The 57671-nt window shown below is 42.0% G+C and carries 54 protein-coding genes, 4 pseudogenes and 1 riboswitch (1 of these 59 cut by a window edge); of the genes and pseudogenes, 23 read left to right on the top strand and 35 right to left on the bottom strand.

The features are described from left to right. Nucleotides 1-25: 25 nt before the first annotated feature. From MUO14_RS13875 to MUO14_RS13865, 3 genes are read right to left on the bottom strand one after another with little or no spacing between them, the layout of a single operon-like run. Nucleotides 26-1009, bottom strand: a complete 984-nt coding sequence (locus MUO14_RS13875; protein ID WP_244751253.1) for an NAD(P)/FAD-dependent oxidoreductase — start codon at nt 1007-1009, stop codon at nt 26-28. 17 nt (nt 1010-1026) lie between these two features. Beyond that, entirely contained in the window at nt 1027-2049 is a 1023-nt protein-coding gene (locus MUO14_RS13870; protein WP_244751252.1) for a FecCD family ABC transporter permease, read from the bottom strand. Continuing rightward, nucleotides 2049-3089 carry a FecCD family ABC transporter permease gene (locus tag MUO14_RS13865; protein WP_244751251.1) on the bottom strand — a complete coding sequence of 347 codons (1041 nt, stop codon included), beginning with the start codon at nt 3087-3089 and terminating at the stop codon, nt 2049-2051. The genes MUO14_RS13870 and MUO14_RS13865 overlap by 1 nt, the downstream gene beginning before the upstream one ends. A gap of 187 nt (nt 3090-3276) precedes the next feature. Here MUO14_RS13865 and MUO14_RS13860 point away from each other — a divergent pair, with 187 nt between their 5' ends. Further along, a complete protein-coding gene (locus MUO14_RS13860; protein ID WP_244751250.1) occupies nt 3277-4233 on the top strand; it encodes an iron-hydroxamate ABC transporter substrate-binding protein in 957 nt (318 codons plus the stop codon). Between the two features lie 99 nt (nt 4234-4332). Here the strand turns inward: MUO14_RS13860 and MUO14_RS13855 are convergent, their stop codons facing one another. Further along, nucleotides 4333-4530, bottom strand: a complete 198-nt coding sequence (locus MUO14_RS13855) for a hypothetical protein (RefSeq protein ID WP_244751249.1) — start codon at nt 4528-4530, stop codon at nt 4333-4335. Nucleotides 4531-4884: 354 nt separating this feature from the next. Between MUO14_RS13855 and MUO14_RS13850 the strand changes: the two genes are divergently transcribed. The 5 genes and pseudogenes from MUO14_RS13850 to MUO14_RS13830 all read left to right on the top strand — a co-directional run bounded on the left by MUO14_RS13850 (nt 4885) and on the right by MUO14_RS13830 (nt 11654). Then, nucleotides 4885-5202 carry a PadR family transcriptional regulator gene (locus MUO14_RS13850; protein ID WP_244755584.1) on the top strand — a complete coding sequence of 106 codons (318 nt, stop codon included), beginning with the start codon at nt 4885-4887 and terminating at the stop codon, nt 5200-5202. Next, a complete protein-coding gene (gene chrA / locus MUO14_RS13845; protein ID WP_244751248.1) occupies nt 5202-6380 on the top strand; it encodes a chromate efflux transporter in 1179 nt (392 codons plus the stop codon). The genes MUO14_RS13850 and chrA overlap by 1 nt, the downstream gene beginning before the upstream one ends. Nucleotides 6381-6512: 132 nt before the next feature. Next, nucleotides 6513-9313, top strand: a pseudogene (locus MUO14_RS13840) (EAL domain-containing protein). Nucleotides 9314-9325: 12 nt separating this feature from the next. Continuing rightward, a pseudogene (locus tag MUO14_RS13835) lies at nt 9326-10959 on the top strand (thiamine pyrophosphate-binding protein). 167 nt (nt 10960-11126) lie between these two features. Then, nucleotides 11127-11654: a PCYCGC domain-containing protein gene (locus MUO14_RS13830; RefSeq protein ID WP_244751247.1), complete on the top strand. Its 528-nt coding sequence runs from the start codon at nt 11127-11129 to the stop codon at nt 11652-11654. 23 nt (nt 11655-11677) lie between these two features. Here MUO14_RS13830 and MUO14_RS13825 read toward each other — a convergent pair whose 3' ends face one another. The 5 genes from MUO14_RS13825 to MUO14_RS13805 all read right to left on the bottom strand — a co-directional run bounded on the left by MUO14_RS13825 (nt 11678) and on the right by MUO14_RS13805 (nt 16342). After that, the gene (locus tag MUO14_RS13825; RefSeq protein ID WP_244751246.1) at nt 11678-12196 is read right to left on the bottom strand and encodes an RNA polymerase sigma factor; all 519 of its coding nucleotides are present in this window, start codon (nt 12194-12196) and stop codon (nt 11678-11680) included. 24 nt (nt 12197-12220) lie between these two features. Continuing rightward, nucleotides 12221-14191: a DUF6449 domain-containing protein gene (locus tag MUO14_RS13820; RefSeq protein WP_244751245.1), complete on the bottom strand. Its 1971-nt coding sequence runs from the start codon at nt 14189-14191 to the stop codon at nt 12221-12223. Beyond that, nucleotides 14166-15065: an ABC transporter ATP-binding protein gene (locus MUO14_RS13815; protein WP_244751244.1), complete on the bottom strand. Its 900-nt coding sequence runs from the start codon at nt 15063-15065 to the stop codon at nt 14166-14168. Before MUO14_RS13815 ends, MUO14_RS13820 begins: the two co-directional genes overlap by 26 nt. Continuing rightward, entirely contained in the window at nt 15058-15435 is a 378-nt protein-coding gene (locus tag MUO14_RS13810; RefSeq protein WP_244751243.1) for a GntR family transcriptional regulator, read from the bottom strand. The genes MUO14_RS13815 and MUO14_RS13810 overlap by 8 nt, the downstream gene beginning before the upstream one ends. Before the next feature lie 304 nt (nt 15436-15739). Then, a complete protein-coding gene (locus MUO14_RS13805; RefSeq protein ID WP_244751242.1) occupies nt 15740-16342 on the bottom strand; it encodes a flavin reductase family protein in 603 nt (200 codons plus the stop codon). A gap of 196 nt (nt 16343-16538) precedes the next feature. Here MUO14_RS13805 and MUO14_RS13800 point away from each other — a divergent pair, with 196 nt between their 5' ends. After that, a complete protein-coding gene (locus tag MUO14_RS13800) occupies nt 16539-17948 on the top strand; it encodes an alanine/glycine:cation symporter family protein (protein WP_244751241.1) in 1410 nt (469 codons plus the stop codon). 178 nt (nt 17949-18126) lie between these two features. Continuing rightward, complete coding sequence (locus tag MUO14_RS13795; protein ID WP_244751240.1) at nt 18127-18708, top strand: CDP-alcohol phosphatidyltransferase family protein; 582 nt, start codon at nt 18127-18129, stop codon at nt 18706-18708. Between the two features lie 60 nt (nt 18709-18768). Here MUO14_RS13795 and MUO14_RS13790 read toward each other — a convergent pair whose 3' ends face one another. Next, nucleotides 18769-18918 carry a hypothetical protein gene (locus tag MUO14_RS13790; protein ID WP_244751239.1) on the bottom strand — a complete coding sequence of 50 codons (150 nt, stop codon included), beginning with the start codon at nt 18916-18918 and terminating at the stop codon, nt 18769-18771. A 114-nt stretch (nt 18919-19032) separates the two neighbouring features. On the opposite strand from MUO14_RS13790, the gene MUO14_RS13785 reads away from it, so the two are divergent. Beyond that, nucleotides 19033-19338, top strand: coding sequence for a hypothetical protein (locus MUO14_RS13785; protein ID WP_244751238.1), 306 nt, complete (start codon nt 19033-19035; stop codon nt 19336-19338). 49 nt (nt 19339-19387) lie between these two features. Continuing rightward, a complete protein-coding gene (locus tag MUO14_RS13780; protein ID WP_244751237.1) occupies nt 19388-19600 on the top strand; it encodes a hypothetical protein in 213 nt (70 codons plus the stop codon). A 159-nt stretch (nt 19601-19759) separates the two neighbouring features. Here the strand turns inward: MUO14_RS13780 and thiS are convergent, their stop codons facing one another. The 5 genes from thiS to MUO14_RS13755 all read right to left on the bottom strand — a co-directional run bounded on the left by thiS (nt 19760) and on the right by MUO14_RS13755 (nt 23519). Beyond that, nucleotides 19760-19963, bottom strand: a complete 204-nt coding sequence (thiS, locus tag MUO14_RS13775) for a sulfur carrier protein ThiS (protein WP_244751236.1) — start codon at nt 19961-19963, stop codon at nt 19760-19762. Beyond that, the gene (locus tag MUO14_RS13770; protein WP_244751235.1) at nt 19960-20559 is read right to left on the bottom strand and encodes a thiamine phosphate synthase; all 600 of its coding nucleotides are present in this window, start codon (nt 20557-20559) and stop codon (nt 19960-19962) included. Before MUO14_RS13770 ends, thiS begins: the two co-directional genes overlap by 4 nt. Before the next feature lie 2 nt (nt 20560-20561). Next, on the bottom strand, nt 20562-21665 hold the full coding sequence (thiH, locus tag MUO14_RS13765) for a 2-iminoacetate synthase ThiH (protein WP_244751234.1): 1104 nt from the start codon (nt 21663-21665) through the stop codon (nt 20562-20564). Further along, on the bottom strand, nt 21665-22450 hold the full coding sequence (locus tag MUO14_RS13760; RefSeq protein WP_244751233.1) for a thiazole synthase: 786 nt from the start codon (nt 22448-22450) through the stop codon (nt 21665-21667). Before MUO14_RS13760 ends, thiH begins: the two co-directional genes overlap by 1 nt. A gap of 88 nt (nt 22451-22538) precedes the next feature. Continuing rightward, nucleotides 22539-22643: riboswitch (TPP riboswitch) on the bottom strand. 72 nt (nt 22644-22715) lie between these two features. Continuing rightward, nucleotides 22716-23519 carry an SDR family NAD(P)-dependent oxidoreductase gene (locus MUO14_RS13755; RefSeq protein WP_244751232.1) on the bottom strand — a complete coding sequence of 268 codons (804 nt, stop codon included), beginning with the start codon at nt 23517-23519 and terminating at the stop codon, nt 22716-22718. 338 nt (nt 23520-23857) lie between these two features. Between MUO14_RS13755 and MUO14_RS13750 the strand changes: the two genes are divergently transcribed. Continuing rightward, nucleotides 23858-24268: an RDD family protein gene (locus MUO14_RS13750; protein ID WP_244751231.1), complete on the top strand. Its 411-nt coding sequence runs from the start codon at nt 23858-23860 to the stop codon at nt 24266-24268. A gap of 50 nt (nt 24269-24318) precedes the next feature. Here the strand turns inward: MUO14_RS13750 and MUO14_RS13745 are convergent, their stop codons facing one another. Continuing rightward, entirely contained in the window at nt 24319-24897 is a 579-nt protein-coding gene (locus MUO14_RS13745) for a cell wall hydrolase (RefSeq protein WP_244751230.1), read from the bottom strand. Between the two features lie 499 nt (nt 24898-25396). Between MUO14_RS13745 and MUO14_RS13740 the strand changes: the two genes are divergently transcribed. Next, nucleotides 25397-25927, top strand: coding sequence for a YceI family protein (locus MUO14_RS13740; RefSeq protein WP_244751229.1), 531 nt, complete (start codon nt 25397-25399; stop codon nt 25925-25927). A 179-nt stretch (nt 25928-26106) separates the two neighbouring features. Here the strand turns inward: MUO14_RS13740 and uvsE are convergent, their stop codons facing one another. The 6 genes from uvsE to MUO14_RS13710 all read right to left on the bottom strand — a co-directional run bounded on the left by uvsE (nt 26107) and on the right by MUO14_RS13710 (nt 31910). Then, on the bottom strand, nt 26107-27066 hold the full coding sequence (gene uvsE / locus MUO14_RS13735; RefSeq protein WP_244751228.1) for a UV DNA damage repair endonuclease UvsE: 960 nt from the start codon (nt 27064-27066) through the stop codon (nt 26107-26109). 151 nt (nt 27067-27217) lie between these two features. Continuing rightward, nucleotides 27218-28183 (bottom strand): nuclease-related domain-containing protein, encoded by a 966-nt coding sequence (locus MUO14_RS13730; RefSeq protein ID WP_244751227.1) that lies wholly within the window; start codon nt 28181-28183, stop codon nt 27218-27220. Nucleotides 28184-28314: 131 nt separating this feature from the next. Continuing rightward, nucleotides 28315-29247 (bottom strand): siderophore ABC transporter substrate-binding protein, encoded by a 933-nt coding sequence (locus MUO14_RS13725; RefSeq protein WP_244751226.1) that lies wholly within the window; start codon nt 29245-29247, stop codon nt 28315-28317. 23 nt (nt 29248-29270) lie between these two features. After that, nucleotides 29271-30026 (bottom strand): iron ABC transporter ATP-binding protein, encoded by a 756-nt coding sequence (locus MUO14_RS13720; protein WP_244751225.1) that lies wholly within the window; start codon nt 30024-30026, stop codon nt 29271-29273. Next, the gene (locus MUO14_RS13715; RefSeq protein WP_244751224.1) at nt 30023-30967 is read right to left on the bottom strand and encodes an iron chelate uptake ABC transporter family permease subunit; all 945 of its coding nucleotides are present in this window, start codon (nt 30965-30967) and stop codon (nt 30023-30025) included. Before MUO14_RS13715 ends, MUO14_RS13720 begins: the two co-directional genes overlap by 4 nt. Further along, nucleotides 30957-31910 (bottom strand): ABC transporter permease, encoded by a 954-nt coding sequence (locus MUO14_RS13710; RefSeq protein ID WP_244751223.1) that lies wholly within the window; start codon nt 31908-31910, stop codon nt 30957-30959. Before MUO14_RS13710 ends, MUO14_RS13715 begins: the two co-directional genes overlap by 11 nt. Nucleotides 31911-32098: 188 nt before the next feature. Between MUO14_RS13710 and MUO14_RS13705 the strand changes: the two genes are divergently transcribed. Continuing rightward, complete coding sequence (locus MUO14_RS13705; RefSeq protein WP_244751222.1) at nt 32099-32680, top strand: TetR/AcrR family transcriptional regulator; 582 nt, start codon at nt 32099-32101, stop codon at nt 32678-32680. 234 nt (nt 32681-32914) lie between these two features. Here MUO14_RS13705 and bioB read toward each other — a convergent pair. The 3 genes and pseudogenes from bioB to MUO14_RS13690 all read right to left on the bottom strand — a co-directional run bounded on the left by bioB (nt 32915) and on the right by MUO14_RS13690 (nt 35467). Then, nucleotides 32915-33906 (bottom strand): annotated as a pseudogene (gene bioB / locus MUO14_RS13700) (biotin synthase BioB). Nucleotides 33907-33918: 12 nt separating this feature from the next. After that, nucleotides 33919-34521 carry a biotin transporter BioY gene (locus MUO14_RS13695; protein WP_244751221.1) on the bottom strand — a complete coding sequence of 201 codons (603 nt, stop codon included), beginning with the start codon at nt 34519-34521 and terminating at the stop codon, nt 33919-33921. A 121-nt stretch (nt 34522-34642) separates the two neighbouring features. Then, nucleotides 34643-35467, bottom strand: a complete 825-nt coding sequence (locus MUO14_RS13690; RefSeq protein WP_244751220.1) for an aldo/keto reductase — start codon at nt 35465-35467, stop codon at nt 34643-34645. Nucleotides 35468-35656: 189 nt separating this feature from the next. Between MUO14_RS13690 and MUO14_RS13685 the strand changes: the two genes are divergently transcribed. Both MUO14_RS13685 and MUO14_RS13680 read left to right on the top strand, forming a co-directional pair. Next, entirely contained in the window at nt 35657-36076 is a 420-nt protein-coding gene (locus MUO14_RS13685) for a MarR family winged helix-turn-helix transcriptional regulator (RefSeq protein WP_244751219.1), read from the top strand. A 27-nt stretch (nt 36077-36103) separates the two neighbouring features. Further along, complete coding sequence (locus MUO14_RS13680; protein ID WP_244751218.1) at nt 36104-37696, top strand: MDR family MFS transporter; 1593 nt, start codon at nt 36104-36106, stop codon at nt 37694-37696. Nucleotides 37697-37787: 91 nt separating this feature from the next. Here MUO14_RS13680 and MUO14_RS13675 read toward each other — a convergent pair whose 3' ends face one another. Continuing rightward, nucleotides 37788-38015, bottom strand: a complete 228-nt coding sequence (locus MUO14_RS13675) for a YuzB family protein (protein WP_255822204.1) — start codon at nt 38013-38015, stop codon at nt 37788-37790. Nucleotides 38016-38054: 39 nt separating this feature from the next. Beyond that, nucleotides 38055-38873 (bottom strand): riboflavin kinase, encoded by an 819-nt coding sequence (locus MUO14_RS13670; protein WP_244751216.1) that lies wholly within the window; start codon nt 38871-38873, stop codon nt 38055-38057. A 100-nt stretch (nt 38874-38973) separates the two neighbouring features. Here MUO14_RS13670 and MUO14_RS13665 point away from each other — a divergent pair, with 100 nt between their 5' ends. After that, nucleotides 38974-39516: an HD domain-containing protein gene (locus MUO14_RS13665; protein ID WP_244751215.1), complete on the top strand. Its 543-nt coding sequence runs from the start codon at nt 38974-38976 to the stop codon at nt 39514-39516. Between the two features lie 36 nt (nt 39517-39552). Here MUO14_RS13665 and MUO14_RS13660 read toward each other — a convergent pair whose 3' ends face one another. Beyond that, nucleotides 39553-41046, bottom strand: coding sequence for a UDP-N-acetylmuramoyl-L-alanyl-D-glutamate--2,6-diaminopimelate ligase (locus MUO14_RS13660; RefSeq protein WP_244751214.1), 1494 nt, complete (start codon nt 41044-41046; stop codon nt 39553-39555). 190 nt (nt 41047-41236) lie between these two features. Between MUO14_RS13660 and MUO14_RS13655 the strand changes: the two genes are divergently transcribed. The 4 genes from MUO14_RS13655 to MUO14_RS13640 all read left to right on the top strand — a co-directional run bounded on the left by MUO14_RS13655 (nt 41237) and on the right by MUO14_RS13640 (nt 45594). Next, a complete protein-coding gene (locus tag MUO14_RS13655; protein WP_244751213.1) occupies nt 41237-42070 on the top strand; it encodes a YitT family protein in 834 nt (277 codons plus the stop codon). A 187-nt stretch (nt 42071-42257) separates the two neighbouring features. Further along, on the top strand, nt 42258-43727 hold the full coding sequence (locus tag MUO14_RS13650) for a UDP-N-acetylmuramoyl-L-alanyl-D-glutamate--2,6-diaminopimelate ligase (protein ID WP_244751212.1): 1470 nt from the start codon (nt 42258-42260) through the stop codon (nt 43725-43727). A 155-nt stretch (nt 43728-43882) separates the two neighbouring features. Continuing rightward, nucleotides 43883-44548 carry a type 1 glutamine amidotransferase domain-containing protein gene (locus tag MUO14_RS13645; protein WP_244751211.1) on the top strand — a complete coding sequence of 222 codons (666 nt, stop codon included), beginning with the start codon at nt 43883-43885 and terminating at the stop codon, nt 44546-44548. A gap of 197 nt (nt 44549-44745) precedes the next feature. Beyond that, nucleotides 44746-45594, top strand: coding sequence for an STAS domain-containing protein (locus tag MUO14_RS13640; protein WP_244751210.1), 849 nt, complete (start codon nt 44746-44748; stop codon nt 45592-45594). A 44-nt stretch (nt 45595-45638) separates the two neighbouring features. On the opposite strand, the gene MUO14_RS13635 is transcribed toward MUO14_RS13640, so the two are convergent. Both MUO14_RS13635 and MUO14_RS13630 read right to left on the bottom strand, forming a co-directional pair. Further along, on the bottom strand, nt 45639-46766 hold the full coding sequence (locus MUO14_RS13635; protein ID WP_244751209.1) for an NAD(P)/FAD-dependent oxidoreductase: 1128 nt from the start codon (nt 46764-46766) through the stop codon (nt 45639-45641). A 153-nt stretch (nt 46767-46919) separates the two neighbouring features. After that, nucleotides 46920-48632 carry a DNA-binding protein gene (locus MUO14_RS13630; protein WP_244751208.1) on the bottom strand — a complete coding sequence of 571 codons (1713 nt, stop codon included), beginning with the start codon at nt 48630-48632 and terminating at the stop codon, nt 46920-46922. Nucleotides 48633-48786: 154 nt separating this feature from the next. Between MUO14_RS13630 and MUO14_RS13625 the strand changes: the two genes are divergently transcribed. Further along, on the top strand, nt 48787-50019 hold the full coding sequence (locus MUO14_RS13625) for a threonine synthase (RefSeq protein WP_244751207.1): 1233 nt from the start codon (nt 48787-48789) through the stop codon (nt 50017-50019). 196 nt (nt 50020-50215) lie between these two features. On the opposite strand, the gene cydC is transcribed toward MUO14_RS13625, so the two are convergent. The 3 genes from cydC to MUO14_RS13610 form a co-directional block, all read right to left on the bottom strand. Continuing rightward, the gene (cydC, locus tag MUO14_RS13620) at nt 50216-51934 is read right to left on the bottom strand and encodes a thiol reductant ABC exporter subunit CydC (protein ID WP_244751206.1); all 1719 of its coding nucleotides are present in this window, start codon (nt 51932-51934) and stop codon (nt 50216-50218) included. Continuing rightward, on the bottom strand, nt 51931-53664 hold the full coding sequence (gene cydD, locus MUO14_RS13615; RefSeq protein ID WP_244751205.1) for a thiol reductant ABC exporter subunit CydD: 1734 nt from the start codon (nt 53662-53664) through the stop codon (nt 51931-51933). The genes cydC and cydD overlap by 4 nt, the downstream gene beginning before the upstream one ends. A 640-nt stretch (nt 53665-54304) precedes the next feature. Then, the gene (locus MUO14_RS13610) at nt 54305-54721 is read right to left on the bottom strand and encodes a DoxX family protein (RefSeq protein ID WP_244751204.1); all 417 of its coding nucleotides are present in this window, start codon (nt 54719-54721) and stop codon (nt 54305-54307) included. 240 nt (nt 54722-54961) lie between these two features. Between MUO14_RS13610 and MUO14_RS13605 the strand changes: the two genes are divergently transcribed. Then, a complete protein-coding gene (locus MUO14_RS13605; protein ID WP_318035963.1) occupies nt 54962-55063 on the top strand; it encodes a putative holin-like toxin in 102 nt (33 codons plus the stop codon). A 212-nt stretch (nt 55064-55275) separates the two neighbouring features. On the opposite strand, the pseudogene MUO14_RS13600 reads toward MUO14_RS13605, so the two are convergent. Next, nucleotides 55276-56219, bottom strand: a pseudogene (locus MUO14_RS13600) (MBL fold metallo-hydrolase). A gap of 137 nt (nt 56220-56356) precedes the next feature. Between MUO14_RS13600 and MUO14_RS13595 the strand changes: the two are divergent. Next, nucleotides 56357-56719: a hypothetical protein gene (locus MUO14_RS13595; RefSeq protein ID WP_244751203.1), complete on the top strand. Its 363-nt coding sequence runs from the start codon at nt 56357-56359 to the stop codon at nt 56717-56719. 359 nt (nt 56720-57078) lie between these two features. On the opposite strand, the gene MUO14_RS13590 is transcribed toward MUO14_RS13595, so the two are convergent. Further along, nucleotides 57079-57671, bottom strand: the end of a protein-coding gene (locus MUO14_RS13590) for a S8 family peptidase (RefSeq protein WP_244751202.1). The gene runs 610 nt beyond the window's last position; 593 of the gene's 1203 nt are visible here — the last part of the coding sequence; its start codon lies beyond the right edge, outside the window; the stop codon is at nt 57079-57081.

The following is a 57671-nucleotide window of genomic DNA, read 5'->3' as shown; positions in this document are numbered from 1 at the left end:
AACAGAAGAAAATTGCTGAAAGAGGTTATTCAAGATGCTTGTAAATGACTGTACTATACACTTGCGACTTCGCCTTTGGATCAATAAATGATTTGGCACTGTTCACAGCCGCCATCGCCTCGTTAAATCCTGAAGCGATCAGCATCATTTTACTTGGGTAAATCGCAGCATCTCCCGCGACAAACACACCTTCTATTGATGTTGCCATATCAGTCCCTACAGGAATACGCCCCTTTTCTGTCGTAAGCCCCCATTGGTCATACAAACTCTTGTCAATCTGCAACCCTTCGTAAACGAGCAGATGGTCAGTCTGGATGTGTTCCCCATTGTTGAGAACAACACCTTCAAGCTCCACTTCCGTACCTTTAAGCTGTTCCACTTTTGCTTCCATATGAACCTGGACACTGGATTGCTTAAGCTTTTCAACATCATTTTCATAAACAGCCTTAAATTCTGAGCCTCGATTGATAAGATGGACGGCTGAGGCCACGTCTTCTAAGGCAAGTGCCCAATCTACACCAACCCGGCTCTCCGAAATCACAACGGCTTTCTGTCCTGTATATTGCATCAGATTTTGGATCGTATAATGAATGTGTTTTCCTTCATAAAGATGGCTTCCCTCTACATCTAGAGGACGCATATCATAAGTTCCTAAACCTGAAGCAACAACCACCGTTTTGGAAAAATGTTTTTCACCAGTTAACGATGTCAGCATAAATGTTCCGTCTTCCTGCTTATCGATGGCTCGAATTTTCTGTCCCATTACGAATGTTGGCCGGACACTTAAGGCTTGTTCTTTAACATCGGCTACGAGATCATCCCCAAGTATTCCAAGGAACCCGCCGACATCATAAATCTTTTTTTCCGGATAGAAAAAGGAAACCTTACCCCCAAGATCTGGCTGATATTCAATCACTTTCGTTTTCATATCACGCATTCCACTGTAAAAAGCCGTATATAATCCTGTTGTTCCACCGCCGATAATGGTTACATCATAAAGTTCACTCATTGGTCCTGTCTCCTTTATTAGTTCGTTTTCATGAGCAGATAGATAAAGTAAGGTGTGCTTACAATGGTTACGACAATACCAACTGGAATCTCCGCCGGGGCGATAATATTTTTTCCGATGGTTTCAGCAACAAGTAAAATTAAGGAACCTAGTAATGCAGTAACCGGAAGGAGCTGCTGGTGTTTAGGTCCAACAATTCTTCTGGCAATGTGCGGAGCGACGAGACCTAGAAAGGCAATGCCGCCAGCAGCAGCTACGCACAATCCTGCTATAGCAACGGCTAATAATAATAGAAACCGGCGCTCCCTCTCAACTCGGGCACCCAAGCCGACAGCCATTTGCTCACCCAAGTTTAAGATATTGATGACAGGGGATTTATATAGGCTGTAAATGATCAAAGCGATAATCCATGGCAACAGGGCTAGTACAAAGCTCCAGCTTGATCCCCAAATGTCCCCGGACAGCCATACTAATGCCTTCGTGAAATCTTGTGGGTTCATTTTAATTTGAAAAACGATCAGGGCGGCACTAAACCCAGCGTTGACACCGATCCCAACAAGAATCAGCCTTACAGGATTCACCCCTTTTTTCCATGCCAAAAAGTACACAAGAATAGCCGCTGTGAACGCCCCAATCAAGGCAAATAGCGGAAGAATGTAGACACCGAGTCCACTGATACTGGCCATTGAACTTTGAAAAAAGAAGATATACACAACAACCGCTAAGCCCGCTCCCGTGTTGATCCCCAATATACCAGGGTCAGCCAGTTCATTTTTCGTGACTCCCTGTAAGATCGCACCGGAAACACCAAAGCCGGCGCCAACTAGCAAGGCTAATACCAGTCGTGGCAGACGAAAGTCGAATAATACGAGTTCCTGCCTTTCATCTCCTAATCCTAATAATGTACGAATCACATCATTCGGTGCAATTTGCACAACTCCTGTATTTAAACTGACGAACAGCATCACCAAGATAAGAACGAATAAGCTGCTCATCGTCCACCAAAAACGACTGCGGCCTTGTATGGAAAAGTGCTTCATTATAACCCGCTCCTTTCTCCGCGAGCGAGGTATAGAAAGAACGGCACACCAATACAGGCCGTAATGGCACCAACTGGTGTTTCATACGGCGCATTAACGAGCCGAGCACCAATATCAGCAATGACGAGAAGCAATCCGCCAAGAACTGCAGACACCGGAATAATCAAACGGTAGTCCGTTCCAACGAGAAAGCGTGCAATATGCGGAATCACAAGACCCACAAACCCTACTGTTCCTGCTACAGAAACAGCTGCACCCGTCAAGACAAGCACAACGATTACACCAAGGGTTTTAACGACCAGCGTGTTTTGGCCAAGTCCTTTTGACACTTCTTCTCCTAAACTTAAAATGGTTACAGCCCGCGAAATGATCAAGGCTAATAGTAAACCAACGACTCCAGCGCCTAATAACAACTGTACTGACAGCCAATTCGTACCAGATAGATCTCCGGCATACCAGAAGCTCATTTGCTTGGCCACTTGAAAGTGAAGGGAAAACGCTGAGGAAAGTGAGCTAAGCATACCCCCTACTGCGACACCCGCCAGTGCAAGTTTAACTGGGGTCAGTCCACCTTTTGAAAAAGATCCAACGGCAAACACAAGAATCACTGCTATCCCTGCCCCTGCGAAGGAAGCAAATGTCATACCAAGGTTTGTGACAGCAGGGAAAAAGATAAGCACGATAATTAAAGCAAAGGCCGCACCATGACTCACCCCCATAATGGAAGGAGAAGCAAGCGGGTTTCTCGTAAGACCCTGCATAACGGCACCAGAGACGGCTAAGAAGCTCCCAATAAGTGCGGCGCCGATCGCTCTTGGAAGTCTTAATTCCCTTATGACTTGATGGTTCGTAAGCTCTGGATCAAATACAAAAACAGCTTGCCATACCGTCGCAAGTTTAATATCGGTGACACCTAAGGCAACCGATAAACCTATTGATATAATAAGTGCAGCAATCCCGCAGATAAAAATAATCGCCGCACGGAAAACACGGCTCGTCAATCCTTCTATATGAGACTTCTCTAATTCGCTCAACGTCATTCAACCCTCTCTACTTCGTGCAGGCAACCTATATTAATTAAATTGAGAATCATTATCACTTAAACAAGTATATAATTCTCTTTCTCATAATTCAAGATTTTCTCCAAATACTAAACTAATAATTGACTGATTAAGTGAAAATGATTATCATTATCGTAGATAAAATGAAGATCACAGGAGGAAAGTCATGTTTAACAAAAAGATACGTTTACTAGTTAGTCTACTGTTCGTTCTTACGATCATAAGCGCTTGTGGAAGTGAGAACGGTGAAAGCTCTTCAAATTCAAATAATGAGGCAGAAAACAACAACAAAGAACGCACACTGCAGCATGCCTCAGGTGAGGTAACGATACCAGCCAACCCTGAGAAAATCATTGCTCCATACTTAGAGGACTCCCTTGTGGCCCTCGGGGTGACTCCTGCAGCACAATGGTCAATAGGTGATGACGTGATTGACTACCTGCAGCCACAGCTTGAAGGAGTTCCGAAAATTGCCTGGGATCTGCCTCCAGAACAAGTAATTAAGCATAATCCGGACTTGGTTATTTTCAGCTCCCCTTCCTCTTTGCAAAACGGAAGCTACGAAGATTACAATAAAATCGCTCCGACCTACGTGTACAAAGACGAGGTAAGCTCAGACTGGAGAAAGCAACTTACTCGAATGGGAGAAATTTTAAATAAACAAGATAAAGCCGAGCAAGCTCTGGCTGATTTTGACAAAAAGGTTGAAGAAGCCAAGGCAAGCCTGCAAACATCCATTGGCGATGAATCAGTAGCATTTGTCTGGGCAAAGGGTGATCAATTTTTCGTCTTTGAAAACACTCGTTATGTTGCTGAAACAGTGTACAACGAAATGGGCGTGACACAGCCTGAATTTATTAAAAATCTCCCTAAGGCAGAAGCCCAATGGAATCCGATTTCCTTAGAAAAATTAGGCCAGCTCGACGCTGATCATGTTTTCTTAATAGGATCAGAAGGCGAAGCCGGTTTTGAAACCCTCGACAACAGTTCGGTGTGGCAGAGTACACCTGCTGTCGAAAATAACCAAGTCTATACCATGAACGAACCGAGCCATTGGACGATCGATGGTGTGATTGCTCACAGTATGTCAATCGACAAAATCGTTGAAACGCTTACGAAATAAACTGCAAAAACTCCTAAAGTTAACTGGGTAAAGCCCGGATAGCTTTAGGAGTTTTTTTCACCTTTCAACGGATGATTTGCTAATACTTCCGGATAGCCCTCATTTCGATCCATTACACTCTTCGTAAAAAGCAGCGAGGAATAATCGTTTGTCCTTCACCACGGGCGAACTGTGCACTTCCTTAACGAGTTTCTCACCAATTCCTTCCCTCCAGAAGGAACGACGGAAAATTCCGCCGATAAGCTCTCCTCCTTCCGTAACAATAAATCGTTCCTCCTTTTTGATCATATCGTTCATACGACCACCTTTCCTATGCATTATCTTTGTTGATATACGCTTAAATGGATGATCACACACGAAGTAGACACCCTGGTCCAAGATGATTGTTCCTTAAGGCGACAGAATTGTTCCCTATCGTCAGACGATTCCTTAAGGCAACGGATTGTCCTCTAACATTTAATGATTGTTCCTTAACGCGGCGGGTTTGTTCCCTATTGAGAAATCACCATTCGTTTCTCCCTCTCTTCTAGCCAAAAAACCAAACCTCTACAAAATGTAAAGCTTATGTAAATGTTCCGAAAACAGCATTGCCTTTCCTGTTTCAATATCGTATATTGATATCGCAAGACGATATCAAAGGAGGAATGACTTATTTTAAGGGACTTTTTCCTAGGATCTATTAAAATACATATCCTTTACCATGCCGACGTTGAGCCGATTTATGGTGTTTTTCTAATGGAAGAGCTCGCTTCACATGGATATGAAATCAGCCCTGGCACTCTCTATCCAACGTTAAACTCATTGCACAAAAATGGCTTACTCCATAAATACGAGGAGACGGTAAATGGCAAGGTGAGGAAGTATTACAAAATTACAGATAAAGGCCGCTTGACGCTTGAAGAAGGAAGGCAACAGGTTCGTGAGCTCGCCCACGAAGTTCTTAATGAAAATCATAGGAGGAATGATTGATGAATAAACCTAAGGGGACTTTACTGGAAATATTGTTAACATCAACAAAGCTTGGCCTCACATCCTTCGGCGGGCCAGTTGCCCATCTCGCCTATTTTAAAGACGAGTACATTGATCGGAAGAAATGGCTAGATGACAAAACGTATGCCGATATCATAGCTTTGTGTCAATTTCTCCCTGGGCCGGCAAGCAGCCAAGTCGGGATTGCAATCGGAATGTTGCGTGGGGGACTACTCGGAGGTATTATATCGTTTCTTGGATTTACCCTCCCATCCATTCTAGTTTTAACTATCTTTGCACTGCTCTATCAAACATTTGATCTTGGAGACGCTGGCTTCATTAGTAGTTTGAAGGTCGTTGCAGCTGCTGTCGTTCTGCATGCATTAATTGGTTTAGGGAAAAAACTCACACCTGATACACCAAGAATAACAATAGCTATTGCGGCAGCCACCGTCATGCTTTTGTACCCTTCCGCATGGATGCAAATTTTAATCATTATTGCATCCGGACTTATTGGTTTAAAGCTTTTCAGCAAATTAGCTGATGCAAAAGCCACCCCTTTTCCGGTTACTTTTTCTAAAAAAGCAGGTGCTATTTCTTTAACGATCCTCCTTGGACTTCTTGCCCTGATGCCGATTATAGCAAATGCTACAGACCACATTCTCGTGAAGCTTTTCGATACGTTTTTCCGTGTTGGATCGCTTGTATTTGGTGGAGGCCATGTTGTCTTACCGATGATCGAGCGGGAAGTTGTGCCAACAGGATGGCTTACGGCTAGTGAGTTTCTAGCTGGGTACGGGATGGCACAGGCTGTTCCTGGTCCATTATTTACTTTTGCCAGTTACTTAGGAACAATGATTGAAGGGTTTACTGGAATGATCGTTGCTACAGTTGGTATCTTTCTGCCTTCGTTCTTATTCCTAATCGCTGCATTGCCCTTCTTAAATGAACTTAGAAAACGTCCGGCCTTTCAGGGATTGCTGATGGGTGTAAACGCGAGTGTTGTAGGAATTTTGCTAGCTGCTTTTTATGATCCTGTAATTACAAGTTCTATTCTAGATGGCAAGGACTTTGGACTTGCTGCGATCCTATTTGTTTGCCTTCACTTTTATAAAGTTCCAGCATGGGCAGTCGTTCTCCTTGGTGTTGGTGCAGGATACATTATTAATCTGTTATAATAGTACCAAGTTGTACGAATATTATTCCATGTAAACATAAATTTTCCTGATTTTTCTCGTGAAAAGATTGTAATATATGTAAGAAAGGAACGCATCACATTCCTAAATTACTAGGTCATTGGAGGGGTGACTGTGGCAAATGAACAAACTAGGTACTCTCGTCTGGCGCAAATTACTAAACTGATCAATACTAACCTTGAGTTAAGGGATGCCCTTGAACACGTCGTCACAGCGATCTCTGAAGAAATCGTCTCTTGTGATTCTGTAGGGATCTACTTACCTCAAGATGATGGAACGTATCGAGGTTTTGTCGGCAAGCCTGAGTTGATCAACGGGATGTCCCTGGAAACGCATGTGATAGATTTAGATATGGACCACCTTGCGAAAGAAGTGATTGAGACAAGAGAAGCCATTTATATACCAGATACATCGGTGGACGACAGGCCGGACCCTCGTAATGTTCAAGCCTTTCAAATTAAATCGCTGCTTGTGCTGCCTATGTCATATGAACAAGAGCTGTACGGCCTCGTATTCCTATTTGATTATGGAATTCCTATGAATCTAACAAACTCTGAAATTGAATCGATCGAGGCTTATGTGAATATGGCAGCTGTTGCCGTTAGAAATGCGAATAACTTAACACGTAAGGAAGACCTTATTTCGGAAAAACAGCTGCTGCTTAATGTCACACGTGACCTTTCCCACTGTTCTACGTTAAGAGAGGTAATGGATAAGTGTTTTGCCTATTTAGGTGAAGTATTAAGCAATCCAAACATCGGAGCACATTTCCTTGATCCTGTCGCCTCCCATCATGTACAACCAGCTAGTTTAAGCAAACATAGTGATTGGGCAGAAGAAGACTGGAAGCAGACCCATTACCGAGTAGGTGTTGACATTCATGAGGATCCTGTTTTTCAAGAAGTTGCTAAAACAAAGAAATCTATTCTGATCCCTGACACTCTTAACGATCCAAGACCGAGCCATGAGTTATGCTCAAACTTCGGCATTAAAGGGTTGTATGTGATTCCGTTTGTAGCGGTGGGGGAAGTTCTCGGCATGGTGGCGATCGTAAATCTTAAAGAAAAAGGGCACGTCTACTCTAGGTCTGCCATGCAGCTTGCCGAATCTATTGTTGATGCGACAGCCCCTGTATTGTCAAACTTGCTTTATATTGAAAAACAGGAAATGATCATCTCGGAACGAACATCTGAGCTGACCACTAAAAATCGTGAACTTGAACATATGATTACAGAAGTGAAACAAATCAGCCGGGTGAAGGAGCTCATCTTGAATTCCGCTGGGGAAGGCATTTTCGGACTCGATTTAGAAGGTACCATCACGTTTTGCAATCCTTCTGCAGCAAAAATCCTCGGCTTTTGTGACCAGCAGGAATTAATCGGGGAATCGTGCGAGGAAATTTTTGATATCAAGGATCCATTCCCTTTCAACTGTTTCCTTGAAGAGCAATTAAACAATAAGGGCGGAAACGAGGAATACTTCTACAAAAAGGACCGTTCTAAGTTCCCGGTTGAATATGTCATCACACCACAAATTGAACATGAAGAAACGGTTGGATACGTCATTACCTTTAAAGATGTAACCAGCCGCAAGCAAATGGAAGAGAAAATTAAGTATCACGCCTATTACGATAGTGTTACGAACATTCCTAACCGTCTCCTATTTCTCGACAGGTTAAGTCAAGCCTTAACTTTTGCTGAGCTTAACCATAGTTCTCTGGGCATCTTATTCTTAGACCTCGACCGCTTCAAGAAAATTAACGATACTTTTGGCCATGCGTTTGGGGACATCGTCCTTAGAAAAGTAGCTGAACGGCTCACAGTCACTCTTTCTAAAGAAAACACTGTTTCCCGCCAGGGCGGTGATGAATTCATCATATTACTGCCAAAAGTGTCTTCAGGAAGGGATGCTAAGGATTGGGCTTTTGCAATTTTGAAAGCCTTTTCTAAACCTTTCTATATAAACGGACAGGAGATTACTATTAAAACAAGTATTGGTGTCAGTCTTTTTCCACAGAATGGGATCAATTCCGAGCAGCTAATCAAACACGCAGATGTAGCTATGTACAAAGCTAAGGCACTCTCGGGGACCGTTTCCAGATTTACACCCCTGATATTGAAGACCGTTCTCTGGAAAGTATTGAACTGGAAAATGATTTGTATAAGGCGCTCACGAACAATGAATTTTTGTTACATTATCAGCCAAAGGTCAATACAAATACGAGTGAAATTGTAGGAGTAGAAGCATTAATCCGCTGGCAGCGTCCCAACAAAGGTATTGTTTTCCCAAATGAATTCATCCCATTAGCCGAAGAAACAGGCCTCATTATAGATATAGGTGAATGGGTACTTAAAAGGGCGTGTGAACAAACGAAAAGCTGGCATGACCAAGGGTACACGCCAATGACCGTTTCAGTCAACTTATCCCCACAGCAATTTAATCAAGATGAACTCGTTCAAAGTGTACAGCAAATACTTAAAGAAACTGAGCTCCCTCCCCAATGCCTGGAGCTTGAGCTTACAGAGAATTTGATTATCCATAATACAAACAACACTTTAGCTACCATTCATCAGTTAAAAGCTTTAGGCATAAAGATATCTATTGATGATTTTGGAACAGGCTTTTCATCCTTGGGTTATTTGAAAGACTTCCCTGTGGACACACTGAAAATTGACAAGTCTTTCATTGATGATATTTCCACGAATGAAAACAATGCGGCCATCACGAACACTATTATTACCTTAGCAAGCAGCTTGCAAATAAAAGTGATCGCTGAAGGCGTAGAAACACGAGAGCAAATCGACTTCCTTCAACAACATGGCTGCTATATGATCCAGGGTTTCTACTTTAGCCAACCGATCCCAGCCGATGATTTTATTCAAACGTTTTACCATAAATCCACTAAATTAAAGTGAGGATGCAAATTAATGAAAGCTATTCGAAGTGTATTGAATTATTTGCACTCAGGTAATGTATCTTATGTCTTTGGAATCCCGGCTGGTTCGGTAAATGCTTTTTTTGATGAACTGTATGACATGCCTGCGATTATCCCTATTGTAGCCAAGCATGAAGGGGCCGCTTCGTATATGGCTGCCGCCTATGCCAAATATTCACAGGAGCTTGCTGTCTGTATCGCCAGCAGCGGTCCAGGTGGAACAAACCTATTGACGGGTGCGGCTAATGCAATGCGCGAGCACCTGCCTATCCTTTTCTTAACAGGTGCAGTCCCTGTCAATACTGTCGGCTTGAATGCTTCCCAGGAGCTTGATGCGGACCCTCTTTATCAACCTGTAACGAAATACAGTGTACGTGTGGATCGGGCAGAGAATTTATTGTCAGAGGTGCACAAAGCTTGTGAAATTGCACTATCTGGTGTACCTGGCCCTGTTCATGTGGCCCTGCCGATCGATATTCAGCTGGAGGATATTCCTGACCCTTCGCTGCCAGCTTTCCCTGTGCGCACGTCGCTCATTCCCAATTTTCGTCAGATTGAAGAGGCTGTTCAACAACTGTCCTCAATGGACCATGGCTACATTTTTGCAGGGCAAGGAGTACGCAGATCTGTAGCTGATGTTTTAGAACTCGCTGAACGTTTGAATTGGCCAATCATCACTTCCCCTCAGGCAAAGGGACTATTCACGGATGACCACCCCCTAGTTAAAGGAGTGTTTGGTTTTGCGGGGCATGAGTCGGCAACTGAACTGGTCAACGAAGGTGGCAAACAAGCAGTACTCGTGCTCGGTTCGAGCCTTGGTGAGACTGCGACAAACAACTGGAATCCGAATATCACCAAGGATAAATTCACCATTCAAGTTGATTTTGACAAGGAAGTATTCGGCCGTAAATATCCGGTTGATTTACCTATCATAGGTGATGTCTCTATGTGTGTGTCGGAGCTTAACAATGGCTTGAAGCGAATGGGATATGATAGAAAAACGTATCATCATCAGCCCCGCCAAGTGGAGGAAATCAATGGAGAGTACAGTACGAAAAATCTGCTGCTTACCCTTCAGAAGGAACTGCCTGCCACAACACGTTACACGATCGATATTGGCGAGTTCATGTCATATGTGATCCATCATATGAACGTGCTTGAACAGGACTCCTTTGATATAAATGTCCATTTTGGTGCAATGGGGACGGGATTGGCAGTGCGATTGGCGCAAAATTAGCTGAGCCGGAGCGTCCGACTGTCAGTATTACAGGGGACGGCTGCTTCTTTATGCATGGGATGGAGCTATTAACAGCCAAAGAGTACAACATCCCTGTTTTATTTGTGATTATGAACAACGCACGCCTTGGAATGGTGCATCATGGCCATTCCCTTCAGTATAAACGGGCTCATGAACGGTTTGCCCAGCAACCTGTTGATATCGCTGCAATGGCAAGGACGCTAGGTATCCCTAGTATGCGGATTGATGGAATGAGCGACCTTGATGGAGAATCTATTGGGAATCTATTAAATGCCAAGGGACCAGCTATTTTAGAGGTGGCTTTAGTTGATGACCGTGTCCCGCCGATGGGCGATCGAGTCAAATTCCTGTCCTCATTTGGGAAATAAATTTTTGTAAAAACAATTCCTCTAAGATTTAAAAAATAAACTGGAGACAGGCATTGGGCCTGTCTCTTTTGTATGTCTAAATACCGAACTTTTCTCTATACACTTGTCCTCTGCCTTTATAACGACTAAGATGGAAGCGACGCACAACTTTGAAAGGAGATAGACGAATGAAAATTAAGCTATTGATCCTTACAACCTTTGTACTCGGCAGCCTAATGGCCGGTTGCTCGAGCAATCATTCAGAGGAAGAAGCACAGCCCTCATCTTCACAATCTCAGACTCAACCTCAGTCAACACAACATTCAGAAAACCACATAGTACATGGTGATAAACGCGTAGAAACACCCAGCTATGAGGTTATGCCCGATTTTTTACAAAATAAGTCGGAGGATATGCAGCTTATTTATACATCCGCCTCCCAGCATAAAGATTTGTTAGAACAAATCCCATGCTATTGTGGCTGCGGCGACTCCGTTGGACATAAAAATAATTACGACTGCTTTATTCATGAAAATAAAGAAAGCGGGGCCATTGTTTGGGATGACCATGGCACGAAATGTGGGGTCTGCCTAAAAATTGCTGCCGAAGCCATGGTTGAATATCAGAACGGCAAGTCCGTGAAGGAAATTCGTGAGCAAATTGATGAGAGCTATAAAGAGGGATACGCTGAACCTACCCCTACCCCAGCTATTTAAAAACCCGCCCTCCGCGGGTTTTTTCATGCCGTTTGATTTTGTTCTATCAAGCCTGCCATCTGCTTTTTCATACAGATCTTTGCCCGATAAAGCCGAGATTTTACGGCAGACGGAGATAACTCCAGCTTCTCAGCAATCTCAGCCTCCTTCAAATGCCCATAATACTTCAAGTGAAACACTTTACGCAGCTTCGAAGACAGGGTCCCAACTTCTAGCCGGACCACTTCCTCCATTTCTCTTTCTTCACAATGCTCCTCCACAATGGAACGAGTTTCACACCTCTGTAAAAGAAGTTCCTCGACTTCCGCAACGACAACTTTCTTTTCTCTACGTAAAAAGTCTATCGAGGCCCTTGTTGCTGTCGTTGAAAGCCAAGCGCCTATTTTATCAATTTTCTCGATTTGATCTATTTTTTGATAAGCTTTTATAAACGTTTCTTGAAGAATATCCTCCGCATGTTTATGGTCTTTTGTTACTCTAAAGGCTGCATGATAGACCCTGTGGTAATAAAATTGATAGATTTCCTCAAAGCCTTCGTTCATCTTTTTGTTCCTCTCCTTGATCATTTATTTAAAATGGTTTGTCATCCAATTTGGGGCCTTACTTGCTTCCAATGTGGTGACTCTTGAAATTTCTTCGTCAGCGAAATAAAAACCAACTAGATAGGTTCCTCCTGAAGACTCGCTAGCAGTCGAAATGGTCTCGGCAATCTTTTTCTTATCCGTTATTTCAAAGCCTTTTTCGCGAATAAGTGTTTGATACAGATCTTCCTCAGGATTGATCCCTTGATTCTTTTTAAGAATTTCTATTTTGTGCACGTCTTTTGCCTGTACAAACACTCTGTCGTATAACCCTTCATCTTTTAGCCATTGATTAAAATGGGTATAGCTTAACGGTAGCTCAGTATGATAATATTCATATCCAACCTCAACGTTAAAGCTTGCTGCAAGTCCACGTGGTTCCATCATATTCAGATACGTTTGACTTAATATATCCTTCTCCATAAGCTTGAAAGCTTTCTTTATTATTTCAGGATCATTTATCATTACAGGACGGACTTGAGGGGTAGGAGAATCTAGAGTCATTCGATCAACTTCTGACGGCTCTACGTGCAGTACATCATTTGTAAGAAGTTTATATTCTTCGCTGTTATATACCTCCTCCATATATGGAACCCTCTTATAATTAACTTGATATTCACGGAATACCTTTTCACCATTGCTAAGTTGATAGGCTAAGAAGATCGAGCGGTTTTGACTATCTTCTTCCATTACCTCCGCTTTATCTATTAAGCTCTTATGCACTTTCCGTACAGCTTCAATGTTACCGGGTTTGTTGATCAGTGGAGCCTCAAGTTCAAGCTTCCTTTGATAATCATGAAAGCTGGTACCGATGTACACATTTTTTATGTCACTCTTTTCCGGTAAGGCTGATTCATATCCGCTGGCAGCGATAGGTATTGTTAAAATGAGCACGATCATCACCGCTGCATAAGCCCCCATACCTTTGAGCTGCTTGACACTGAACACACGCCAGGTTTTTTGCAGGAGCATATCAGAGATCACAAAACCTATCACTGCACCTACTGCATACCCCATATACAACCAATAATGACTAGGTTGAGATCTTCCAAAATACGCCCCTCCGAGGAGCATAAAACAAAAGGTAACCCCATATTTAAAGACTGGTTTAAGAGGAAGGACAGCAATAGCCTGGGAGCCGTTCTCTAAATTACGATAGTTATAAATAAAGAGAGCAGCAATGTATAATAAGACAGCTATTCCTAGATAAATTAGTAGAACAGTAAATCCGGCAGGCAAATTCCCCTCTTCATTATTGACCATAGCTGGCTGGTACATCAGCAGCTCAAGTACAGGGGAAAATCTTTCAACCACTTGGGCTGTTGCCATTTCGTCAGAGAACCCTTTTACAAACAAATCCAAGTTATAGGAAATGAGTACGTAAATGCCAGCGGGGAACAGCAATAAAATGTAAGTTAACACACCTTGGACAGCCGACAATCCAGTTAATGAACCCACGAAAATGCTTGTAACAAATAGAAAGACCGAAAACACCGAAAAGACAGCCATCCAATAACTAAGGTCCCCGAGGGTGTAATAGTTTCCCACATCCCAGATGAAAGACGTAATAAATAGAATGGCACCTGTAATCAAAATGGGGAGAAGCAAAAGAAGAATCCCTGAGAACATGTGATAGTTAAACAAAGAGCTTCTCTTAATCGGCAGGCTATGAATAAAATCACCTGCTCCTCTTACATGCACATATCTAAATAAAAAGATAGCCATTAGTACAGGTATGATTAAAAGCAGAATTAACTGCATACCATATAAAAACATTGGATCAAATAAACCATTTTCCAAGTAGACTTCTCTACTTTCCGGACTGCTCATATCCATCATTAATTGGAGCGGCAAGATGAAAACTAGACCTGCAAAGTAAACTAAACTAACCCACCCTACATTTCTGAAATCTTGTTTAAAAATTTCCTTTTTAAACGATGATGTTTTCGATGGCATATCCTGCACCTCCCATTTCATAAATAAATATTTCTTCTAGTGTTAAAGGCAGACGATCGTACAAAACAGGGGAAAACCTTTCAACCGTTTCATTGATCGCATCTTCTTGTCCTCTAACTATGAGGAGATGGACGCTCCCCCGCTTTTCTTGATATAAAATATCCAGTCTCCGCTGAAGCGGACCTAAATCGTTATTTCGAAAGGCCACTTGGATTTTGTGTATATCTGTTTTCAAATCATCCAATTCCCTCTCAAGTAATACTTCGCCATTATGTAGGATCCCAATATGGTCACAAATATCCTCCACTTCACGCAGATTGTGGGAAGAAATAAGCACCGTCATTTCGCGCTCAGCCACGTCTTGTATGATTAAACTCTTAATCTTTCTTCTCATTACAGCGTCCAGTCCATCAAACGGTTCATCCAAGATTAATACGTCAGGCATAGTTGATAACGACAACCAAAATGTCGCCTGTCTTTGCATCCCTTTGGAAAACTGGTGCAATCTTTTATTTTCATCCAAATTAAACACAGTCTTTAGCTTTTGATAACGTTCCTCATTCCAATTTGAGTACATTTCCCGGTAGTACCTTGAAAGCTGTTTTACAGTGTATTGCGGAAAGAAATAAGGGGAATCCGGGATAAAGACGAGTCTGTTTTTGACAGATACATTCTCAAAAATCTCTTCCCCAAAAACATGAATCGATCCCGCTCCCTGCTTTAAAATGCCGCTGATCAAGCGCATAATTGTCGTTTTTCCTGCGCCATTTGATCCTAACAGCCCGTAAATCGACCCCTTTTCCACATGAAAGCTCACATCATTTACGACCATTTCTTTTTCAAAAGATTTGATAATATTTTTTACTTCAATCATGCTGAGATCCCCCTTTCACTTCATCAATTAATTCAACTATTTCTTGTGCGGTCATCCCAATGTACATGGCTTCCGCAATAAGTTTTCTTAATTCCAATCGCACTTCAGCCACCTTTTCTTTATCCTCAGATTGAAAAGTAGGGTTAACAAAACTCCCCTTCCCTTTCACAGAATAGATGTATCCCTGTGCTTCGAGTTCACGATAAGCCTTCTGAATGGTATTCGGATTGATCGTCAATTGCTGGGCTAGCTCACGTACAGACGGAAGTTTCTCATCCTGCTGTAAGACATCGTTAATAATCAGATGTTTGAGCTTCTCAACAAGCTGTTCATAGATGGGCATGCGGCTTCTTAAATCTAACTCAAACATAAATACACCTCCAAGGGACACAGCTGTATTAACCGTATTAGTATTGGTAGTACAGTATTAGTATATAGAATTGTCTAGAGTTTGAGAAGTACTTTTTTAATAAAGTGATAGGAGGCATCATCATGAAGGGGTTATTCGTGTTTGGGTAGAATCCTTTTGTTTTTGGGGAGAATCTTTTTGCATTTAGGCAGAATCCTTCTGGCTTTTGTCAGAATCATCACAAGCTTGGGTAGAATCCTTTTCTACGTGGGCCTGAATACATGCAAAAGCACCTGATCTTTTAGAGGATTCAGGTGCTTCACATTTATCTTGATTTTGGCAGCTTGTCAGTCGGCAAACGATAAAACTCTTTTACAAATGTGTAATCGCCGGCCATACGTCCAACAGGAGCCAGCTTGTGAGGGTCAACCTTATCTGTTTCCATATAGACATCTTCTTGAATATGGTAGCAAACCACTTTTCCCAGAATAAGATGATTCGTTCCAATCTCGATAATCTGATCAAGCTCACACTCCATGCTTACTGGTGCTTCCTTAACTCTTGGCGGCTGAACGTCCGTGCTGTTCACTGCCTTTAAGCCAGCGATTTTAAACTCATCTTCGTCTGCTTCAAATGTTTTACTGCTTTCATACATTTGATTAGCAAGAGCTTCGGAAGCGATATTGACGACGAATTGCCCCGTCTCTCTAACGTTCGTTAAGGTATCCTTCGCACGACCTTCTGATCCTACTGAAAAACATAAGGTAATAGGATTCATTGAAGCGACAGTGAAAAAACTAAAAGGCGCCAGATTGCGAAATCCCCGACTAGAAAGGCTTGAAACCCAAGCAATAGGCCTTGGCACAACCGCTCCCTTAATAAGCTTGCTCATATTATGTTCATGAAACTTATCTCTTTGAATAATCATAATACACAATCCCCCTAATACCCCTAATCATATCACATCCAAATAATACCACCTCAGGTCATCCATATTATGGATGACCTGAGGTGGTATTAGGTGGTGCTATCTTCCTATTACGACAGAAAATTGGCAAAGTTAGTTTAATTTATGTAGAATCGGGAATATGAGGTTATACCATTTTTAGAGAGGAGCCATCTTTTTGGGTGAAATTTGGAGTTTTATTGAGACAGCAGTAGCAAGTGCATCAGGATTCTTATGGACTTATCTATTATCCATTCTTCTTATTCTCGGGGGGCTTTTCCTCACGATTCGATTGAGGTTCTTCCAGTTCCGTTTCTTTGGTCACGTACTACACCAAACAGTCGGACAAATCTTCAAGAAAAACAAGCATCCCGGCACTATTTCTCCTTTTCAGGCTTTTACTTCAGCCCTAGCTTCAACTGCAGGTGCAACAAACATTGTCGGTGTGCCTCTAGCCATTGCGTTAGGTGGACCTGGTGCCCTATTTTGGATGTGGCTCGTCGCTTTGATTGGGATGGCAACAAAATATTCAGAGATCATACTTGGAATGAAGTACCGAGAAAAAAACAAAGAAAATGTTTGGGTCGGAGGACCACAGTATTACATAAAAAAGGCTCTAGGATGGAAATGGGTTGCTTCAGCTTTTGCCTTTTTACTCATGATTGAACTGGTCCCAAGTGTCATGGTTCAATCTAATTCGATCGCTACACAAACGGAAGGAGCCTTTGGCTGGCCTGTTTATTTAACAGGGGTCATCGTATGTGCCATGATTGCAATCGTTGTGTTTGGCGGGATCAGACGGATTGCTAGAGTAACGGATAAAATCGTACCCTTTATGGTACTTATTTATGTGGGTGTAGGACTACTTGTTATTTTTGCTAATATTGAGGAGATTCCAGGTGTTTTCGCATTAATCTTTACACATGCCTTCACTCCCATATCTGCTGCCGGAGGCTTTGCCGGTGCCGGAATAGCCCAAGCCATACGCTTTGGTGTGGCTCGCGGGCTTTACTCTAATGAGGCTGGAGTTGGTACAGCACCCATCGCCCACTCTGCAGCACAAACTGATCATCCTTCTAAACAGGGAATGTGGGGAATATTCAGTGTATTCGTTGATACGATTGTAATTTGTACAGTATCAGGGCTTGTCGTCTTATCAACAGGTGCCTGGAAAGAGGTTAGTGCAGCAAACTCCTCCAATATGATTAACGTCGCTTTTGGAACTGTGTTAGGTGACACATTTGGCGGAATTTTTGTGGCCATCTTCCTGTTGTTCTTCATTATTACAACAGTTGGTGTTCTAGTTTTTTACGGGGAAAAACAAGCAGAATACCTATATGGCTTGAAGGGTGCAAAAGTTATGAGGGTCATTTATATTGTAGCTGCTTTTATAGGAGCCCTTGGAGGACTTCAGTTTATCTGGCAATTCCTCGATCTTCTCCTTGCACTTGCAGTCATAGCAAACATTATCCCGATGCTCTTCCTGCACAAAGAAATTGCAGCTATTAACGATGACTATGTCAACCGAGTATTAAAGAAAAAGACAAAAGAGAAAAAAGTACAGCTATTCGTAGAAGAGGATGAATAAAGAAGAAAAAGCTGCTCCCCCTGAGGAAGCAGCTTTTTCTTTATATGATTATCCATACCCTTCCACCTCAGATCATCCATAATATGGATGACCTGAGGTGGAAGGGTTTCCCATGCCATGGGCTTCCTTGATATAATAGAGTGACGGCTTCATTTCTAAGAAGGTTTGAGGTGAATTTATGTTAGACACACATGCGCGGAAATTTGTACAGCATTCCATAGATACAACGGCTTTCTGGTTGTTAAAAAAGGGGCGAACAGCTAATCAAGTAACTATCCTTGCTTTTTTAGTAGGAATCTCCACAAGCATTCTTTATGTACTGGGTTTACCGATTATTGCAATTATTTTCCTATGGCTTTCGGGGTTTTTGGATGCCGTAGATGGCACCATGGCAAGACATACGAAAACCTCTCCATTTGGCACAGTCATGGACATTACATTTGACCGTGTCGTAGAAGTGTCTATGATTGTTGCCCTTGCCTACGTCCATCCTGAGGTGATGTGGCCTCTATTGCTCCTTAGTGTATCCATCGTAATATCGATGACCGTTTTCTTAGTGGTTGGAAACGTGTCTGAAAAATCCGGGGTTAAATCATTTTACTACCAAGCAGGGCTCGCGGAACGGTCGGAAGGATTTATCTTGTTCAGTATTATGCTGTTATTTCCAAGCATCTTATATTGGTCGACACTGGTTTTCTTCGCTGTTGAGCTGTTTACCGGCGTACAACGTTTTCTTGAAGCGAAGAAAATCTTAAACTAGACCTCAAACATAAAGTTGAGGTCTAGTTTACCTTTTCATTTGTACACATTATACGTCAGGTTAATCTTGCTCTCTGTTAAGGTACTCGTTTGGTTCTTCTTCATGTTTGTCATTGTGGTTTTTGAATTGGCTAAGTCGGCCATTTCGGTGTTCTCCGTGGTTCTTATTTTCTTTAAATTGGTTGTCTACTTTCTTGTCTTTATTCTCCATAACTTTGACTCCTTCCCAGTTGGCAGATTTTTATTAGCTTTTGAATTTTGTCTTCTTTTATTCATACGAACCAAATCCATACCCAATAAACGCCAAAAGCATTCAAGGATGCATTTGGCGTTTTTTTATCAAAATGGAATGGACAATAAAAGACTGTTTCCATTAATGATCACAGCAATCGTGGCTGTTATTTTTTCTATATCTATATGCTTCCTTGTCGGTTCGAATATGGGATTAAATGGGCAGCATGGGGGTCCAACAGAAAATGAAAATCAAAGCTCTGATAGGGATACAAGCAATAATGTGCAAAATAATGGAAATGGTGATCAGGCAGATGTGAGCAATTCAATTGATAATCATCTAAATGACAGTAATAACAACCAAATAGAGAATAATGTGTTGCCCTTTTTTCCGATATAGAACAAGTTATCCAGTTAACTCTGAGTATATTAGAGGCTGGTATCAGGTTATGAGTGAATCTGAATACAATCCAGGTATTTACGGTTCTTTTGATTCTGATACAGCACTATATCAATCTTTCCAGCAAGCCTCTGAAAATAATGCTGGAATCAAAGAGAACACGTACATCTGGACAGCTGTGCTAAAAGTGGGAATCACCACAGAGGCAAATGCTCCAAATTACCAGCCAGCTGCCCCAGAGGATGGGTTAATAGCCGGTTAGTATGGAATAGAAGCACAAACATGTAACATTGATACAAACCTGTTCAACAATAATGTATTAGATGGTGTATTATGGTGAAATCTAACCAGATAAAGAGTAAGGGGAGATTCTCACAAGTAAATCTCCCTTTTTTTTAATGGAGTGTACAGTCAAGTGAACTTAACCGCCTCCAACAAAATGAACCAATTCAATTTGATCCCCTTTTTGTAAATGAATGTCCGAGTACTGATCACGTTGAATAATCGTTTGATTATACTCAACGATAACCATTTTCCCATCCAATTTGTAAAAATCCAAGAGATCTGTCACCGTCACAACTTTTTCAGGACAATCTAAGGGGTCTCCATTTACCTGTATGGTCATCGTGAACACCACCCTTTCTTATAAGACTGATACCGCTTCACGGCATCGTCTGCATCTAACAAACCGGAGATAGCCGCGATCCCAGTTGCACCTGCTCTTCGTATTTCTGAAGCATGCTCGGGCTTAATCCCTCCGATCGCAATAACCGGCAGCGTAACCGAATCAGTAAGGTCAGCTAACCCTTTCAACCCCTGTGGCTCCTTTCCCGGTTTTGAGAATGTCGAATAAATGTGGCCGAACATTACGTAATCCGCCCCTTCATTTTCCGCTTGTTGAGCTTCGTTAATGGAATGCACGGACTTACCAACTCGTAAAGAAGGGAAATAATGACGTACATCGGTTACGCTTAAGCTTTGGTTCGAGAGCTGTACACCCCCAGACCCAAAACAATGAGCTATATCTGCACGGTCATTTATCACAATCCGTTCAGGTGCCACTCCTCGCTCTCGCATCTCGAAGATTCCCAGTGAAATTTCTTTTGCAGTCTTCTGTTTTTCCCTTATATGGAAAAACACTTCCCCACCATAAAGCGGAGCGATTTTGTCGGAGAACTGCTTGATTGGCCAATAACCGTTAGAGACCACATGAAATTCCATGTTTACACAATCTGCCAATCTTTCATAACTGGCTGATAACCTTTTTCATGAAGCAATTGGCGAACCTCCTCCACGGAACGTTCATCGGAAATTTCAAACTGGCTTTGTGTATTTTCCGGTTGGGTATAGCCGCCTACTTCAGTTGAGGAAGCAGCTGACATTTTTGTCACTCCAAGCGGAATCAGTTGATCACGTAATTGAGGAGTTTCACGGGTTGACAATATAATCCCTGCCCGCGGAAGGAATAACCTGAGGGCAAGCATAGCTTGAACCATATTTTGATCCGTTACATGAATTTCGGGTTGAAAACTCCCTGCATTAGGCTGGACCCTTGGGAATGAAATGCCAATTTCCGTATCCAAGTAGTTGTCTTGAAGGTAACTCCCGTGCAAACCTGTGATATAACTTTCCTTGCGCCAATCATCAAGACCAAGCAAAGCTCCGATTGTGACAGATCTCATCCCAGCCTGGCAGCCTCGCTCAGGGGTATCCAGGCGATACTTATAGAAACGTTTCGGTCCTTTCGTATGGAGGTCACGATAAATTTCTTGATCGTAAGTCTCCTGAAAAACCGTCAGCGTATCAATTCCGCTCTCTACCAATTCTTCATACTCCTCGCGATCCATCGGCTGAACTTCGAGCCCCACCGAGGAGAAGTATTTCCTAAGAATCTTCATGATTTTTGATAGGTAATCAACAGATGAATGAACCCGAGATTCTCCCGATAGGATGATAATTTGTTCAATTCCCATGGCATATATCGCCTGAGCCTCTTCCTCTACTTCTTCCATCGTTAAACGCCTTCTAGGAAAAACGTTATCAACACTAAAACTGCAGTATTTGCATGTGTTTACACAGTAATCGGAAACATAGAGTGGCAGAAAGAGCTGCATGGTATAGCCAAAGTGCTGCAAAGTGAGTTGATGCGCCTTCTGAGCCATCTCTTCTAAGTAACCTTCTGCAGCAGGTGACAGGAGGGTGAAATAATCCGCCTCAGTAAGTCCATCTTTTTGTAAAACGTTCTCAACATCACTTGCTGTTATCTCATCAAATAATGACTTAAACGGTTGATCTTTCAGCTTTTCATACACGTTATAGAAACTCATTATTGACCACCTCCTGTTGAAGTTAAAAATCCCGTTAATGGTGAGGAGGCTTTTGCCTGAAGAGACGATTGCCCAAGCCCTGAAATGTAAGCCATTCTTCCAGCTCTAACCGCCATATCAAAAGCCTTCGCCATAGCCACAGGGTCCTCCGCAGTTGCAATCGCTGTATTTACAAGAACAGCATCCGCACCCATTTCCATCGCTTCCGTTGCCTCGGAAGGTTTGCCAATCCCTGCATCTATAACAATTGGGACATCAATTTCATCAATCATAATCCGAATCATTTCCTTCATCCGGATACCCCGGTTCGAGCCAATCGGAGACCCTAGCGGCATGATCGCTGCAGCCCCGGCCTCTTCCATACGCTTCGCTGCCATTAAGTCAGGACTCATATAATCTAGGACAACAAACCCTTCCTCTACCAAGATTTTCGTCGCTTTAATCGTCTCCTCATTATCGGGAAGAAGGTATTTTTGATCGGAAATGACTTCGATCTTGACCCAATTCCCCATTCCGCTAGCCTTTCCAAGTCGTGCAATCCGTACCGCTTCTTCTGCCGTCCTTGCTCCTGAAGTATTCGGCATTAACGTTGCCTGCTCTGGGATATCATTAACGATATGCTTGCCAGAACCATCTAGATCCACCCTCCTAATCGCAACCGTAACAACCTGTGAATGAGACTGTTCAATTGCCTCCCGCATTACACTATGGTCTGCAAACTTCCCTGTTCCTGTAAACAAACGACTTTCAAGTTCTTTCCCTGCAATCACTAACGGATCCTTCATAACATCTCCTCCTCGTTAAATTGCCATTAAAAAAAGCTCACCCGCGCTATGGGTGAGCTTCGATTTACTTTATGCAATACACGTTTACATTCAGCCTCGAAAGCTTCCCTACGCTGGTTCTAACCAAGTCAGGTTCAAAGGGTCGGAAATGTTCTTCCTCTCAGCCACATGTATGGCACCCCTAGCTCTTTTCTTATTCAATTTTCAGAAACCTCATCTTAAAGGATAGCAAAACTCTTCCAGTTTGTGAACCACCTTTTCTTTTTCACCTCATCACACTTCCCCCAGAAATCTTCATAGACTCTCCAATGATATTCCCAGCTGTCTCAGTTAATAAAAACACAATCGTATTCGCTACTTCTTCAGCAGTAGAAATCCGCCCCGAAGGAATCCCTTCTTCTGCAACCTTCAATTGCTCTTCAAAACTACGATTGTTCCGTTCGCCTTTGGAGCGAATCGACTCCCGCCCCATTTCTGTATCCACATAGCCAGGGCAAACAGCATTAACCCGAATATTGTGTTCAATCGCCTCAACTGCAAGCGACTGAGTGAACCCAGTCACCGCAAATTTTGAAGCACTATAGGCGATGTTCGCATGCGTCCCGCGCAAACCTGATAAAGAGGATAGATTTACAATCGCTCCCTCGTTCTGAGCCTTCATTTTTTCATATACAAGCTGTGTCAGTAACACTGTAGAAAAATAGTTCAGCTCCATTACGTTACGAAGATCGTCTTCCGTCAGGTTATCGAGTGTGCTTCCCCCGACCACCCCGGCTGAGTTGACAAGTCCAGTAATAGCTCCATTTGTTTGGATGGCTTCATCTACTAAATGTCTCCGATTTTCCTCGTCATTAAGTTCAGCAGTGTGAACATATACTTTTACAGAGTCATTCAACCGTTTACATTCGTCTTTAAGGTCGTTCAGCTTTTCCTCCCTTCGTCCCGTTATCGTCACATCAGCTCCCGCTTGCACAACAGCTTTTGCTGTTTGATAACCGATGCCGCCGGTAGCCCCTGTTATTATGATATGTCCGTCCTTAAGAGCTTCATTTGAATAAATACTACTCATTTGATCTAGCCTCCTTTTTATCTATGTCTTACCATAACCTTTCTATTTATAACTGAAACCATTGCATACATTAACATGGGTACGTACAATAGTCTTATGTGACTAGGAGAGGTTGTTCAAAAAGTCACCAAATGATAAACGGCGAACTTCTTCGTTGCTCGGTTTTTCCGGTCCTCACGTATGAAAGACATACGCTGTAGTCCTCAAAACTTCCGCGCCCCGAACTTCTTGCGACGCGCAAGGAACGTGCTAGTGTCGACTTTGTCACAGAAAGTGACGACCTTTGTCGACGTTCTAATTTGGCAACTTTTTGAACACTCACTAGAAAGGAAGATTTCATGTATCGTTCAGTAGGTTTTTGGAAACGCCTCGGAGCAGGTATCTTAGATTCTATTATTGTAATGACTCCTATTGCCCTTCTAGGAGTGCTTTTATTTGGGTGGGATTTCGACAGTCCTTACTCTAACTGGATTACCCTCCCTTACTCTTTGTTTCTGCCGGTTTTATGGAAGGGATATATTGTCGGTAAAAGAATTATGGGGATACGCATTATAAAGGTTAATGGAAATAACGTTGGGGTCGGGACGATGTTCATGCGGTTGATCGTAGGCGGTCTCGTGTATGCCTTAACATTAGGAATTGGCCTCATTGTCAGTGCCTTTATGGTCGGAATTAGGGAAGACAACCGCTCCATTCACGACTTTATAGCAGGGACTTATGTAACGGAAGCAAAACCAGGCGAAGTGTAGAATAAGGTATCAAAAAAGCGAGCACATCAACGTGCTCGCTTTCTATAAAACTATCTTAGAAAAACATGATCGCCAATAACTGTTGTCACTTCTTGATCACTCAAAAACTCACTAGTCGCTTTATCAGGATTATAGAAAAACAGGGACTCACGATCATACCCCTGATAACCCAACGCCTCTTCAACAGCACGTTTAGATTCTTCACTTGCAGGCTGATTAATTGTACCATTCAACACAGGAGAGAACTGGTACCCATCATAAATCACACCGTATATAGAATCGGGATACTTATCACTAGACACCCTGTTTAAGACAACAGTGGCCACTGCAACTTTACCATCATAGCCTTCTCCCTTAGCTTCTGCTTCTACTAATCTAGCAAGCAAATCCTCTTCAGATTCACTAGGCAGAACAGGAAGATCCAGCTGCTCGTCTGGATGAATTTCATTCCTATCGATGTTATTCATTTCTTTAAGCTGCTGAACAGGGATGCCGTATTGATTTGCAATTTTATATAAAGAATCACCCTTTTTAACGGTATGAGTGCTACTTTGTGCTGAAACTTGGCTTGTAAACGTCAATGAACAGGCGATTGCGACAGATGCAATCATCATTCGTTTTACTATCATGATGTACCTCCTTGATGTTTAATCTTTTACAAGTTAACACATGTCTGTACAGGATATCATTATTAATTATTTCCAATGTTTCCATATGGTTATGGGTAAGGGGGCTTTTTAAAAAAGATGGATAGAATTCTTACCTCCTTCAATAATATAAACTCATACCTTAGCGAGAGTCAGACAGTATATGTACTTTCTATTATGAATTGTATATTATTTTTTACTCAATACACTTATGGAGGGCCATTTAAACACCTTTCTAAAGGTTGTTCGCAAAGCAGGTTTAAAAGTAACTAACAACAGGAATATTAACTGACAGTAGATTGTTTAGATAACTTTTTAAGATAATAACTTTTCGCTCGAATTCGAGATATTTTTCTTGACGATGCTTAACATGTATTGTAAAGTTACTTACATAAGGTAAGTGATTAGGGGGTATAAACTCCAAAATAGACAGAAAAATATAAGCACATTGGTATTATCCAATAAATTAGGAGGAATGAAAATGTCAACACTAACATTAGACAAAGTACACAGTGGTTTAGGCTTTCAGATCAAGCATATGGTTGTTTCCAAAGCTAAAGGGGAATTCCAAGATTTCGATGTTGATTTCAATGGAGATCTTTCTGACCTTGAATCAGCAAGCATTAAAGTAACAATTCCTGTTACTTCTATTGATACAGGTAATGAAGACCGTGACGGACATTTAAAAGCTGGTGATTTTTTCGAAGCTGAGAAATATCCAAACATGGTTTTTCAAAGTAAATCCATTAAAAAGGTATCTGACGATGAATACGAAGTAACTGGCGATTTTACTATCAAGGGGACAACTAATGAAGAAACGTTTACAGTAGAATATAACGGAACTTCTAAGAGCCCGCTTGATGGAAGCACAGTTGCTGGATTTGAAGTTGTCGGAAAAGTAAACCGCGAAGCTTATGGCATGACTTATAATGCAGCTGTAGAAACTGGCGGTATGCTTCTTGGTAAAGATGTTAAATTCGAAGGTAACTTTGAGTTTATTGTAGAAGATTAAGGTAATTTTGGTTGGAGGCCTTTCCTATTATCCTTAATATGATGATAGGAAAGGCTTTACTTTTTATAGACTAACAGTTATAGGTACAGTACGTCGGCCTGACGAAACCAAACCTTTTTGACGCTAATGGGAGCTTTGTAAAAATACAGTTTAGTAAGATACTCTTTTCTACTCATTGATCATATTTTTATCGTTGCCCCATCAATCCGCTTCGCTCCTCTAATTTTCGCTACATCTTCAACTAACTGCAAAACGGCCTTGTCCTTCTTTTTCGCCTCAATCATAAAATCAACATCTACCTGATGAGATTTCAACACTTTGATCAAAGGTTTAATAAATTCAATATCAACAAAATCAGCATGGCTGCGATAAGCTTTTTCCGATCTTGGTGAAGAAGCATGAATCTTAGGAGGAAAAGGATTGTTCGACCACGTCTGGTAGAAGCGAAGCAGTAGATCTTCTAGTTTCTTCTCCTCTTCCTCATGATTAGCCATATAATGGTGGTAATCAAACATCATTGGAATGCTTTCTTTTTCACAGATGGATAACGTCTCCGTAGTTGTGTAGGTTTTATCGTCATTCTCAAGAGTCATTTGCTTTTTAATTGGAATTGGCAGTTGCTTAAGGTTAGCGTGAAATCGTTCCATTGCAGAGGGTTTATCGCCATATGCCCCTCCCACATGAAGGTTGATATGCGACTCTTTTTCAAGGCCCATCGCTTCAAGTAATGAATAATGGTATTCCATATCCTTAACTGTATTCGTCGTCACATGTTCTTTTTCACTTGTGAAAAGTGTAAACTGATTGGGATGGAAACTCGTCCGCATCTGATGCTCTTTTACCAGTTCACCTATCTTTTCATACTCCTTTTGAAAAGGCGTAAGGTAATCCCACTCGACCTCCTCATGAGTGGCAAGTGGAACGAGTGATGACGAAAACCGATAAAGATGAATTTCATGAGCAATATTATAATGAAGCGCACGTATTGTATGTTCCAAATTTGCTCTTGTAATCTCCTTAAGCTGTTTGATCCGCTCCTTTTTTCCAAGTTGTTTGTATCGGGAAAAAGTCATCGTTTTAGACGGGCTTGCATCATATAATGAAGTGGCCATTGCTACATAGCCGAAACGAATGATCATAAGTTAACTCCTTTTATTAGTCAGCTATTCCCCATTTTCTAAAAAAGATCCCAATTAACTCTCCGACTTCTTCTTTCTAACTGAAGAACATCACGCCATCTGCCGTGCAGATTCACTATTCTTTCACGAATGCCTAACTCTCTCCATGCTTTCACCTCATTGGAAGTGGTATTTCATATTTTCTATCTTTATTGGATCCGATTTTATTCCCCCCTAATTTGACTAACAAACGTTTGATAGTGTCTCCAGATTTAATACCTAAGTACTTTCTTGCCTGTTTGTTTGATATTTTAGGGTGACACAAATAAGCATAATCCTGTAAAGCTTGTATATGAGAATCAGTTGACTTTATGCCACATGGTGAACACTGCCACTTTCCTTTGACCCAAACCATTTTAGTAAAACAAGATTGGCAATAAACACCGAGTAGCAATTCAGACTCCTCTATTCCAAATAACTCCAAGACATTCTGATGTAATTCACGATGACCTTGAACTATTTTATAGGCCATTGGGTACAATTGATCCAAAGATATCTGTGCAGTTTGATGTCTCTGTTCTAGCTTATTTAATCGATGAATGAACCCTTCACTTTTCAAAATCTTTTCTGAATCTCTATCGTTCTTTAACTTTAGAACAGTATTTTTACCCGAAAGTAAGACCAGTGCTTCAATGGGGAATGATGTGATAGAGAACTGGTCTTCAATCCATAATGCCAATTGTTGTTGTTGACGCTCAATTTGAAGAACTGGATCTGGGAAAGCCTCTTCCTTTTCATTAGAAATGCGGGTTAATTGATGAATATCACGATCTAGCAGTAATGTTCCAGAAATATTCTTCACTTCCAAGATAAGAATAAATTTTTGTGAGAGTAGCACGGTGTCCATTTGAAAAAAATGCTTACCATCAAATAAGCGGAGATCGTGAATAACGAGGTAATCTTTATGAGGAATGAAGCTCAGATGGAAATCTAATGATCTTTCGCCCTGATAACCAGCACGCGTGCGGGCGATAGCGTCCCGGATATGGGGTATCTTGGGATGGTGAGGTGGAAGTCTTCTCAGGAGAGCTTCTAATTTTTTTAATCTCAAAGGATAAGACCGGTGCTTTATATTCATTCAAATCATCCTCCTATATTTCATTATAATCTTTTATCGGCGCTCACTCTACTTTATTTGCGCTGGTTCCTCCTTTTATCAGCGCGTTTCCTCCACAATAAAAGGACGCGCGGGGCGCGTCCTTTTATTCGTTATTCTAAGCTAGCACCTATTTCTTCAACCATCGCCGACATGGATTGAAGTCCTCCTCCTGATAAGTACCAATATTCAGGGTCGAGGTAGATGATATTGTCATTTTTATAGGCATCCGTCTTCTTGACTAACTCATTTTCCACTACTTGTTTCACCGATGATTCGCCGCCGACGACAGCACCACGGTCAATTACATATAGATAGTCTGGATTTTTCTTCGTAATGTACTCGAAGGAGATGCTTTGTCCGTGGGTCGATGCTTCTATGGTGTCGTCCACTGGCTTGACTCCAAGTACGTCATGAATGATCCCGAAGCGTGAGGATGGTCCATAAGCGCTCACTTTTCCATCGTTTGCTAGGATGATCAATGCTTCCTCATCCATGTTTGATGCTTTTTCATTTACTTTTTCGATACCAGCTTTAAGGCTAGCTACTTCTTCTTTTACTGCATCTTTTTTGTCAAAAATTTCACCAAGTGTCATCATGTTTTGTTCAAATGATTCCATGTAATTGGTGGTGTCCACCCCTAAGTGGATAGTTGGGGCAATTTCGCTAAGCTGCTCATATACAGAGGCTTGGCGACCGGAAATGATGATCAATCCTGGATCCATTTGACTGATTTTCTCAAAATCAGGCTCCTTCAATGACCCAGCATTTTCATATTCATCACTATCATATTGACTTAAGTATTCTGGAAGTGAGTTCTTTGCGACAGCTGCAATATCTACACCTAATTGGTCAAGACTGTCTACGATACCGTAATCGAATACAACAACATTTTCTGGATTCTTAGGCACCTCTGTTTCGCCTAATTCGTGTTCAACTGTAATCGTCTCTCCCTCTTGAGCAGCTGAGGTTTCCTCAGATTCTCCACACGCTGATAAAACCACCAACACCATCGCTACACTCATCAACAATAACCATTTTTTCATAAAAAATCACCTCATCCTTTTTATTAGAAATAGACGCAAATTCTATTGTCATTAATCGTTCGAATATCAATATCCATATCATAGATTTCATTCAAGACATTGGACTGAATCATCTCTTCGGTGGAACCCTCCCGTACAATCTCGCCATTTTTTAGAGCCACAATGTAGTCAGAGTAGACTGAGGCGAAATTGATGTCATGAACGACGAGAACAACCGTTTTCCCGAGTTCGTGAACGAGTCTCTTCAATGTTTTCATTACTTGCACGGAATGATTCATATCCAAGTTATTTAATGGCTCATCGAGTAACACGTAATCAGTATCCTGGGCAATCACCATGGCAATATAAGCCCGTTGCCGCTGCCCGCCGCTTAAATGTTCAAGGTATTGATCTTCCCTATCTTGTAGGGCCACAAATTCCAAGGCTTGATCGACCTTTTCCTCATCCTCTTTTGTCAATCGGCCTTTTGAATAAGGAAACCGGCCAAATGAAACGAGCTCCCTGACTGTTAATCTTAAATGGATATGGTTGCTTTGCTTTAGAATGGCTAGTTTTCTGGACAAATCTTGGGTTTTCCAATTACCAATCTCACTTTCTTCGATATACACCTCCCCTTCGTCTCTTGTAATGAGTCGGCTAATCATCGATAACAAGGTACTTTTCCCAGCACCATTCGGACCGATAAAAGTAGTGATTTTCCCCTTTGGAACCGAAATGGAAACATTGTCCACTACAGGTTTATCGCCGTATCTTTTAAATAAATTATTTAGTTTAATCATGCCTTATTCTCCCTTAGTAATAGATAAATAAAGTAGATTCCGCCAATAAAATTAATGAGAACACTAATCGTTGTTGAAAAAGTGAATATACGTTCAACGATAAGCTGACCACCAACGAGCGCCACGATACTGAACAAAATCGAGACGAGAAACAGATAACGATGCTTATACGTTTTCATAAATTCGTGGGCCAAGTTGACAACGAGCAAGCCTAAGAACGTAATCGGACCAACGAGTGCTGTTGCCACTGAAATAAGAATCGCTACAATAATTAACAGCCTTTTAACAACCTTGTCGTAAGGGACACCTAAGTTAACGGCCTGGTCCTTGCCGAGTGCCATCACATCGATGTATTTATGCAATGGCAAATAACTAACGAAAGCTATGAGCATGAGCAGAATGGAAATCCATAATAAATCAGTATTGATATTATTGAAGCTTGCAAACATGCGGTCTCGGACCATCATGAACTCATTAGGGTCGATTAACACTTGCATAAAAGAAGACAGACTCGAGAAAAATGTCCCGAGAATGATACCAACTAATAGTAAGAGGTAGACATTCTCTCCCCTCCTAAATAACCACTTGAACAACAAGAAGGAAAAGATTATCATGGCTCCAACAGAAAGCAAGTAGTTAAGTTGGCTGTCCATCATTACGATGGAGCCAGATCCAAACCAAAAAATCACACCCGTTTGAACGAGCAAGTACATACTATCTAAACCTAGAATGCTCGGAGTTAAGATTCGGTTCGTGGTGATGGTTTGGAAAATGACCGTTGAAAAGGCAATCGCCCCTCCTGTAACAATGATCGATAGAACCTTCATTCCTCTACTAGGCAGGATATAATCCCAGTTGCTGCTTATTCCCGTGAATAAATAGATGGCAATGAGCAGAAGTGCAAGCACACCAATCGCTATGGTCTTTCTTCTAAGTTGCATACGACCGCCTCCTCATCAGTAGGTAAATAAATATTCCGCTACCGATGACGCCAACGGTTACACTGATTGAAATCTCATAAGGATAAATGATCACTCGACCTAAGATATCACAGGCAAGCACGAATGCCGCACCGATAATCGCTGTTTGAATGATACTCTTCTTCAAATGATCCCCGTAGTAGTACGTTACGATATTTGGAATGATTAAGCCTAAGAATGGAATCATGCCTACTGTCAGGACAACAGATGCCGTCACCATCGCCACAATGGCTAACCCAATGTTCACGACCTGCCTATAGTTTAATCCCACATTTTTGGCAAAATCCTCCCCTACTCCCGCTATGGTAAATTGATTTGCGTATAAATAGGCAATCACCAGAAAAGGAATTGAAATGAACATCATTTCATAACGACCTTCCATAATCATCGAGAAATCACCATGCAGCCAGGACGACATGTTTTGAACAAGGTTGTATTTCAACGCGAAAAATGTAGAAATCGAACTGATCACATTCCCAAACATTAAACCAACGAGTGGGATGAAAATCGTGTCCTTGAAGGGAATCCGTTCCAGGATTTGCATGAAAATAAACGTCCCTAAAAGAGCAAAACCAAACGCCACCATCATTTTCACCATAGGACTTGCCGATGTGAAAACGAGTAACGATACTAATACACCGAGTCGTGCTGAATCAAAAGTCCCGGCTGTTGTGGGTGAAACGAATTTGTTCCTCGTCAGTTGCTGCATAATCAGGCCGCAAATACTTATGCTTGCTCCAGCAATAAGAATGCTCACTAATCTCGGAAAACGACTGACCATTAAAATATCAATCTGTTCCCGGGTTAATTGAAAAGCATCTAAGATCGAGACATCCGACACGCCAACGAACAGGGACACAATACTTAAAATGATAAGAACGGAAAGTGTGTAGCTAATTTTCATACCTATATTCCCCTTAACTCTGTCCCACTTACATTTTTCTTGTTATAATGAAATTGAAAATCATTATCATTTAGTGAGATCATACTTATTGTATCAAGGAGAAAAATAACTTCAATAGAATTCAGATATAATAAACAAATTCTTTCACGATGTTGCTTAACTTTACCAAAAGAAAGGATGAGTAGGTTTTGGCGAGGAGAAAAGATGCCCGTATTTTACGTACTCAAAAATGGATTAAGGAAGCCTATTTACGATTACTTGAAGAAGTCCCTCATGAGGAACTATTGGTTAAGGAGATTACTGCTGAAGCTGACATTAACCGTGCTACGTTTTATAAACATTTTCATGATAAACATCATTTGCTACGTGAAATGGTGGATGAGTTGTTTGTGCAATTGATGCTTGAAATTCAATCGTGTGATACTGAGATTGACTTTGTATCATCTAAACAGCCACACCCAAGGTTTGTCCAGCTGCTCACTTCCATTAAACAACATGCTCTATTTTTTTCAGTGATGTTAACGAAACAGAACAACATTCATTTTCAGCAGAAACTTGAAACATTCATCAAGGATTCTTCTAACGCTATCCTTAATATCGCACTGAATTACAATCATAAAATTAAATGTTCTGAACAAATCACTCGTACGTTTATATCTATGAGCATCATCGGCACAATAAAATGGTGGATTGAGGAAGGCTTTCCAGATGAACCTGAGGAACTTGCTCAGTATTTAACGGAGATGATCGACGGCGGAATCTATACTTGATAAATATGGAAATGCCCTGATAAGAGCATTCGCCCGGCTACGAGCGGCACGGCTTTCTATACGCCAATACACACGACGTCACACATAAGTGTTTGCCTCCATGATTGGTTCCTTCCTTACGAAGGCAAATAGCTATATTTTGCAGGTTTTTATTGCCTCACTGTCATAAAAGTTCAAGATTGATATTCTCTTAACAAATAAAAAGGACGCAAATGTGAGCGTCCTTTTCCATAATCATACCGGCTCTTCAGTTGTTACATAATCCACATCGAACCCCAGGTCCTCTAGCATTTGATGGTCTTTTGTCCCTTCCTGCCCAGCTGTAGTCAAGTAATCCCCTACAAAAATCGAATTGGCAGGGTATAGCCCGAGTGGTTGGAGACTTTTTAAGTTAACCTCTCTCCCCCGGAAACGCGGATTTCTTTCGTAGGATTGATGAAGCGAAATAGGCTAAGTACTTTTAGACAATAAGTCGGTGTTAGCTCATTCGTTCCTTCTAACAATGTTCCATCAATGGCATGCAGAAAATTAACGGGAATGGAATCCGCATCAAGTTCCTTCAACGCGCGTGCCATATCAATGACATCCTGCTTGGATTCCTTCATTCCAACGATGACACCTGAGCATGGTGAAATGCCGGCTTCTTTTGCATGATTGACGGTGGCAATCCGATCATGGTAGGTGTGGCTTGTAGTAATGTTATCATGATGCTGTTCAGAGGTGTTGATATTGTTGTTGTAGCGGTCGACTCCCGCCTCTTTTAACTGTTGTGCTTGTTCAGGCTTCAGTAAACCAAGACATGCACAAACTTTCATGTCGTATTTGTCTTTAATCTCCTCGACTGCTGAGGTAACGATATCGAGTTCCCGCTTCGATGGTCCACGGCCGCTCGCTACGATACAATACGTTCCTGATTTCAGACGATGGGCTTGCTCAGCCCCTTTAATAATCTCATCCCTGTCCATCATACGGTATTTTTGTATAGGAGCAGCAGAATCCCTTGATTGTGCACAATAGCCGCAATTCTCTGGACAAAATCCTGATTTTGTATTGATGATCATGTTCAACTTTACCTGGTTTCCATAATAATACTTACGAACCTGGTACGCACTATGTAACAGTTCCAATAATTCTTCATTGGAACACTCTAGAACAGCGAGCGCCTCCTGATCAGTTACTTCCTCCCCTTGAAGTACCTTATCCGCTAATAGTTTCCAATTCTGCATACAACCCCACCTTTAAGCAACCTTTTTCTGATTTCGAAAAGCACTTTTTGAAACGATGCCTGTCTCAAGACGATAAGCCATGACTCCCGCAAATATTGATAGAACAATATCTTTTGGTAAAGGGAAAACCATCCAGTACCAGGCCATTTTGTAGGTAAACCCTTCTGGTGCATCAAACCAAAGGAGATAAGCTGCATACATCCAATTAGTCCCAAAAATATAGTTGATGGCCATTGCAAGTATTGCTGCCGAAATGTACATAGGCAAGCTGCGTTTATGTTCTGCCATTTTACCAGCTATGTAGGCAATCAGAATAAACGAAACAATGAACCCAAAGGTCGGGGACAACAGGATGGCAAAGCCTCCTTTAAACTGGGCGAATATTGGCGCACCAGCTAACCCTAGCAGCATGTATGTAAACAGAGACAGAGCTCCTAAACGACTCCCAAGAATCAACCCTGCCAATATTGCAAAAAACGTCTGTAGTGTAATGGGGACACCGCCAATCACCATAAAAGGAGCTATAGAGGTAATGTTTGCGCCAACTGCCATCATTGCAACAAATAAACTCCCCATCGTTAAATCTAATGGACTCCACCTGTTCTTAGGTTCCATGTTTTACCTCCTCTCATTATAGAACAAGCATAGAAGATGAGTTCGGTTTATGTCAACCATAAAAATTAAAAGTTAACATATTGAATATAAAAAAGGACGCTCTGATAAGCGTCCCTCCTTATTATCGTACATTCATCTCACTTGGCTCGGGGCCTTTACGTTCCCCGCGGTCAAGCTCATTGATTTGATTCATTTCCTCATTACTCAGTTCGAAATCAAAGACATCGAAGTTTTCTTCAATACGGGAAGGTGTAATCGACTTCGGAATCACGATCGTTCCATTTTGCAAATGCCAGCGGATGATCACTTGAGCAGAAGTCTTGCTGTGCTCAAGCGCGATAGCTTGAACGACATCGTCCTTCAATACATCTCCACCCTGCATTAATGGACTCCACGCCTCGAGAAGGATGCCATTTTTACGACAAAAATCCTTCAATTTGTTTTGCGCTAAATAAGGGTGGCATTCAACTTGGTTGACGGCAGGCTTAACATCACATTCATCAAGCAGGCGCTGCAAATGATCAATGTTAAAGTTACATACACCAATGGCCTTCACCTTGCCATCCTTCTGCAGTTGCTCAAGTGCTTTATATGTCTCTACATAATCATCAAAGTCCGGCGTCGGCCAGTGAATCAAGTACATGTCCACGTAATCAAGACCCAACTTCTCTAAACTCACGTCAAAAGCTTTTAGTGTGTTGTCATAGCCCTGATCTGTATTCCATACTTTTGTTGTGATGAATAGCTCTTCACGTGGGACATCGCTGTTCGCAATGGCTTCACCCACTTGGCGCTCATTTCCATAAATTGCGGCGGTATCAATTGAGCGGTAGCCTGTCTGAATCGCTTTTGATACAGCAGGTTCAGCATCTTTTTCCTCGACTTGCCATACACCAAAACCTAGCTGAGGCATGTCGACTTTATCATGTAGTTGTACTGTTTTCATTTAAATCTCTTCCTTTCCAATAAAGGGATACAATGGTAGTGTAGCACAGAAAAATTTATTGGGATGCACAGTTTGCTTGAAGGCATAATTGCTGAAATAAAATGAACTCCTGTTCAAAGGGAATACCTTGAATAATTATTTAACCAAGTTTACTATTTATATAGTGAGATTTTCGAAGGAGAGATATTCATGCAAGATCAAGAAAAGTCGTTGCTTATATCCAATTTAGAAGCGACGATGCGGAGATTTGTTCGAGGGTTCAGACGGGAATTAAATGATCAACTCGGCGAGGGCTTTACCAGTAGTGAGCTCAGCTTCCTACGTACTATCAAGGAAAAAAAGTGTCATAATGTTTCTTCACTTGCCTCAACATTAAATGTATCAAATAGTCATGCCACCTCAGTTATGGATCGTTTAGTGGAAAAAAGTTTAATTGTCCGCACTCGCTCAAAAAAAGATCGGCGGGTAGTTGTTTTTATGTTGACGGAAGAAGGAGAGCGCATGTATCAAACGCTTGACCAAAAGCGGGAAAGCTATATGCAGCAGCGTTTTGAACGATTATCAAAGGAGGAAATCCAGGAATTAATCCGTATCTTTAACCTCCTATAATTCTGCACAATAAAAGGATGATATATAATGGAACATCTTGAATACAAACAAAAAGTCACGATTATGATCGCGATTATGGCGGCAATGCTTTTTGCAGCTTTGAACCAAACCATTGTAGGGACGGCACTTCCGATTATTGTGGCCGATATTGGTGGTATGGACTATTTTAGTTGGGTGTTTACTATTTATATGCTCACAACGAGTATTACCGCTATATTAGTCGGGAAATTATCGGATACATATGGTCGAAAACCATTTATTCTCGTTGGGATCGGGGTCTTTATCGTTGGTTCATTCATGTCAGGGACATCAGTTAATATTTACCAATTAATTATTTATCGAGGCTTACAAGGTTTTGGCGGAGGAATGATTATATCCACTTCCTTCACAGCCATTGGAGACTTGTTTTCACCGCGGGAGCGCGGACGCTGGCAAGGGTTAATGAGCTCTGTATTCGGTTTGGCTAGTGTGTTCGGCCCTACTTTAGGCGGCTATATTGTTGATACGTGGGCATGGAACTGGGTTTTTTGGGTCTTCCTCCCTTTCGGTATCATTGCCTTCATTATGATTTGGAAAATGTTCCCGCATACTAAAACTAAAGCAAAGACGTCTGTTGATTTTATCGGAGCTATTGTTTTAGCCTTGGCCATTGTCCCGCTCCTGCTTGCTTTCTCATGGGCTGGAAAAACATTCGCCTGGGATTCAGCCATGATCATCGGACTATTCGTGTGGTCAACTGCAGCTTTGGCAATCTTTATTTTTGCTGAGAGCAAAGCGAAAAACCCTGTGATCCCTCTTCATTTATTTAAAAATAGCATCTTTTCCGTATCCAATCTGACTGGGTTACTAATGGGGATGGGGATGTTTGGAGCCATCATGTATATGCCGTTTTTTATTCAAGGGGTTATGGGGATGTCAGCAACTAAAACGGGTTTTATCATGATGTCGATGATGCTTAGTATGGTGGTAACAAGTACGCTCGGCGGCCAGCTTATTACCAAGACGGGACGTTACAAAATTTTCGCTGTCATTGGCTTGGTCATCATGGGAATCGGCATGTTCTCCATGTCCTTAATGACCGTAGATACTACTGTTCTCGGAGCTGTTCGTAACCTAATTCTTGTCGGCCTCGGGTTAGGGCTCACCTTTCCCGTTTTAACATTAACCGTCCAAAATGCAGTTGATCATAAGTACCTCGGGGTGGCCACATCAGCATCACAATTTTTCAGGCAAGCCGGTGGTACAATTGGTGTATCCATCATGGGATCAATCATGAATATGATCATGTCTGATAAAATGAGCGAAATGGCTGCACAGTCAGATGACAGCTTGGGTAATCTTGATGGTGTTTCAGCTTTAGAAGACCCACAAGTACTGATGGATCCCGATATCATTGGTCAAATTAGGCAAGGTGTCCCCGAACAAGTAGTGCCCGTGTTTAATCAATTGATCGAAGCTATGAGAGGAGTCTTGAGTACAGCCTTAAGCGGATCGTTTCTATTTGGAACGGTCGTGTTAGGAACGGCCTTTATTCTTATTTTGTTTCTAAGAGAAATTCCATTGCGGTTATCGAACCAATCCACCGAACAAAAGCCCGAAGAAGCTAAAAAAAGTTCCTAATATAAAAAAACTGATCCGCCATGTTATGGGGATCAGCTTTTTAAAGCCTACTCACTGTTACAATAACGGAGGAATTCATCCCTCACGACCTCTACTCAGCAAAAAGCGCTAACTCCTCTTCGATTTTCTTCCTGATTTTATCTAAAGCCTCTTCAGATGTTTTACCAAAAATACGAGCCCCATTGACAATCGCATAAGGTTTAATGGCACACAGCCCGCAGAATGATAAACATTCATTCATCAGCACAGCGACATCCGGATATTCTGATTCTATAATGGTTTCGACGTCGAGTTCGTTAATCAAGTTTCCATCACAAATTTCAACTACGACTACCCCATGATGATTACTCCTTTATAGTTAAATGAACGGCATTCCTAAAATGGCTCGCGCCTTCTGTTCATCTTGCTTCATTTGTTCGACGAGGACATCGACCCCGTCAAAATTCTCTTCATCGCGCATATGGCGCAAGTAACTGACAGTCACCTTCTCCCCATATAAATCACCTGAAAAGTTCATTAAATAAGCTTCTACTTTAAATGTCTGACCATTCACGGTTGGACGGTACCCGGCACTAATCAATGTGTAATAATAGGCCGATGTCTCACTGTGAACTTCTACAACACCCAGATAAACACCCGGCTTTGGCTCGACATATTCTTCTATACCACCAAGGTTAAGGGTTGGAAAGCCAAGTTGGCGCCCAAGCGCATCCCCACGGACGACGGTTCCTGTCGTTTGGAATGGCCGCCCTATAAGCGCTTGAGCGGCTTCCATTTTTCCTTTTTCGACAAAAGACTGAATGCTCGCAGCATGAATCCTTTCATGATTTAGGGTGGTGTGCGGTAAAATGGTAACAGGGAGGTCATGTGGATTGCAATGGTTAGCTAACTCTTGTTCCATATCTTCTTCGATGACGATTCGCTTACAATGTAATTTTTGCAGCTGTACATTACTATCATAATATCGGTCTGTCCCGAACCCTTCCAGAATATGCAGTTTATCATCAAGGGAGGTAATGACTGGTTGTTCATCTGCCAGATCCCATATGGCCAGTTGGTCGTCTGGGGTAACATAGGATTTAGCTTGTTGAATAAGCTGTTGGTGCCCTCGATGAAGACCGTCGAACTTTCCTGCGACTAGAATGATCGGTTGATCGTCCATGTGATTGATTTTCATTGTTTATGACTCCTCTGCTTCGTACGTATTTCACCTATCCCTATGGTAGCCGCAAAACACATATCCAGACAACTTTTACGCTTAAGAAGGAGTGTTGTTGATGATCGAAAAGGCGAAAGCTTTTGCTACAAAAGCCCATCAAGGGCAGAAGCGGAAAAATTCAGATGTTGATTATATTGTTCACCCTGCCCGCGTGGCTCATACGTTAAAAACGGCAGGCTGTGATGCTGCGGTTATTTGTGCCGGCTACTTGCACGATGTAGTTGAGGATACGGCTTATGAGCTTAAAGATATCGAACGTGAATTTAATCGAGAAGTGCGTGATCTCGTGGCAGCCCATACGGAAGATAAATCGAAATCATGGCAGGAACGCAAGCAGCATACGATTGACACAATTCGAACGGGGAATTTAGAAGTGAAAAGTTTAATTATTGCTGACAAATTGGATAACTTGCTTTCGCTCGAAAAGGATTTTGAGCGTGATGGTGATGCATTGTGGGAGCACTTCAACGCCGGATTTGAACAGCAGAGCTGGTACAATCAATCGATTGCGGCCAATATGACCTCAGGGGTCGCCAGCAATTGTATTCCAGACTTTTTCGATACGTATCAAAACGCAGTAGACCGTTTCTTCCGTAACTAAGACCAGAAGCAGCAAGACTTCTGGTCTTCCTGTAATCTATTGGGACTGAAAAAAATGCTCTCGAATAATGGCTTCATCCGAATGAGGGATTTGCTCCCCCTTTACAATTTGCGCATTATTAATGCACCCACTTGTTAACACAACAATATCGCCAGTTCTTCCAAGACCAAGGGAACGTCTGACTCCTTCCCTCCGAGTTAAGGCGGAATGAATATTGCTTGCTTTAGGTTCATTAAATCCCTTCATGACCTGATTAATGATGATTTGTGGATCATGGTAGCCTGGGTGATCGACGGTGACGATGACTTCATCCGCTTTCCCTTCAATTGTCGCCGCCATCTTTGGCATTTTATTAAAATCTCGTATTCCAATACCTGCGATCATGACAATCAGGCGTCGATGTTGTATTTTCTTCACCTCGTCAACAAGATTCGTTAGTGCAACGGGTGTATGGGCGTAGTCGATAATAACTTTCGAATCATTTGGGGCTTGTATAACCTGGAAACGTCCTTCTGGGCTTTCCAGCTTTGCTAATACAGAAGCGATCGCATCTATTGTGTAACCGAACATTAAAGCTGTGGCTATGGCTGACAGCACATTAGCTACATTATATGCTCCGAACACCGGTGTGAATACACGGATACTTTTGCTCTTGTAGTGAATCGTGAACATCGACCCCGAGTCCATTACTTCAATACCCGTGCCGATCAGATCAGCTTCACTTGATGGAGATAAGCTATAGGTAAGTTTTGGTCCTTTAAAACAATTGAAAAGGTCCATGCCCATCCCATCATCATCCAGATTGATAACGCCTTGTCTCGATTGTTCAAATAACTTCAGTTTACATGCTTTATAGTGATCAATCGTTTTGTGATATTCAAGGTGTTCTTCTGAAAAGTTTGTGTGAATGCCTATATCAAACACCATTCCGTCCACTCGTTTTTGATCCAAAGCAATGGAGGAAACTTCCATTGCAGCTGCTTCATCACCCGCTTTTTTTAGATCATGAAAAACTCGATGGAGGTCAATGGCTTCAGGGGTGGTGGGGGTGCTCTTTACATATTTGAGTTTTTCTTTAGAAGACCATATGCCTGTCGTTCCAATTGACCCACTTCGAGTCCCTAGCAGGTTCAGCAAAGAACGCACATAGGCGGCAACGGTTGTCTTACCATTGGTCCCCGTTACTCCAATGGTTTTAATTTTTTCATCAGCGTGGTTGAAAAAGTATTTAGAAATGTAAGCCATCGCAGCCCTTACATCTTCGACAACCACAAATGAACAAGACCTATAACGTTCGCTTAGCCTTGAAAACTGAACACTATCTTCACCAACAATTGCAGAAGCCCCGTTTTGAATTGCTTCCTCAATATATTGATGTCCGTCTTCATTCTCTCCCTTCACACTAAAGAAAATCGAGGAAAAAACGACTCGTCTGGAATGAAATGCTAAACCAGATACAGCCTGTGCATTCGGTCCGAAAATTTGTTTTATTGCAATACCTTTGATTTGATCAAAATTTATCATTCTCATGGTTATTCCTCACTCATGTGTGTTTTTAGTCGTCTTCGTAATGATTATGCATGTAAAAACCGATCTTTTCTTCTGTATATTATTCGCATTTTCTAATATATTATTAGACCTTTAGATAGATAAAAACGAATATTCCCGGTATATTTCCATAATCCATTTACTATACAATAAGAAGAAAAGGAGGGATTACGTGACACGAATAATAAAAGACATACTACTAATCATTATTGGTTCACTTATTTTTGCGATTGGTGTCAACTATTTCGCCATTCCTAACCGCTTATCTGAGGGTGGGGTCATTGGGATCACGATTGTTACTTATTATTTATTTGAATGGTCGCCTGGTATTGTGAACTTTGTATTGAACACATTATTAGTTGCCGTCGGATATAAATTCTTCAATAAGCGCGTGATCATCTATACAATAGTTGCTATCATTTTTTCTTCTCTTTTTTTACACTTCACGGTCGATTGGGGCAAAGAAATTAATGATGATACGTTGCTCGCTGCACTATTTGCTGGGCTGGCAGTTGGGCTTGGCCTTGGACTCATTTTCCGCTCCGGTGGTACATCAGGTGGATCCGCAATCCTCGCTCGGCTTGGAAACCAATATCTAGGCTGGACCATCGGAAAAGGAATGCTTGTGATTGATATTGCAGTTATCGTCGGTTCCGCCTTTATCATCGGCCAGGAAAAAGCCATGTACACCCTTATCTCTGTCTACGTCGGCGCAAAAGTTATCGATGTCGTAGTAGAAGGAGCCAATGAACGTACCGCCGTTATGATCATTTCAAACCATCCGAACCAAGTATTGGATGCTGTTACCAACAAAATGGCTCGCGGTATTACAGTGCTTGACGGGAAAGGTGGCTACACAGGTTCGGAAAGAGAGGTCTTATATCTTGTTATTAACAAACACGAAATCGTGCCATTCAGAAAAATCATCCTAAATATCGATCCAGATGCTTATGTCACGGTACATGGAGTTCAAGAGATCTTTCGTAAAGGATATAAAGGGAGATAGTTTTTCAACAAAACCACATCTTAGGGAACCAGAATGCTTCATAACCCCCCTGGTTCCCTCTTAATGGCTAATTTATGAACCCTTTAGCTTATTTTTTATTTTTACAACATAGATTGCTTCTTATTTGATAAAATTAGCGTTAAAATTCATCTTAATTTCAAACATAAAAAAGGTGTGCACATTATTAATGAAACTTGACCAACTATTACAAGACGTCCCCTTTCAATATGAGGACATGCATAAGTTTAATGACATTGATATTCATGGACTGACCGATTCTTCTAACGAGGTAGAGCCAGGGTGCCTTTTTGTTGCCATATCAGGTTATCAATTTGATGGACATACGTACATTCAAGATGCCATTAAAAAAGGGGCCGCGGTGATTGTAGGCGATCAAGAGTATCAAAGCTCTGGCGTTCCTTATATACAAGTTCCGAACAGCAGACAGGCATTAGGAATTCTCGCACACAATTACTACCATGATCCTGCATCAAGCAAAATCATGGTCGGTATCACAGGTACAAATGGGAAGACGACAACCAGCTATTTAATGAAACATATTCTTGAGGATATGGGTTACTCTTGTTCCCTATTAGGCACCATACAAAACGTCATCAATGGGCAATATTCAAAGACAGTTAATACAACCCCAAATGCCCTAACATTAAATCAGTTGATTGACAAAAGCAGGGATGAAGTTGTAATTATGGAAGCTTCCTCGCACGGGTTAGCCGAATATCGATTAGAAGGTCTCCACTTTGATCTGTGCCTCTTCACAAACTTAACTCATGAACACTTGGATTATCATGGAACCATTGATCAGTACTACGAGGTAAAAAAAGCATTATTCCACAAACTCAAGTCAAACGGTACAGCCGTCATCAATTCAGATGATGTTTATGGTGAGAAGTTGGCTGAAGAACTACGTCAAGAAGGAAGACAAACGTACACAGTCGGCAGATCAGCTACAAACAACCTGCAAATCCTAGAACAGCTTTCAGTTGATCCGCCATCCGTTAAAATTAAAGGTCATGACATACATACACTAGAGTCCCCCATGGCCGGCTTGCATAACTTGTATAACACCCTTCAGGCTTATGCTGCAGCAACACAGTTAGATGGGAAGACAACTACAGACATTTTCGATTCCATTCGTAATTTTCCAGGTGTACCTGGTCGCTTTACTACGTACCCTTTGAAAAACGGTTCCACTGTAGTGATTGATTATGCCCATACAGCAGATGCCGTTTTCAATTGTCTACAAACGGTTCATGACGCAGCCGCAAAGAAAATCACCCATATTTTCGGTTTTCGAGGCAATCGGGACCTCACAAAAAGGCAGGAAATGATGAACATCAGTGCCGAAATGAGTGATCAATATTTCTTGACGATGGATGATTTAAATGGAGTATCTGAGGATGATATACTTCAAAGCCTCACTTTTTACCGCAGTCAAACAAAAATTGGAAAAGGCGAAATTATCCCCGATCGCACACTCGCTATTAAAAAGGCTATAAATAATAGTGAACCTGGCGAATGGATCGTAATTACCGGCAAGGGGCATGAACAATACAAACAACAGTTTTCACTGCCTACCCATTCAGATGAAAGCACAGTGGACTATGTGAACAACATGAAAAACGTTGAACTCAATTAAAGGGGGCAGCTCATTGCGGCTGCTCCCTTATAATGTGAAATCGCTTTTCCTTAAAATACCTGTAGTCTTCATGTTTCATACCTCCTAAGCAGCGGGAAGAGGTGAGGTGTACTTACAAAATCGAAGTGACTTTTTCATAAAAGAGGGTAATTTGAATGCCTAAGAAAATACTAATGGTAGTCACAAACCATGGGAAGATTACTAAAGACAAACCAACAGGAATCTGGTTGTCAGAATTTGGGGAGCCCTTTAATGAATTTAACAACCATGGATTCGATGTAACTGTAGCAAGCCCTAAAGGCGGAAAAGCACCCGTTGATCCGGGAAGTGTCAGCGAGGATGAACCACAGGAAATCCTCGACACGAAGCCGCACCTTGAAGACACAGTTGCCATCGATACATTATCGGCTGATTCCTTTGATGCCATCTTTTTACCAGGCGGACATGGAACCATGTTTGACTTTCCGGACAATCAAAAGCTTCAAGAACTCACTCGTGACATGTATGAGGCAGACAAGTCCGTTGCTGCCGTCTGTCATGGTCCTGCCGGGTTAGTCGGAGTGAAATTAACGAGTGGCGAACGACTTGTCAAAGGAAAGCAGATCAATTCATTCACAGATGCCGAAGAGACCGATACTACTTTAGATCAATACATGCCTTTTCTGCTAGAAAGCAAGTTGCGCGAACTTGGGGCGAACTTTATTAAAAAAGACAATTGGGCTAAACATATTGAAGTAGATGGCAACTTAATCACAGGCCAAAATCCTCAATCCGCTCTGGTCGTTTCAAAAGAACTTATGAATCAACTAAATGAAGCATAATGGAGATCAGGAGACCTGCTATATTCTTGCAGCTCTCCCCATTATCACTTATCTGTAACTTTTGAATTTATATCAAGTTACAGAAGTGTTACAATAATGCTGTGAAAAATGTTAATGTAGAAACTAATACTTATTAACTACCACTCTTCTGACGTCCTAAGTAAATATAAGATATATTGGAATAGAGGTATGAAGCAATGTATAATCACTCAACTGACCTTAACTATCTTTCCGTAAATGAAGCGGCAAACGAAATCCTCGAGCATGTCAGCCAAATTTTAGATGTAAACACCGTTTACATTGCCAAGAAAGAAGACGGTTATGTGAATGTAATGGAAACGTATAACCGTGAAGAACATCTTCTCGGTGCAAACGTAAAAGTCGATTACGAGGAAACTTACTGTCAATTTGTCATCGAAACAGGTGGAAAAGTTTTCACATCAACGAATATGTCTCAAGATCCCATTGCCAAAAACATAGAGCTTCCTCCAGATATACAGATTCAAGCTTTCATGGGGACGATAATCTATGATAAAGAACATAAGGAATTCGGTACGCTTTGTGTAATGGATCAAAAACCAAGAGAGTTCACAGAAAAGGAAGCCGGCTTTCTCCGTTCCGTTGGAAAAGTCTTTGGCTATATTATCAGCTTGGACCAAATGCAGCAGCGTGTTGATATGTTGTCTGTCCCGATCGTTCCTGTTACTGAAGGCGTCGTCGTCCTTCCATTGATCGGTATAGTGAATGAAGACCGTTCCAACCATCTGCTGGAAACGATCCTTCAACGCATTTATCAAAAGAATGTCGATTACTTTATCCTTGATCTCTCAGGTTTAGTAAGTTTTGATGATTTATTTACCAACCATTTATCCGATATTATTAAAGCACTTGAGCTTATGGGAGTAACACCTGTCCTTACGGGGGTACGGCCTGATATGGCCATGAGCCACTTGAGTCAAGATCCCATGTATAAAAACCTGCGTATTACCCGCAATCTTGAACAAGCCTTAAAAAAAGTCGGCTTAAGCTTAATAAAAGACCATTAATTATGTCGAAGCACAACCTCAAAAAGGCTGTGCTTTTATTGTTCTTATTTTTTTTCACTTGCTATGGCAAACTCAATTTTATAATCATCAGCATCCAGTTCCGTTGGTTTGTCGAGAGCGATCCTTGCTAATTCAGCGCCAATATATGGTCCTGTCGTTAGGCCTGAAGCCCCCAGTCCATTAGCCAAAAAGAGTCCGCCAAAGTTTGGCACAGCTCCAAAAACAGGAAGAGAATCAGGCGTAAATGGCCTAAACCCTACCCTCGTTTCAAGCATCGTACTACGATCCAATCCAGGAGCTATCGCTAACACTTTATTAAAAATTTCATGTAGACCCCCAGCTGTGACACGCGAATCAAATTTTTCCTTCGTTTCATGGGTAGCCCCAACGACAACCTTCCCCCCATCAAAGCTTAACAAGTATTTATTCGTCGGCGGCATCACAACCGGCCAGTCATTCGTGTTTGTTTCCGGCAATTCCAAATGAACAATTTGAGCCTTTTGCGGATGGACGAGCAAATTCACCCCTAATGGCTGAACGAGTTCTTTTGCCCATGCACCTGCCGCTACGATCACTCGATCCGCATACAGCGTATCTGCTTCTGTTTTCACACCTTTGACCTGCCCACCTTCAACCAATAAGGAAGCATCCCCTTTTACAAAAACAGCTCCTTTTCGTTTGGCTGCACGTAACAACGCATCTCTCAGTGCACGCCCATCTACACGAGCGGCTCCGCTCATATGGACGGCTCCATATTCTTCAGCAAGCGGCGGAAACATCGCTTGCGTTTCTGCCGGTGAAAGTCGGGTGATCTCGCCCATTTCTGGAGCATCTTTGCTTCGTTCCAATGCTCGTTCCAGCATTTCATCCAGTTTTTCTTCATCCGTATGCAGGCGGAGTGCCCCGACACGTTTGTAACCCGTCTCTTTTTCTCCGTCGGCCTCAAGCTCTGCAACTAATGCGGGGTAATACTTCGCCCCCTCCTTGGCTAATCGATACCAAGCTTTATTCTTACGCTTTGTCAGCCACGGACAAATAATCCCAGCCGCTGCATCTGTCGCCTGACCTACATCCTGACGATCAACAACGGTCACGTCTGCTCCTGCTTTTGCCAGATGATAGGCTGTAGAAGCACCGAGGACCCCTGAACCAATAACAATATAACTTTTCACAAAAACACCTTTTTCCGTTTGAAATTTAATCTTTTCTTCATTCTACAGGATGCGAGGATATGGCACAAAGTGTTCCACGTGAAACGACTAGAACGTCTATCGCACAAAGAGAGCCCAAAACGAATGGTTTTGGACTCCTTTTCGTAATATTATTTAGTTATTCAAACCTTCGATCACCATTTTCTCGACAGTCGCAGTTCCATTTCCCCTCATCCTTACCTGCAATTGAACGTTATCTCCCTCACGCAAGAAGATCGATAACGGTTCTTTACTTACCGTCACGGTATATATTGTTGTTTCCCCTTCAAGTAAGAATTGCACAGCTTGTCTGGATTCTGTTGACGTAACGAGCACACGATTGACGACCCCATCTTTTGCAGTCGTTTCAACACCTTCACTGCCCTCTACATTGCTTGGGTCTTGTGCTAACTGCAACCGATAGGCATTTAACGTTTCTTTAGCCGTGTCCCCAAATACAGCAAAATCGGAGTCATTTGCCTTAATATAAGCGTATCGCTTAAATAAACCGTTTGGATCCAACACATTTACGATCCATGTAGGGCTGCCATCCACGTTGTATAATACGGGCATGGATCCGGTCCAGTTTTTCTCAGGAAATTGTTTGTTTACAATTTGCCTGGCACCTTTGCTGTCCATAATGCCATTATTCTTTTTGCCGTTATAGTATGTCAGCTCTCCTGTTCTGGCATTGATCAATGTGTACCCTAGTGCCGAATCAATATTTTCCTTCGGTGAAGCCATATCAGTAAAGTAATACATCTCACCTTCTTCTCCAAAGATCGGTGTTACACTGCTTTCTGTGCCTGCCTCGTTTGGAATTTTGACATCCTTTTTACCAAAAATAGAGTTGAGTAATCCATGAACATACTTCCCAAAGTATTCATTTTCCTCCGTTGCAAGTTCGGAACTAATCGATCCTTCAATGAAATCAGGTGCTTGTTTTGCATCAAAAGCTTTCAGTTCACCTGTAACTGGATCCACAACCGCTACTTTTACTTCATCCAGATCAGGGCGGTTCGTGAACAGAATTGGCTTGTAAATCGTTTGTACATACCATGGTTTTCCTTCATCATCCACTTCTATTTGCGCTTCTCCACTTTGGATATAGTTCGGATAACTCCCATAAACTTTACGCTGGATATTATGTTGGAAATAACTTGAGTTCGTATAGCGCATGTTACTTTCGACAAACTCAGGCTGGGCATTTATGTTCGTTGCCGGAATCGTAAAATACCCCTCTGTTTCCTTACCACGGAAATATCTCCAAAAACTAGTGAACTCAACCGGAGCTACATAAGAAATTTCCCCGTTGATCTCCTGAACCTGAAGTTTTCCTAAGTCATAAAATTGTGTGTTAGGAACAACACTCATTGACTTTTGCACCTTGTTCCGGGCCGATTCTGGTGCTACAGAAATCGGAGTATTGTCTTCATTTAAAGGCTGTGCTTCCCCTTCCTCTTTTTTAGAAATTGAATCATATGTTTGATTCACTGAGAAAATACCAACGACAAAGACTGCTACAATGGCTAGAGCTGTTATGAAAAATACAATCGCTGGCGTTGATTTGTGGGCAGTTTTTTTATCAAAAGCAGCCCCAGCCCCTATATACATAGCAGGCCCTAGAATAATTGCAACGAGCGCATTCATAAGCAACATGTTCGGAACGGTAATTGCCGGCATCCACACATAAGTGATAAGAAAAACAATGATGTATCCGATAATAAATAATCCAAATGAACCTTGAAGGATCCCCCTTGATTTCGTCTTATTTTGCACGGCGGCAATGATCGTTAATAAGAAAAACAATAAAAATGGAAGTAAAGCAGTTAAAAATATTCCTGTCATTATATTCTCTCCTAAGTATGAATTTTGTTGCTATCTTTACTACGGGGTTGCCCCCCTTTTCGTTTCAAAAAAATAGCAGACACCCTTTTTCATAAATATTTTCCAAATACTATGATAATATGAAAGCAACTTATTCATACAGGAGGCATTCCCATTGAATTATAGTTATATCTCTCACTTATACTGTCCGAAATGTTTGCAAACCTATGCCAAGGAAGCGATTCATCACCTATGTGATTGCGGTGCTCCACTGCTTGTGGAATACGATCTAGATCAATTGGCGAAAGACTGGAATCCTGCTGATCTAGCACAGAGAAAACCGGATCTTTGGCGTTATCACGAGCTGCTTCCCGTCCAATCGGAGGAACACGTTACAACGATGGGCGAAGGCATGACACCGCTCCTCCCCATGCCAGCTCTGGGCGAAGATATGGATCTCCCCCACCTTATAATGAAAGATGAAGGCATTATCCCTACCGGCGCGTTTAAAGCAAGAGGAGCTGCCGTTGGCGTATCAAAAGCGAAAGAGTTAGGTGTCAAATCCCTTGCAATGCCGACGAACGGGAATGCTGGAGCAGCTTGGTCCCTCTATGCAGCGAGGGCCAACATGAGCTCAACCATTGTCATGCCTGTCGATGCTCCATCGATCACGAGAAGTGAATGTGCTTTATCCGGGGCAAATCTTTTTCTAGTAAACGGATTGATCAGTGATGCTGGAAAAATGGTAGGTGAAGCTGTACAGAAGCACGGCTTGTACGATGTCTCTACATTGAAAGAGCCTTATCGTATTGAAGGTAAAAAAACGATGGGACTGGAAATCGCTGAACAGCTCAACTGGAAGCTGCCTGATGTAATCCTTTATCCAACGGGAGGTGGCGTTGGACTCATCGGTATTTATAAAGCATTACAGGAGCTGCAGGCCCTCGGTTGGTTAGAAGGCCAAAAGCTGCCCCGGCTCGTCGCTGTACAAGCAGAAGGCTGTGCGCCGATTGTGGAAGCCTGGAAACAGAGGAAAACAGAATCTATCTTTTGGGAAAACTCACAAACCCAAGCGTTCGGGATTAACGTTCCCAAAGCAATCGGCGACTTTCTCATTCTCGATGCCCTCTATGAAACAGAGGGATGTGCGATCGCCGTTGAGGAGGAAGCGATCCTTGTAGAGCAAAAGCGGGTCGCCAGCCTTGAAGGATCCTTCGTATGTCCGGAAGGTGCTGCTACCTTTCTAGCTGCTCGCAAGTTAAGGGAGCAAAAATGGATTGAGAAAGATGAACAAGTCGTTGTACTTAACACCGGGGCTGGAATTAAATATCCTGATACCGCTGAAGTCGAGGTTCCTGTCCTAGAACCAGGCGATTCTCTCCCATTAGACTCCTCTTTTGTTAAATAGCTGCGCGAAAAGCCACAGGTTTGGAAGATCACCTGTGGCTTCGCTAGTTATTTGCACGTAAATTTCGATCATTGCACGAAATCTAGTTTTGACGTTACTCGTAGGTCTAATTTTACCAGCACGAAAATCGAGGTTTCGCCACTATAAAATCTATATTAGCCGCTAATATGCAGATTTGCCCGCGAACTGCATTTTTCTACATAAAAACACTCTTCTCAATCTGCTTCATCTCATAAAAGTACCCCCGCTTTTCCATCAACTCGTCAAAAGTCCCCTCTTCCATAATATTCCCATTCTCGATGACAACAATCTTATCCATTTTTTCAAGACCTGTGAGACGATGGCTGACAAGGATAAGCGTTTCTTCCTTGGCTTGCTCAAATAAATGCCGATAAATCGCTGTTTCTGTCAGTGCATCAACAGAGGAAGTTGGTTCATCTAAGATCCACAAACGCTCTGCCTTGAGCATTGCCCGTACCATAGCTAAGCGCTGTTTCTCCCCGCCAGAGAGATTCGCACCTTTTTCCAACACAGGATCTGATAAATTAAAGTGATCTAAATCCACTTTAGCAAGAGCTGCCTCTAACTGTTCGTCTACCAAATCGTCTCGCGCAATCAACAAGTTTTCTTTAATCGTACCGTAGAAAAAATGGTTCTCTTGCAAGATAACATTCGTGTTTTGCCAAAGGCTTTCTTGTTCAACCGATGCAAGAGGTGTTTCCCCTATCCTGATCTCACCGGAATCGACTGTCTGTACTTTTAACAAAAGCTGCAGCAACGTTGATTTGCCGGACCCACTAGGACCGACGATCGCCGTTTTTGACCCTGCAGGCAATTGCAAATTCACATTTTCCAGGGCTGGTCTTGCTTCCCTAGGAAACGTGAAGTTCACATCCTGCATATCAATGGAATAAGCTTCTCCCCCTTGAAGCTGAATAGAACTTGTCTGTTTAGCGACTCCATCATGATTCCGAACAACTGAGAAAAGGCGATTCGATGCACGGCGGCTATCTTCTAAGTGAAGCGGAAATACAGCCATTGGCGTCGTATTTTCAAAAACGGTTAATGAAATCATTACGAGCATCGCGAGGAAAATGCCATCCAATTGTCCTTCTGTGACGAGGTAAACGCCCAGGGCCAGTACAATCCAGGATACAATTAACGACACCATTGTATTCATTGCATGACTAAACGAGGCGTGAATCCCCTCTTTTTCCTGCTCCTGAATGTAATGACCTGAAGATCGCTTTAACTGTGCCTCTTTCTCCACAAGTTTTTGATAAATTTTCAAGTCCCTAAAACCATACAAGAGCTCTGTCGATTCCGTTGATAAGCTTCCGCGTTCTTCACGAACTTGCGCGTCTATGCTCCTCTGCCTAAGAGCAAATAAATATGGCACAACAAACCCTGTAATCAGTAGCCCGCCAAGGAGAACGAGCGCGATAGAAACAGAATAAAAAACGGTAAATACGATCGTACTTAGGAAGACGATCACGAGCACGATCGGCGGGTAAAACACGCGTAGAAAGAAGTTTTGCAGACTCTCTACATCTCCTACGATTCTGGCAAGCAAATCCCCGCTTCGATACTTTTGAAAAATGCTTGGCACTAGCGGCTCCAATTTTTCATAAAAAGAAACACGCAAATGGCTTAAAATTGTGAACGTAGCCCGGTGGGAGAAATAGCGTTCGGCATAACGACTGATTGCCCTTACGAACCCCAGCAATTTGACGATAGATACGACAACAATAAGAGTGTACAGCGGCGGAGTGAGGGCTGCTTTTGACACTAAATAGCCACTAGCCCCAAACAAGCCGACAGCTGTGATTCCTGCCAGAAAACCGAACAGGATAGACAGAAGAATGTCTCTTTTCTCTCTAATTACAAGTTTCATCACAATAGCTAAATCCTTCATGATGCATCACTTCCTTGCTGTGCAGACACCATGTTCCGGTATTCTGAAACGGATTGCATCAAGTCTTCGTGCGTTCCCTGACCAACCAATTGGCCATGATCTAAAAATAGGATGTTGTCCGCCCGTTTAATCGTGTGCAGCCTGTGTGCTACTGTAATTACTGTTGAGGTTTTCGACAATTCATTAATCGATTCTTGTAAAATTCGCTCCGTTTGCAGGTCGAGCCCTGTTGTCGGTTCATCAAATAGAATGACAGATGGTCGTTTCAGAAAAGCTCTGGCAATCGCAACCCGCTGCTGCTCACCCCCGGAAAGTCCACGGCCTGCTTCACCGACGGAAGTATTCAACCCATTTGCAAGTCTCTCAACTAAATCAGAAAGTCCAGCCTTGTTTGCGGCTGCATCAATTTCAGCTCGTGAAGCCTCGTTTCTACCGCCAATCGCAATATTTTCGGCAATCGTTCCGGAAAATAAATACGGATGCTGGGAAATATAACTCAACTGATCAAACCACTCTTGCTCTTTATAACTAGACAGAGGCTGACCTTCAACGGCTATCTCGCCTTCAGTTGGGTTTACAAGTCCAGCCATCATATGAAGCAAGGTTGTCTTTCCTGCCCCACTCCTTCCGACAATCGCAATTTGGCCGTAAGCAGGGATGCTCGTTTGAATATGATTTAACGTAAAACGGTCTTCCCCGTAGCTAAAGGCTAAATTCCGTAATTCAATTACAGGAGGCTTGCCAGCGCTTTGCAATTCTTGCTCGCCCCATTGCACCGCCTGTTCAGGTTCTTCCAATTCATTTGTTACTTTCTTCGCTGCCCCTGCACTTCCTCGCCCTGTATGAAAGGCACTGCCTAAATCCTTTAATGCCGCAAAAAACTCAGGGGCTAACACTAATATAAAGAACGCTGTAAAAAAGCTAATACTTTCATAGACAACAAGCTGAATGGCGACTTCAAGGGCAATCAATCCGATACTTAACATCGAAATTAGTTCGAGCATAAAAGAGGAGACGAACGCAATCTTCAGCACTTCCATCGTCGCTTCTCGAAAGTCGATACTGCTTTCACGTATTTTCCCCTTTTGACGAACGGATCGCCCAAACAATTTTAATGTCGTTAACCCCTGTAATGTGTCCAAAAATCGTCCCGAAAAAGCAGCAAGCTTATCCATTTGTTCCTCTGACTTATCCTTCGTTTTCATCCCAATGACAATCATAAAAAAGGGAATAAACGGGGCAGTCACAATAATAATTAATCCTGAATTAAGGTGTTGGGTAAACACGACGATTAAAATCATCAGCGGAACAATCGTTGACTGAATAATCTGTGGAACATAACTGCTAAAGTATGGATCCACTTCGTCCACCGCGTCCATTAGTACGCTTACCTTCTGCCCAGACTGTCCCTTCAACGATGCCTGAATAGGGTTTCTAGAAAACTTACTTAATAACGATTCCCTGAACTCTCGCTTTGCTTTAGAAGCTATTTTTACACCTGTACGGCCATTCATATGTGTAAGCAACGTTCTTACAATGATCACTAGTAATAATCCGGCTAATAGTGGAATAATCTCCTCAAATGATTGCCCACCAAGGTAAATTCGATCGACAATAGTCACAAAGAAATACGCTTGTCCAACAATCATCGCACCGATACATATAGCGGAGACAACTAGCAACGTAATCATATTTCTTTGTCCGAAAGCCATTTTACTCAAATGTTTCATAGCTCTCACTATCTCCTAACGTAAAATAATTAGTGAAACATTTCACAATATCCTTATTATAATAGACTTCTTGTCAAATATCTAACTCTGGGATTGACCTTTATATGAAAGTTTAGCACGTTACATATACTTTACCCACTTCCCTACTTAAAAAATGAACGAGTAAGTAAAAACCGTTGTTACTCATAGTTTCCATTAAAACCAGCTTGCATACAGGTTTGCTCTTACCTTACCTTATCAACAAGATGGTGTATGTTCAAAAAGTCACCAAATGATAAACGGCGCATTTCTTCGTTGCTCGGTTTTTCCGGTCCTCACGTAGGAAAGGCATACCCTGTGGTCCTCAAAACTTTCCGCCTCGAACTTCTTGCGATGCACAAGACGCGCTCGTATCGACGTTGTCACAGGAGGTGACGATCTTGTCTACGTTCTCATTCGTCAACTTTTTGAACACACACTTATAGTTTTTTAAGCTACAAAAAAATGGAACCGCCCATCCAGGACAGCTCCATTTAAAATGGTAAAACTTATGCACTAATAGTAACAATTAAACTTTAGAGACCGCTCCTACGTCAGACTTAATATAACCGCGACTGAATAAAAGAGAGAACTTCTGTTAATAGAGAAGCCCCCATATAAGTTATGCCACTGCTTTTTGGTCATTTGATTTCTTAGATAAGATTTGATCGACCGAAAATAATGTATTCCCATTTATTATGAGATAGGTAGACATGGCCAAGAGAGTAAGATCCAATTCAAAACCAGCCGCTTGTCCCGTACCAAGCAATCCATTCGTAAGTTTTACTTTAAGAATAGCAACCACCATAATCACTGCGAGAAGCAAAGATACAACCCTCGTCCCTAAACCAAGGATTAAGGCAACCCCTCCGATAAGTTCAACGAAGGCTACAACGTAAGCTAGAACTCCCGGTAAACCTAAATCAGCGAACATATTTACCGTATTTTCAATTCCGCCTTGAAACTTCGCTAGTCCATGGAAAAAGAAAATGACACCTACTGTTAGCCGTAAAATTAGTGCACCTACTTCTTTTTTCATTTCATGAAAACCTCCTGAATATAGTTTGATAATTAAAGGTAATCGTAAGGCATTATTTTGTACACCGTCAATAGGCATTTAGTATCTTTAGTAAAGCAACTTACTTTTAATCACTCATAATCTAGCTAAAGGGAACGTATGTTCTTTTTAGGTGGGTTTGCCTCATCAAATATGATATAATAATGAACAGATAATGTTCCTTTTAGGGTGGTCGGCTAACCCCACGTCAGCGAGGGGGTGATGCCTATTAGCATGTATGAAGTTCTGATGGTTTTATTTTCATTTGGAACGTTTTTGATTGCATTGCTCGCATTGATCATTAAATTGATCAATAAAAAATAGACCTCCCTATTAACCGCCAAAGTTGATTGGGTGAGGTCTATTCTCCAGAATAGCTGATCCCCTGGGGGAACCATTATCGAAGGGGTTGCAGTGACAGCTGCACCCTTTTTTATTATATATCTTTCTTTAAGTCATTATACCATGAACCATAACCATTTACACACATAGGAGCGAAGACGTGTTTTACGTTCCTATGGCTTTGCTAGAACCCTTTATTTAATCTTCTCCAAATAATCCATCAACCCCATCGCACACACTTCAAAATCAAGCTTCAGTATTTCGTAAACAGAGTGATCATCAGGAATACCTTGTTCCCTCAGATAACCCGAAACTTCTTCAAGTAAACGAAGTTGTGTACCTTCCGCTCCATTACCATTCTTAAAGGATTCTTCAGCTGCGGCAACAAAAACAGGAATCCATTCAGATACTTGCATAAATACCCGTTCCGGTTCCGTCGACTCACCAAAGTGACCAAAATAAATACGATCTACATTCATATCTCTAACCCGACTCATCGACTGCTGCATCGCCTCTGGATCAAACTGGTTAGGAGACGTCGACGGTAAATAAAAGGTTAAACCGTGATCCTCTGTTTGATGATAGCGAATGCCAATTGTATCACCTGTAAAAATGCCATTGCTCACCGGATCATAGATGCCTAGATGGTGCTTGGCATGACCAGGTGTATCAAGGAATGTGAGTGTACAATCCGCCCCTATTGTCAGCGTATCGCCATCTTCTTTAATCAGCAAACGATCTTCAGGAATTGGCAAAATCGGATCAAACAAGTCGTTAAATGACTCTCCATAGACTGCCTGTGCCCCGCAATCAGCCGTGAAGGGTCAGATAGATGACGACTTCCACGTTTGTGAACAATCACCTGTGCCTGCGGGCATGCATTCAACAGCAATCCTGCCCCACCAGCATGATCAAGATGAATATGCGTTAAAATAATATACTTCACGTCCACAGGATCCAAATTTAGATCCTTTAGTCCCTCAAGCACATGTGGAACAGATGGACTCGGCCCCGTCTCGACCAGAGTTAATTCTTCCTCCTTCAATACATATGTACCTGTTCGTCCAGGCAGGCCCAGGTCAAACCCGTCAATTAAGTGGATTCGGTTACCAAGATCAATCGGTGCTTTCTTTTCCAACAAAATCACCTCACCTTTATTGATATTATTAGTTTACTAAAAACTGGATTAGATTTTAAGGATTAAGGCTTCATCCAACATTTTGTAACACTTTAAAACTAGGTGCGTATCATGTTTTTGTAAAGGGAGGATGACAAATGGCCGAAGATCGAAACATGTATGGGTATGGCTATGGGCATGGTCACGAAAAACCTACCTACAGCAAATGTGAGAAGTATAAGTACTATCACGTGTTAATTACACTTTCAGACGGTGCTTCTATTGATGGGATCATTGTGAATGTAAATGATGACGGGATAACAGTGCTAGTCAGTGAAGATGTCATGGTTGATGATAATGGCAATGAGGTCGAAAGCAGACAGTTCAATGATTACGGATATGGCTATGGACGACGAAGAGGACGCCGCTTTAGAAGACTGGCTTTTCCACTGGCAGCCCTGGCAAGTTTAGCTCTTTATCCTTACTATCGACCGTACTCCCCCTACTATCCTTATTACTAATGGAGAGAGCCATATGCTTCTCTCCTTTTTTAGGTTGTCGGGCTACACAAATAGTAGCACCGTAACAATTAGATTAATACAAAAGTATTAAGATGAGTCATTTTAAGTCTGTATACCCCGGACAGTGTTATGGACAAGCTGATTAGGAGCCTGAAAATATTACCTTAGACAACTTTCTAGATGAAGTTGGCTTTCTAGGCGGACTTCTATAAGATTCCCATATAAGTGAATGTTGGGTAAAAATGAAGGACTCTCCTGATTAAGTAGGATCCTTTTCATTTTTGAATAGTACTACTAAACTTTTTCTAAATAACAGAAGCCCGGAACTCAATAGTTCCGGGCTTCTCTTTTATTAGATTCTAATATCTTACAGCATCTAATGAATTAATGCGACCATGTTCGAAGTTATACCCTGTCCCACTAATCGGGTCAGCTGTATTTTCAATCGCTGCACGGATTTGAGAATTGCTTCTTCCTTGACCCGCTAACAGCCCTGCAAGTCCGGCTACGTGAGGAGAGGCCATAGATGTTCCGGATTTGTAAGCGTATCCATTATTCGGAACAGTTGAAGCAATTTGAACACCTGGAGCTGTTACATCTACCCATGTCCCAAAGTTAGAAAAAGAGGCTTTGCGATCGTTACTGTCAACAGCACCTACAGCAATCGCATTTGCATAAGAAGCCGGTTCAAAAGTTGTTGACACCCCACTGTTACCAGCTGCGGCAATCACTACGGAACCACTATTCCAAGCATAATTCACTGCGTTTTCTAATGTTTGCGTATCACAATTACAACCTAATGATAGATTAATAACCTCAGCACCGAAATCAGCTGAATAACGAATAGCGTCAGCAATATCTGCAAGAGAACCGCTTCCATTCGCGTCCAATGCACGAACGGCTAGAATACTAGTATTCGGCGCCATACCTGCAACCCCTGTTGAATTATTTG

The organism is Halobacillus shinanisalinarum (genome assembly GCF_022919835.1).
Classification (GTDB): domain Bacteria; phylum Bacillota; class Bacilli; order Bacillales; family Halobacillaceae; genus Halobacillus_A; species Halobacillus_A shinanisalinarum.
Note: the sequence above shows the minus strand (reverse complement) of the source record. Positions and strands in the feature narration are given on the sequence as shown.

What these genes read in the sequence shown, in the direction of transcription:
- MUO14_RS13875 (WP_244751253.1), bottom strand. Translation starts at nt 1,009, where the DNA reads ATGAGTGAACTTTATGATGTAACCATTATCGGCGGTGGAACAACAGGA.
- MUO14_RS13870 (WP_244751252.1), bottom strand. Translation starts at nt 2,049, where the DNA reads ATGAAGCACTTTTCCATACAAGGCCGCAGTCGTTTTTGGTGGACGATG.
- MUO14_RS13865 (WP_244751251.1), bottom strand. Translation starts at nt 3,089, where the DNA reads ATGACGTTGAGCGAATTAGAGAAGTCTCATATAGAAGGATTGACGAGC.
- MUO14_RS13860 (WP_244751250.1), top strand. Translation starts at nt 3,277, where the DNA reads ATGTTTAACAAAAAGATACGTTTACTAGTTAGTCTACTGTTCGTTCTT.
- MUO14_RS13855 (WP_244751249.1), bottom strand. Translation starts at nt 4,530, where the DNA reads ATGAACGATATGATCAAAAAGGAGGAACGATTTATTGTTACGGAAGGA.
- chrA (WP_244751248.1), top strand. Translation starts at nt 5,202, where the DNA reads ATGAATAAACCTAAGGGGACTTTACTGGAAATATTGTTAACATCAACA.
- MUO14_RS13830 (WP_244751247.1), top strand. Translation starts at nt 11,127, where the DNA reads ATGAAAATTAAGCTATTGATCCTTACAACCTTTGTACTCGGCAGCCTA.
- MUO14_RS13825 (WP_244751246.1), bottom strand. Translation starts at nt 12,196, where the DNA reads ATGAACGAAGGCTTTGAGGAAATCTATCAATTTTATTACCACAGGGTC.
- MUO14_RS13820 (WP_244751245.1), bottom strand. Translation starts at nt 14,191, where the DNA reads ATGCCATCGAAAACATCATCGTTTAAAAAGGAAATTTTTAAACAAGAT.
- MUO14_RS13815 (WP_244751244.1), bottom strand. Translation starts at nt 15,065, where the DNA reads ATGATTGAAGTAAAAAATATTATCAAATCTTTTGAAAAAGAAATGGTC.
- MUO14_RS13810 (WP_244751243.1), bottom strand. Translation starts at nt 15,435, where the DNA reads ATGTTTGAGTTAGATTTAAGAAGCCGCATGCCCATCTATGAACAGCTT.
- MUO14_RS13805 (WP_244751242.1), bottom strand. Translation starts at nt 16,342, where the DNA reads ATGATTATTCAAAGAGATAAGTTTCATGAACATAATATGAGCAAGCTT.
- MUO14_RS13795 (WP_244751240.1), top strand. Translation starts at nt 18,127, where the DNA reads ATGTTAGACACACATGCGCGGAAATTTGTACAGCATTCCATAGATACA.
- MUO14_RS13790 (WP_244751239.1), bottom strand. Translation starts at nt 18,918, where the DNA reads ATGGAGAATAAAGACAAGAAAGTAGACAACCAATTTAAAGAAAATAAG.
- MUO14_RS13780 (WP_244751237.1), top strand. Translation starts at nt 19,388, where the DNA reads ATGAGTGAATCTGAATACAATCCAGGTATTTACGGTTCTTTTGATTCT.
- thiS (WP_244751236.1), bottom strand. Translation starts at nt 19,963, where the DNA reads ATGACCATACAGGTAAATGGAGACCCCTTAGATTGTCCTGAAAAAGTT.
- MUO14_RS13770 (WP_244751235.1), bottom strand. Translation starts at nt 20,559, where the DNA reads ATGGAATTTCATGTGGTCTCTAACGGTTATTGGCCAATCAAGCAGTTC.
- thiH (WP_244751234.1), bottom strand. Translation starts at nt 21,665, where the DNA reads ATGAGTTTCTATAACGTGTATGAAAAGCTGAAAGATCAACCGTTTAAG.
- MUO14_RS13760 (WP_244751233.1), bottom strand. Translation starts at nt 22,450, where the DNA reads ATGAAGGATCCGTTAGTGATTGCAGGGAAAGAACTTGAAAGTCGTTTG.
- MUO14_RS13755 (WP_244751232.1), bottom strand. Translation starts at nt 23,519, where the DNA reads ATGAGTAGTATTTATTCAAATGAAGCTCTTAAGGACGGACATATCATA.
- MUO14_RS13750 (WP_244751231.1), top strand. Translation starts at nt 23,858, where the DNA reads ATGTATCGTTCAGTAGGTTTTTGGAAACGCCTCGGAGCAGGTATCTTA.
- MUO14_RS13745 (WP_244751230.1), bottom strand. Translation starts at nt 24,897, where the DNA reads ATGATAGTAAAACGAATGATGATTGCATCTGTCGCAATCGCCTGTTCA.
- MUO14_RS13740 (WP_244751229.1), top strand. Translation starts at nt 25,397, where the DNA reads ATGTCAACACTAACATTAGACAAAGTACACAGTGGTTTAGGCTTTCAG.
- uvsE (WP_244751228.1), bottom strand. Translation starts at nt 27,066, where the DNA reads ATGATCATTCGTTTCGGCTATGTAGCAATGGCCACTTCATTATATGAT.
- MUO14_RS13730 (WP_244751227.1), bottom strand. Translation starts at nt 28,183, where the DNA reads ATGAATATAAAGCACCGGTCTTATCCTTTGAGATTAAAAAAATTAGAA.
- MUO14_RS13725 (WP_244751226.1), bottom strand. Translation starts at nt 29,247, where the DNA reads ATGAAAAAATGGTTATTGTTGATGAGTGTAGCGATGGTGTTGGTGGTT.
- MUO14_RS13720 (WP_244751225.1), bottom strand. Translation starts at nt 30,026, where the DNA reads ATGATTAAACTAAATAATTTATTTAAAAGATACGGCGATAAACCTGTA.
- MUO14_RS13715 (WP_244751224.1), bottom strand. Translation starts at nt 30,967, where the DNA reads ATGCAACTTAGAAGAAAGACCATAGCGATTGGTGTGCTTGCACTTCTG.
- MUO14_RS13710 (WP_244751223.1), bottom strand. Translation starts at nt 31,910, where the DNA reads ATGAAAATTAGCTACACACTTTCCGTTCTTATCATTTTAAGTATTGTG.
- MUO14_RS13695 (WP_244751221.1), bottom strand. Translation starts at nt 34,521, where the DNA reads ATGGAACCTAAGAACAGGTGGAGTCCATTAGATTTAACGATGGGGAGT.
- MUO14_RS13690 (WP_244751220.1), bottom strand. Translation starts at nt 35,467, where the DNA reads ATGAAAACAGTACAACTACATGATAAAGTCGACATGCCTCAGCTAGGT.
- MUO14_RS13685 (WP_244751219.1), top strand. Translation starts at nt 35,657, where the DNA reads ATGCAAGATCAAGAAAAGTCGTTGCTTATATCCAATTTAGAAGCGACG.
- MUO14_RS13680 (WP_244751218.1), top strand. Translation starts at nt 36,104, where the DNA reads ATGGAACATCTTGAATACAAACAAAAAGTCACGATTATGATCGCGATT.
- MUO14_RS13670 (WP_244751216.1), bottom strand. Translation starts at nt 38,873, where the DNA reads ATGAAAATCAATCACATGGACGATCAACCGATCATTCTAGTCGCAGGA.
- MUO14_RS13665 (WP_244751215.1), top strand. Translation starts at nt 38,974, where the DNA reads ATGATCGAAAAGGCGAAAGCTTTTGCTACAAAAGCCCATCAAGGGCAG.
- MUO14_RS13660 (WP_244751214.1), bottom strand. Translation starts at nt 41,046, where the DNA reads ATGAGAATGATAAATTTTGATCAAATCAAAGGTATTGCAATAAAACAA.
- MUO14_RS13650 (WP_244751212.1), top strand. Translation starts at nt 42,258, where the DNA reads ATGAAACTTGACCAACTATTACAAGACGTCCCCTTTCAATATGAGGAC.
- MUO14_RS13645 (WP_244751211.1), top strand. Translation starts at nt 43,883, where the DNA reads ATGCCTAAGAAAATACTAATGGTAGTCACAAACCATGGGAAGATTACT.
- MUO14_RS13640 (WP_244751210.1), top strand. Translation starts at nt 44,746, where the DNA reads ATGTATAATCACTCAACTGACCTTAACTATCTTTCCGTAAATGAAGCG.
- MUO14_RS13630 (WP_244751208.1), bottom strand. Translation starts at nt 48,632, where the DNA reads ATGACAGGAATATTTTTAACTGCTTTACTTCCATTTTTATTGTTTTTC.
- cydC (WP_244751206.1), bottom strand. Translation starts at nt 51,934, where the DNA reads ATGAAGGATTTAGCTATTGTGATGAAACTTGTAATTAGAGAGAAAAGA.
- cydD (WP_244751205.1), bottom strand. Translation starts at nt 53,664, where the DNA reads ATGAAACATTTGAGTAAAATGGCTTTCGGACAAAGAAATATGATTACG.
- MUO14_RS13610 (WP_244751204.1), bottom strand. Translation starts at nt 54,721, where the DNA reads ATGAAAAAAGAAGTAGGTGCACTAATTTTACGGCTAACAGTAGGTGTC.
- MUO14_RS13605 (WP_318035963.1), top strand. Translation starts at nt 54,962, where the DNA reads ATGCCTATTAGCATGTATGAAGTTCTGATGGTTTTATTTTCATTTGGA.
- MUO14_RS13595 (WP_244751203.1), top strand. Translation starts at nt 56,357, where the DNA reads ATGGCCGAAGATCGAAACATGTATGGGTATGGCTATGGGCATGGTCAC.